Origin of the sequence: Paludibacterium purpuratum, from assembly GCF_004363805.1 — a bacterium.
Classification (GTDB): Bacteria; Pseudomonadota; Gammaproteobacteria; order Burkholderiales; family Chromobacteriaceae; genus Paludibacterium; species Paludibacterium purpuratum.
Map to the genome: position 1 here is coordinate 1 of NZ_SNZP01000002.1, position 56588 is coordinate 56588.

General features: G+C 58.6%; 56 protein-coding genes (1 of these 56 running past the window's edge). 24 read left to right on the plus strand and 32 right to left on the minus strand.

All coding sequences use genetic code 11. The annotated features are described in order from the left end of the window. The first annotated feature begins 424 nt into the window (after nt 1-424). Entirely contained in the window at nt 425-2479 is a 2055-nt protein-coding gene (locus DFP86_RS01980) for a hypothetical protein (protein WP_133678336.1), read from the plus strand. 380 nt (nt 2480-2859) lie between these two features. Here DFP86_RS01980 and DFP86_RS01985 read toward each other — a convergent pair whose 3' ends face one another. The 3 genes from DFP86_RS01985 to DFP86_RS01995 all read right to left on the minus strand — a co-directional run bounded on the left by DFP86_RS01985 (nt 2860) and on the right by DFP86_RS01995 (nt 7224). After that, entirely contained in the window at nt 2860-5817 is a 2958-nt protein-coding gene (locus tag DFP86_RS01985) for a CHAT domain-containing protein (RefSeq protein WP_133678337.1), read from the minus strand. A gap of 63 nt (nt 5818-5880) precedes the next feature. Next, nucleotides 5881-6417 carry a hypothetical protein gene (locus DFP86_RS01990; RefSeq protein WP_133678338.1) on the minus strand — a complete coding sequence of 179 codons (537 nt, stop codon included), beginning with the start codon at nt 6415-6417 and terminating at the stop codon, nt 5881-5883. 312 nt (nt 6418-6729) lie between these two features. Then, nucleotides 6730-7224, minus strand: a complete 495-nt coding sequence (locus DFP86_RS01995) for a DUF805 domain-containing protein (protein ID WP_133678339.1) — start codon at nt 7222-7224, stop codon at nt 6730-6732. Nucleotides 7225-7603: 379 nt separating this feature from the next. On the opposite strand from DFP86_RS01995, the gene DFP86_RS02000 reads away from it, so the two are divergent. From DFP86_RS02000 to DFP86_RS02015, 4 genes are all read left to right on the plus strand, one after another. Continuing rightward, entirely contained in the window at nt 7604-8134 is a 531-nt protein-coding gene (locus DFP86_RS02000; protein ID WP_133678710.1) for a PAAR domain-containing protein, read from the plus strand. An 11-nt stretch (nt 8135-8145) separates the two neighbouring features. Then, entirely contained in the window at nt 8146-8841 is a 696-nt protein-coding gene (locus DFP86_RS02005; protein ID WP_166642117.1) for a lysozyme, read from the plus strand. 3 nt (nt 8842-8844) lie between these two features. Continuing rightward, nucleotides 8845-9387 carry a hypothetical protein gene (locus DFP86_RS02010; protein ID WP_133678341.1) on the plus strand — a complete coding sequence of 181 codons (543 nt, stop codon included), beginning with the start codon at nt 8845-8847 and terminating at the stop codon, nt 9385-9387. 326 nt (nt 9388-9713) lie between these two features. Further along, complete coding sequence (locus DFP86_RS02015; RefSeq protein WP_133678342.1) at nt 9714-10127, plus strand: hypothetical protein; 414 nt, start codon at nt 9714-9716, stop codon at nt 10125-10127. A 210-nt stretch (nt 10128-10337) separates the two neighbouring features. Here DFP86_RS02015 and DFP86_RS02020 read toward each other — a convergent pair whose 3' ends face one another. The 4 genes from DFP86_RS02020 to DFP86_RS02035 form a co-directional block, all read right to left on the minus strand. Beyond that, nucleotides 10338-11069, minus strand: a complete 732-nt coding sequence (locus tag DFP86_RS02020; RefSeq protein WP_166642118.1) for a helix-turn-helix transcriptional regulator — start codon at nt 11067-11069, stop codon at nt 10338-10340. Nucleotides 11070-11290: 221 nt separating this feature from the next. Then, the gene (gene vapB / locus DFP86_RS02025) at nt 11291-11521 is read right to left on the minus strand and encodes a type II toxin-antitoxin system VapB family antitoxin (RefSeq protein ID WP_133678344.1); all 231 of its coding nucleotides are present in this window, start codon (nt 11519-11521) and stop codon (nt 11291-11293) included. Nucleotides 11522-11589: 68 nt separating this feature from the next. Further along, nucleotides 11590-11847 (minus strand): hypothetical protein, encoded by a 258-nt coding sequence (locus tag DFP86_RS02030; protein WP_133678345.1) that lies wholly within the window; start codon nt 11845-11847, stop codon nt 11590-11592. 180 nt (nt 11848-12027) lie between these two features. Further along, nucleotides 12028-13005 carry an amidohydrolase family protein gene (locus DFP86_RS02035; protein WP_133678346.1) on the minus strand — a complete coding sequence of 326 codons (978 nt, stop codon included), beginning with the start codon at nt 13003-13005 and terminating at the stop codon, nt 12028-12030. 124 nt (nt 13006-13129) lie between these two features. Here DFP86_RS02035 and DFP86_RS02040 point away from each other — a divergent pair, with 124 nt between their 5' ends. Beyond that, nucleotides 13130-14050, plus strand: a complete 921-nt coding sequence (locus DFP86_RS02040) for a LysR family transcriptional regulator (RefSeq protein WP_133678347.1) — start codon at nt 13130-13132, stop codon at nt 14048-14050. A gap of 46 nt (nt 14051-14096) precedes the next feature. After that, entirely contained in the window at nt 14097-14471 is a 375-nt protein-coding gene (locus DFP86_RS02045) for a VOC family protein (RefSeq protein ID WP_133678348.1), read from the plus strand. Between the two features lie 78 nt (nt 14472-14549). Here DFP86_RS02045 and DFP86_RS02050 read toward each other — a convergent pair whose 3' ends face one another. Beyond that, nucleotides 14550-15152, minus strand: a complete 603-nt coding sequence (locus tag DFP86_RS02050) for a hypothetical protein (RefSeq protein ID WP_133678349.1) — start codon at nt 15150-15152, stop codon at nt 14550-14552. A gap of 367 nt (nt 15153-15519) precedes the next feature. On the opposite strand from DFP86_RS02050, the gene DFP86_RS02055 reads away from it, so the two are divergent. Beyond that, complete coding sequence (locus tag DFP86_RS02055; protein WP_133678350.1) at nt 15520-15939, plus strand: GFA family protein; 420 nt, start codon at nt 15520-15522, stop codon at nt 15937-15939. A gap of 168 nt (nt 15940-16107) precedes the next feature. On the opposite strand, the gene DFP86_RS02060 is transcribed toward DFP86_RS02055, so the two are convergent. Both DFP86_RS02060 and DFP86_RS02065 read right to left on the minus strand, forming a co-directional pair. Then, the gene (locus DFP86_RS02060) at nt 16108-16536 is read right to left on the minus strand and encodes a VOC family protein (RefSeq protein WP_133678351.1); all 429 of its coding nucleotides are present in this window, start codon (nt 16534-16536) and stop codon (nt 16108-16110) included. Then, nucleotides 16533-17378 (minus strand): NmrA family NAD(P)-binding protein, encoded by an 846-nt coding sequence (locus tag DFP86_RS02065; RefSeq protein ID WP_133678352.1) that lies wholly within the window; start codon nt 17376-17378, stop codon nt 16533-16535. Before DFP86_RS02065 ends, DFP86_RS02060 begins: the two co-directional genes overlap by 4 nt. Nucleotides 17379-17456: 78 nt before the next feature. Between DFP86_RS02065 and DFP86_RS02070 the strand changes: the two genes are divergently transcribed. Continuing rightward, nucleotides 17457-18374, plus strand: coding sequence for an AraC family transcriptional regulator (locus DFP86_RS02070; protein ID WP_133678353.1), 918 nt, complete (start codon nt 17457-17459; stop codon nt 18372-18374). A gap of 151 nt (nt 18375-18525) precedes the next feature. Beyond that, nucleotides 18526-19173, plus strand: coding sequence for a dihydrofolate reductase family protein (locus DFP86_RS02075; protein WP_133678354.1), 648 nt, complete (start codon nt 18526-18528; stop codon nt 19171-19173). 50 nt (nt 19174-19223) lie between these two features. Here the strand turns inward: DFP86_RS02075 and DFP86_RS02080 are convergent, their stop codons facing one another. Next, a complete protein-coding gene (locus DFP86_RS02080; protein ID WP_133678355.1) occupies nt 19224-20075 on the minus strand; it encodes an SDR family oxidoreductase in 852 nt (283 codons plus the stop codon). 91 nt (nt 20076-20166) lie between these two features. On the opposite strand from DFP86_RS02080, the gene DFP86_RS02085 reads away from it, so the two are divergent. Next, the gene (locus DFP86_RS02085; RefSeq protein WP_133678356.1) at nt 20167-20571 is read left to right on the plus strand and encodes a winged helix-turn-helix transcriptional regulator; all 405 of its coding nucleotides are present in this window, start codon (nt 20167-20169) and stop codon (nt 20569-20571) included. 468 nt (nt 20572-21039) lie between these two features. Beyond that, nucleotides 21040-21357 (plus strand): hypothetical protein, encoded by a 318-nt coding sequence (locus tag DFP86_RS02090; RefSeq protein WP_133678357.1) that lies wholly within the window; start codon nt 21040-21042, stop codon nt 21355-21357. Nucleotides 21358-21628: 271 nt separating this feature from the next. Here the strand turns inward: DFP86_RS02090 and DFP86_RS19670 are convergent, their stop codons facing one another. From DFP86_RS19670 to DFP86_RS02100, 3 genes are all read right to left on the minus strand, one after another. After that, nucleotides 21629-21757: a hypothetical protein gene (locus tag DFP86_RS19670; RefSeq protein ID WP_279526882.1), complete on the minus strand. Its 129-nt coding sequence runs from the start codon at nt 21755-21757 to the stop codon at nt 21629-21631. Between the two features lie 256 nt (nt 21758-22013). Next, nucleotides 22014-23327, minus strand: a complete 1314-nt coding sequence (locus DFP86_RS02095; RefSeq protein WP_133678358.1) for a cation:proton antiporter — start codon at nt 23325-23327, stop codon at nt 22014-22016. Between the two features lie 158 nt (nt 23328-23485). Continuing rightward, nucleotides 23486-24376 carry a hypothetical protein gene (locus DFP86_RS02100; protein WP_133678359.1) on the minus strand — a complete coding sequence of 297 codons (891 nt, stop codon included), beginning with the start codon at nt 24374-24376 and terminating at the stop codon, nt 23486-23488. Between the two features lie 260 nt (nt 24377-24636). Here DFP86_RS02100 and DFP86_RS02105 point away from each other — a divergent pair, with 260 nt between their 5' ends. Then, on the plus strand, nt 24637-25008 hold the full coding sequence (locus DFP86_RS02105) for a hypothetical protein (protein ID WP_133678360.1): 372 nt from the start codon (nt 24637-24639) through the stop codon (nt 25006-25008). A gap of 97 nt (nt 25009-25105) precedes the next feature. On the opposite strand, the gene speB is transcribed toward DFP86_RS02105, so the two are convergent. After that, nucleotides 25106-25957 (minus strand): agmatinase, encoded by an 852-nt coding sequence (speB, locus tag DFP86_RS02110; protein ID WP_133678361.1) that lies wholly within the window; start codon nt 25955-25957, stop codon nt 25106-25108. A gap of 99 nt (nt 25958-26056) precedes the next feature. Then, nucleotides 26057-26941, minus strand: coding sequence for a LysR family transcriptional regulator (locus DFP86_RS02115; protein ID WP_133678362.1), 885 nt, complete (start codon nt 26939-26941; stop codon nt 26057-26059). Between the two features lie 190 nt (nt 26942-27131). On the opposite strand from DFP86_RS02115, the gene DFP86_RS02120 reads away from it, so the two are divergent. The 4 genes from DFP86_RS02120 to DFP86_RS02135 all read left to right on the plus strand — a co-directional run bounded on the left by DFP86_RS02120 (nt 27132) and on the right by DFP86_RS02135 (nt 29619). After that, entirely contained in the window at nt 27132-27479 is a 348-nt protein-coding gene (locus tag DFP86_RS02120) for an efflux MFS transporter permease (protein WP_166642119.1), read from the plus strand. A 90-nt stretch (nt 27480-27569) separates the two neighbouring features. Next, a complete protein-coding gene (locus DFP86_RS02125) occupies nt 27570-27767 on the plus strand; it encodes a hypothetical protein (RefSeq protein ID WP_133678364.1) in 198 nt (65 codons plus the stop codon). A gap of 206 nt (nt 27768-27973) precedes the next feature. After that, nucleotides 27974-28594: a GNAT family N-acetyltransferase gene (locus tag DFP86_RS02130; protein ID WP_166642120.1), complete on the plus strand. Its 621-nt coding sequence runs from the start codon at nt 27974-27976 to the stop codon at nt 28592-28594. A 101-nt stretch (nt 28595-28695) separates the two neighbouring features. After that, complete coding sequence (locus DFP86_RS02135) at nt 28696-29619, plus strand: LysR family transcriptional regulator (RefSeq protein WP_133678366.1); 924 nt, start codon at nt 28696-28698, stop codon at nt 29617-29619. Here the strand turns inward: DFP86_RS02135 and DFP86_RS02140 are convergent. The 10 genes from DFP86_RS02140 to DFP86_RS02190 form a co-directional block, all read right to left on the minus strand. After that, nucleotides 29611-30315, minus strand: a complete 705-nt coding sequence (locus DFP86_RS02140) for an SDR family oxidoreductase (protein ID WP_133678367.1) — start codon at nt 30313-30315, stop codon at nt 29611-29613. The two genes, DFP86_RS02135 and DFP86_RS02140, sit on opposite strands and share 9 nt — an antisense overlap. A 116-nt stretch (nt 30316-30431) precedes the next feature. Continuing rightward, nucleotides 30432-32984, minus strand: coding sequence for a hypothetical protein (locus DFP86_RS02145; RefSeq protein ID WP_133678368.1), 2553 nt, complete (start codon nt 32982-32984; stop codon nt 30432-30434). Between the two features lie 4 nt (nt 32985-32988). Beyond that, nucleotides 32989-34851, minus strand: coding sequence for a hypothetical protein (locus tag DFP86_RS02150; protein ID WP_133678369.1), 1863 nt, complete (start codon nt 34849-34851; stop codon nt 32989-32991). An 18-nt stretch (nt 34852-34869) separates the two neighbouring features. Further along, entirely contained in the window at nt 34870-35892 is a 1023-nt protein-coding gene (locus DFP86_RS02155; protein WP_133678370.1) for a polyprenyl synthetase family protein, read from the minus strand. Continuing rightward, complete coding sequence (locus DFP86_RS02160) at nt 35889-37256, minus strand: hypothetical protein (RefSeq protein WP_133678371.1); 1368 nt, start codon at nt 37254-37256, stop codon at nt 35889-35891. The genes DFP86_RS02155 and DFP86_RS02160 overlap by 4 nt, the downstream gene beginning before the upstream one ends. A 47-nt stretch (nt 37257-37303) precedes the next feature. Next, nucleotides 37304-37702: a hypothetical protein gene (locus tag DFP86_RS02165; protein ID WP_133678372.1), complete on the minus strand. Its 399-nt coding sequence runs from the start codon at nt 37700-37702 to the stop codon at nt 37304-37306. A gap of 787 nt (nt 37703-38489) precedes the next feature. Then, on the minus strand, nt 38490-39254 hold the full coding sequence (locus tag DFP86_RS02175) for a papain-like cysteine protease family protein (protein WP_133678374.1): 765 nt from the start codon (nt 39252-39254) through the stop codon (nt 38490-38492). Continuing rightward, the gene (locus tag DFP86_RS02180; protein ID WP_133678375.1) at nt 39254-39970 is read right to left on the minus strand and encodes a hypothetical protein; all 717 of its coding nucleotides are present in this window, start codon (nt 39968-39970) and stop codon (nt 39254-39256) included. The genes DFP86_RS02175 and DFP86_RS02180 overlap by 1 nt, the downstream gene beginning before the upstream one ends. Nucleotides 39971-40240: 270 nt before the next feature. Continuing rightward, nucleotides 40241-40450 carry a hypothetical protein gene (locus DFP86_RS02185; protein WP_133678376.1) on the minus strand — a complete coding sequence of 70 codons (210 nt, stop codon included), beginning with the start codon at nt 40448-40450 and terminating at the stop codon, nt 40241-40243. Between the two features lie 89 nt (nt 40451-40539). Then, nucleotides 40540-41853 carry a glycoside hydrolase family 19 protein gene (locus DFP86_RS02190; RefSeq protein WP_133678377.1) on the minus strand — a complete coding sequence of 438 codons (1314 nt, stop codon included), beginning with the start codon at nt 41851-41853 and terminating at the stop codon, nt 40540-40542. A 178-nt stretch (nt 41854-42031) separates the two neighbouring features. On the opposite strand from DFP86_RS02190, the gene DFP86_RS02195 reads away from it, so the two are divergent. Beyond that, complete coding sequence (locus DFP86_RS02195) at nt 42032-42829, plus strand: SDR family oxidoreductase (protein ID WP_208108188.1); 798 nt, start codon at nt 42032-42034, stop codon at nt 42827-42829. On the opposite strand, the gene DFP86_RS02200 is transcribed toward DFP86_RS02195, so the two are convergent. From DFP86_RS02200 to DFP86_RS02210, 4 genes are all read right to left on the minus strand, one after another. Beyond that, a complete protein-coding gene (locus DFP86_RS02200; protein WP_133678378.1) occupies nt 42807-43529 on the minus strand; it encodes a copper chaperone in 723 nt (240 codons plus the stop codon). The two genes, DFP86_RS02195 and DFP86_RS02200, sit on opposite strands and share 23 nt — an antisense overlap. 6 nt (nt 43530-43535) lie before the next feature. After that, nucleotides 43536-44033 carry a DUF7868 domain-containing protein gene (locus tag DFP86_RS19405; RefSeq protein ID WP_208108189.1) on the minus strand — a complete coding sequence of 166 codons (498 nt, stop codon included), beginning with the start codon at nt 44031-44033 and terminating at the stop codon, nt 43536-43538. 12 nt (nt 44034-44045) lie between these two features. Beyond that, nucleotides 44046-45068, minus strand: coding sequence for a tyrosinase family protein (locus tag DFP86_RS02205; RefSeq protein ID WP_208108190.1), 1023 nt, complete (start codon nt 45066-45068; stop codon nt 44046-44048). 132 nt (nt 45069-45200) lie between these two features. Further along, nucleotides 45201-45611: a GNAT family N-acetyltransferase gene (locus tag DFP86_RS02210; RefSeq protein WP_133678379.1), complete on the minus strand. Its 411-nt coding sequence runs from the start codon at nt 45609-45611 to the stop codon at nt 45201-45203. Between the two features lie 163 nt (nt 45612-45774). Between DFP86_RS02210 and DFP86_RS02215 the strand changes: the two genes are divergently transcribed. The 3 genes from DFP86_RS02215 to DFP86_RS02225 all read left to right on the plus strand — a co-directional run bounded on the left by DFP86_RS02215 (nt 45775) and on the right by DFP86_RS02225 (nt 48554). After that, the gene (locus tag DFP86_RS02215; RefSeq protein ID WP_133678380.1) at nt 45775-46566 is read left to right on the plus strand and encodes a hypothetical protein; all 792 of its coding nucleotides are present in this window, start codon (nt 45775-45777) and stop codon (nt 46564-46566) included. An 89-nt stretch (nt 46567-46655) separates the two neighbouring features. Then, entirely contained in the window at nt 46656-47021 is a 366-nt protein-coding gene (locus DFP86_RS02220) for a VOC family protein (protein WP_133678381.1), read from the plus strand. A 135-nt stretch (nt 47022-47156) separates the two neighbouring features. Then, entirely contained in the window at nt 47157-48554 is a 1398-nt protein-coding gene (locus DFP86_RS02225) for an alkaline phosphatase family protein (protein WP_133678382.1), read from the plus strand. A 10-nt stretch (nt 48555-48564) separates the two neighbouring features. On the opposite strand, the gene DFP86_RS02230 is transcribed toward DFP86_RS02225, so the two are convergent. Beyond that, nucleotides 48565-51012, minus strand: a complete 2448-nt coding sequence (locus DFP86_RS02230; RefSeq protein ID WP_133678383.1) for an FAD-dependent oxidoreductase — start codon at nt 51010-51012, stop codon at nt 48565-48567. A gap of 155 nt (nt 51013-51167) precedes the next feature. On the opposite strand from DFP86_RS02230, the gene DFP86_RS02235 reads away from it, so the two are divergent. From DFP86_RS02235 to dnaE, 3 genes are all read left to right on the plus strand, one after another. Beyond that, on the plus strand, nt 51168-51434 hold the full coding sequence (locus DFP86_RS02235; RefSeq protein ID WP_133678384.1) for a PhaM family polyhydroxyalkanoate granule multifunctional regulatory protein: 267 nt from the start codon (nt 51168-51170) through the stop codon (nt 51432-51434). Between the two features lie 586 nt (nt 51435-52020). Continuing rightward, nucleotides 52021-52926 (plus strand): VirK/YbjX family protein, encoded by a 906-nt coding sequence (locus tag DFP86_RS02240; RefSeq protein ID WP_133678385.1) that lies wholly within the window; start codon nt 52021-52023, stop codon nt 52924-52926. Between the two features lie 11 nt (nt 52927-52937). After that, entirely contained in the window at nt 52938-56384 is a 3447-nt protein-coding gene (dnaE, locus tag DFP86_RS02245) for a DNA polymerase III subunit alpha (RefSeq protein ID WP_133678386.1), read from the plus strand. 76 nt (nt 56385-56460) lie between these two features. Here dnaE and DFP86_RS02250 read toward each other — a convergent pair whose 3' ends face one another. Beyond that, a protein-coding gene (locus DFP86_RS02250; protein ID WP_133678387.1) for a sensor domain-containing diguanylate cyclase crosses the window boundary here: on the minus strand, nt 56461-56588 show its 3' portion. It continues 925 nt past the right edge of the window; the window shows 128 of its 1053 coding nt (coding positions 926-1053); the start codon falls outside the window, past its right edge — the gene reads right to left on this strand; it ends in the stop codon at nt 56461-56463.

The window sequence follows — 56588 nt, forward strand, 5'->3', positions numbered from 1 at the left end:
AGTGCGGAAACAGGCTGCTCAATGAGCCCCGGGTGGGTCAGATTTGAACTGTCGATTTACCGGTAAAGTGGGTCAGATTTCGACTGTCGTTGACACGACCTACAGATCACTTGCTGACGGGGCGCATTCCCCGCTTCTCTGGACGCCTTTCGCAGTTCGAGTTGCTTTGCAGCTTTGGAGAAAAAGCACAGCCCTACCCACGACTCTTGGTGAGATGCTAGAGGCACTACTCTATGCTCGGTGCGCACGAAACGCCGAGTCAGCGGAGCACAGTCCAAGCACGGAAATTATCCTGCAACTAGCCGGTGTGCTTGCATTTCAATGCCTTGTCGTAGACCAGCGTCTTGAGTGTCCAGCAACTGACGCAGGGGCATGCGTTCGAAAAGCGAAGGAGCTCTGTTCGGATGCACTAGGCATCTCTGACTTGAAAGAAGCAGAGGTGGTTGAACTTCTGGCCCGTCATGAGCTGGTCTACATATCTACAAGCGGCCATTTGAACTTTGGACACCAATTGCTTGCAGGAGCTCTCGCCGCTTCCGAGCTGTCACGCACATGGCAGAAACATGCCAAAAGCATGACAAACCATGTCGCTGATGATGCCTGGATATTCGCTGCGCGAATGACTCCGCATGAGCAGGTGGCAGACTATCTTGAGGCGATGTTCAACACAGATCTTATGTTGGGCGCTAGAGCTGCACGTGAGCTGCCAAGCGAGTTCCACAAGCATGCGGAACGATTCCTTGAGCAATCCATTGCAGCAACCTCTCCCGAGGCCGTACGTGTTAGAGGCTTATTCGCCTTGGCTGCGTTGGGAACCCCCAGTGCAATTGCTACGCTACGGAAATTCTCCGTAGATACACGCGCGGAGGAGCAGCACATCGCACAACGAGCTCTCGCTGCAGCTGGTGACTTGGATTTCTTGCGACAGCTACTTCCGGAGGTAGATCGCATGAAGTCTGCCCCAGTTAAGATTTCAGGTGGTGAAATTAGAATCTGGGAAACTGCTCCATTGTCATTACGATTGGATCTTGCGCGACAACGCTTGTCAGAGTGTACCCTTGGGGAGCCCGTAAGAGAGTCTCTTTTTCTTCTTGCCTATGAGCGGGCTCCCAATGACACAGAGATAATAGAAAAGCATTTCCGAGCTGCGCGGGACTGGACCGCATGGCAGTCTGGACTCTTTGCCATGCATGCAACGTCATCAGTACGTGCCAAAGAGCTCCTGGACGAAGCTTTGTTAGAAGCCATGACGCCAGTCGACAAATCCCACCTAATTCGAACTGCCGCACTCATTGGTATTAATATTGATTTGCGCATGGCATTTGAGTGTGCCACCTCGGAGCCATCTGCCGATGAAATGAAAGATGACGCGGCTGTCATTTTGAGCCGACTTGTTTCCGATGTCGTTATAAAACATGAACTACCATCCGACTTGGTCGCTGTCGTCGAACGTGAGTTGCCATGCAGCAGCGGCGATAGGAGGATTAGGCTGTGGCAGATTGCAACTGGCTGCAAGATATCGTCAATCGCAGGCTACGCAGTATCGTGCATTGAGGAGTGGGGAAGCGATCTTGGGTACGCTTGTAACTACTTCATAGAACAGTCTGAATTGCGTGATACTGCACGATGGCAGTTACTTGATTTATGCGAAAGAGGGCTCCGCAACGAGAAAAAATGGTACGAATGGCATGCATGGCGGGCACTCACATTGGTCGGTGAACTAGGATTTTCCGTGAAAACCGCAGGCCAACTATCGGCAATGATTCAACGTCTTACAAGGATTCGACGAGCAACAGAAAATAATGACATTACGTCACTATCTTCTGATGACGCTGAGGTACTGAATTCGACAAGCCCTAAGTATGCGAAGAGTCGTCTGAATACATGTGCTGCCCAGCTCATTCAAGCCGCTTCACAGGCCCGGGCATTCCTCTCAGAAGAAGTTCTGCTTTCGCTCCTTTACTTTGATACCGACAATTATGACGGCGTTGCAGAGCACTTGCGTGACGCGCTCTCCGATCTAAGTGATGCCGCCATCGACGAAGTACTTAGCCAGTTAAAAGACTCTCAAACAAGACGCTCAGGCCTTGTGGCAGTGTGCGCTCGGGGTGCAACCCAAATCCGTATTCAATTGTTAGCGCTTGAGCTTAGCCAAGGTTACGGCCATCCAGCGGTCATGTCTTTTGTTAAGCAGGCAATCGAAGCTTGTTGGTGCAAAAGTGTCTGCGAGATGGTTGTGAAAGTTGTTGCCAGCATCCCGATTTGGCCAGATGTCGATACTCAGTTTTTTTGGGACTTTGCCCGCGCAGTCGGTAGGCGGATCGCCCCAGATGATAGAGCTGTCATTGAAGCACACATTGCAGTAGCAAGGACGGCATTCGCGCAACGTTTGTTGGAGCTTTGGCGTGACCAAACATCAAGCGATAGGATCGGGTTGGCACGACTTCACCCCAAACATGTTCCGCTTGGCCTCGAATAGTTGGAGTCTGGCTAGTGCAGTGCCGAGATGGGGAATCATCCGATTTGCGTGCTGGCCGTATGATTTAAGTCTGGTAGCAATGGCGATCGGACTGGCAACAGCTAAGTGCCTACGCGCTCCCGTCAGCAACTCTCTCATCTAACGGCAGCTAAGGCCGAGGGGTTGACTTGAAAGCTTTAGCGTGGGGAGCTGTAGTTCCAAAAGCTGCAGAATCTCCCATGATTTTCTGATTGGCCAGCCACTGCACAACTGCCCGCATCAAACAAGAAGAGAAGGTTTTCAAGCAAGACAACCTCGCCGCCCCAAGCTACCCATGCAATCGACTAGAGTCGGACATTAAGTCTCTAGAAAATGTCCGCGAAACCAACAGTGCCACGCCGCTAAGAAACCCGTGCAGTAGCAACTATATAGGGAGCCCAGTGAGCAGGATGGGCGAATGCTGATCCGCTATCACAGCTGGGTGTCAGTAGTGCTAACTGCGCCACTCTTGCTGCCGAGGCCGCGACGGAGGCAGAAGACAAGTCCTCGATGTTGGCGTAAAAGTAGCGAAAGAACTCTGGAGCAGAATCGTCGAACGTCTCCCAGAGAGTAGAAAGGACGATGCCTACTCCTGATCGGAGTAGAACAGAGCTAAAGCCCTCGACATCAATATCTTGGCGGGCAGTGCCACAAGCAGAGAGAACGAACAAGCCAGTATCACAACTCGATTTTTCCAGCTTTTCCCTGAGCGTACGGATACTCAACTCCCCACCCAAAAAGGCGAGACTGGAGGATGCATCGCTAGAAGGATTGAAGCTGGCATGCGTTGCCAAATGTACGAGGCCGTGTCCTCCACGCGGCCTAATGATCTCACGCAGAAAGTTCTCAGCGGTGCACTCCTGATCGATATAACAGTCTAGCTCCAGATCTGATCGCATACCAAGCTGTCTGAAGATGATTTTCGCCTCCTGTGCGGCCCCGGGTAGCTCCTCGCGAGGTATGTTGGTGCAAGCGAAAATAGCGGCATGCTCAGTGTTGCGCACAGTCACATCCGCATTCACATTAAGTGCGACCCTATTCAAGTAGGCGAACGAGAAGCGTTGAATCAAATATCTGTACCCGTCATGGATAGCGGCGAACGGGATACTGGCAAGGAGCCGGTCGGCCTCGATGTACAGGTGAGTGATCTCATTGCCGATGGCGTCTTCTATGGGACCGAATAGGATCTGGTGTAACTGCTGCCCAAGTGCATGCACGGATGGAAGATCCGATGACGACAAGCGGCATTGTTGCCTGAATTTGAAGATCAGCGATCCTAGGGCACGCTCATCGACGGGCACCACGAGTTGCTTCTTTTCGTGATAGGTCGATAAGGAGATTGAGAGTGAGGATCCAGAGGAAATGAAACGCAGAACTGCATCAGTTTCTCCGAGGTTCGTCGCCGGGTCGATCTCGCCCCGTGCAGACGCTAGGGCCTCGGTAATGCACCGACTGTTGATCCGCTCCTGGATAGTTTCATTCAACCCAGCAAATACTTCGGCGAGTCGATTGACCGTGGCGTCTCTCTGGTCCAGGCACTTTACTTCGCAAGTGGCCGCGCCAAGTCCCGATTGTCGGATTGCTTCTAGCTCGAAGGGTGTTAGCGCGACATGCTGGGCAACGCCCGCCTCGGATCGGGAACGTTGGGTGAATTCGTTGTACTCGTTTTCCTTTAATAGGTCATACGCCAGTTCACCCTCGTTATACCTCCCGACTTCGCTGAGTTCGTTAATCAAGGTTCTGTGTGCCAAGGTTCGTGTGCCAATATATGCGGGAGCAAGTTCCGCAACCTCCTCCGTTGGGGCCGCATGATGGTGGATTGAACTGACCGCTGCCTTTGCTAGCAGAATGGCAGTATGGGTATGCCCCGTGTCCGCTAAGGCTTCACTGTACTTTAGCCGCGTATATTCATCTGGATTGAAGAAATGGACAAGGTCTTCGACATTGAGTTGGTAATATGTTGCGCCTGACAGCAGTGCAGCGGCAAAGCGTCGGTGCATGTCGTGAATACGGCCGCAAGCAGCTTCAACGTGCCCAGCCGCAGACCAGACACTCGCTTCAATCCATGCATCTCGCCGAAGCTGCTGGAGCAACCCAATAGCATGATCGAGATGCTCCTTGGCTTTCGAATACAGATCCACCCGATCGTCTGACGTAGCCTCCCTGGCAAGGTTCGAGAACGAATAACCGATGCCAGCATAGGCCTGGGCTACTTGATACTGGATCTCTAGGCTCATGAGGATTTCACCGCCGTCGACTTGCTTGATCAATTCTTCGAAACAATGACGTGCCATCAGATTCCACTCTGAGATCAATTTTGCATTCATCAGCATGGCATTGCCTGCATTCACGAAGGTCATTGCCAATGATTCGTCGTCAAGGTCTTTAGGCGGCGCTTCACGCATGATGCGAAGCACCATCATGCTCGACAAAGCAGAAAGGTAGGGATATCTGCCCCGATCAAGTCCGTGCATCAACATATCAATGTCTACAAGGTCTTCGGACGCCGGACGTCGTTTCGCGATGTGCTTAAAGGCTGCCACAGAAATTGCTATTAGGGGTGGGGGCGAGGTAAAAGCGGTCATCGCCGTTCCGCATACGGCCAATGTCCAGGCAATATCGACTTGCAGTGGCGACAAACCATAAACTGCCTTGGCATACGGTTCGGCCTCGGCATTCAGGAGAAGAACTGTCACGATTTTAGCTTGCAGGGCATGCATTGCAGCCAGCAAGCGTAGTGCGAAATCGGCTGTGCTGGGCTGGACTGCGCCGACACGAGCCATTGCCTGAACATGCCGCAACAGAACTTCAGCGCGTTTAGGGTGATTCAGAAGGTCGAATCCCACTGCGAGTTGCGTAAAAAGATCGGCCTTGCTCGTTACCTCACGGCCATAGGGACCTAACAGTAATCGGTACAGTATTGCCTTGAACAGGTAGGTGTGTGAGCAGTGGAGTGAATAGATGGCAGCAACGCATGCAGGATGTTCGTACACTGATTGGACATCGCTAGGGATTGCCGCGACCATCCGGGCGCAGAACCGGCATCGCTGCCGATATGTATGATCGGAAGGATCTGCCGTCACGCCGCTCATAAGCACATCGACCATAAATTTTGCTGCTTGTATCGGATCGTCCTTGTCCCCCATCCATGATTTGAGAAAGAGAGCCACCTCGGAATCTGTTCTCATCCCACCGGAACAATATGCGGAATATACCGCCTCCAGCGCTGCCGCAGGTTCCTGCTGACACTCTGGGGCTTCGAGCAAACGCAGGGAAAGGCAGCGACGCAGTTTACGAAGGAGTTGGATTAAACGTGACATATAGTGACTGATCGTCTTGGCTCAGAAATGGTATGGTCGGGCAGAAGAATTGCGCCAATAATCTTAATGCTTGTGCTTGGAAGTGATGCAAATCTTCTTCACATCTATGAGGCCCTTCCGTTGGGCATATCGGTCGGCGAAGTCGAAGAAAATCCCAAAGTCAGCATAATCAGTGCTGATACCGCTCATAAAGTACTTGTTATCTCGCGCCTGTAGAGCATAGTACCCGAACATGTAAACAGCGAAGTCTTCCGACATATAGCCCTCCCGCACGAGGAGTACCATCTCTTCGAAGAAGGTGATCAGCTTTCGCTTTTTGTTACCCATAGACGGCTCGTCCAGATTACGCTGCTCGTCTTCCGGGGCATCGATTAGGTTCAATATCTCGAAGAGCACTTCGTCGTCAAAGAGGCGCCTGTGCTGATCAAGAGAAAACTTCACAACATCTAAGCTGTGTTGCTTCTTTTGCGTGTAGAAATAGCTGAAGATTGTAAAAATGGCGACTAGAGCAGCAATACCATAGCCAATGCTCTGGATCCATTCGGGTCGAGTCATGCATCCTGAGGCAATGCAATACAATTCTGGGGTAATAGATGTCATGGGGTATCAAATAGGGGAGCGGGTAAATAAAAAGCGTTGCGGCGAACGGCCCCCTAAACTGGACGGTTTATTTTTCTAGACGACAGAGGCCTTGGTTCCGTATTGAACACAACACATCCGCAATGCTCTCTTGAGTTTACAACAGGTGAAGCGCCCCGAGTACAGTAGATGCCTCCTTGCCTTGAACTGAGGCCTCAAGGAGGCGTCATGAGCACCAAACGTGACCTCGAAGAATTCAAGATCAAGGCAGTCAAACAAATCTCCGAACGCAAGTCATGAGGGGCGGCTCTTTCTTGTTGCAACTTTTCTCAGTTAATACACCCCAATGGACAGCAGGTAATTTGCACGCTGGTATGCAATTAATGCTGAGAACGAAAGCAGCACCGCACAGGCAAAAAGCGCGCACGCACAGAGTACCTTAATGAAGCTGGAGCGGTCTGGCGGGTCGCCATAGTCATTTGCCCAACGCGGCCCCGATAAAAAGCACAACAGTGGAAGAAGGATGACGCCCAGCAAAGGGAAAGCCAAAACCTTCACAGCCCACCCGGGAAAGTTAAGATCCCGCATCCGGCTCGCAGAAAACGGCCAGAACAAAACACCCACTGCAGCGCCGAATACACCAACCCAGAAGTGCAGGCCAGACAGACCCAACGCATGAGCTGCAACGAGCGCCTCGCTCACATACCTGGCCGCTAGCGACCAGGCGATCATGGCAAGAGACATGGTCAAGGTATAGGTGCCCGCACCGATGCGAGTAGGCAGATACGTGCCATTCAATAGAAGTAAACGCCCAAAGTGTCGTTTCATTTGCCTGCTTGTTGCCTAGCCTAGTAGATAGAACAAAAACACGAATTCAAGGAATCAGATTATTCTCGCTGTTGAGCAGCGTCATCATAGGTGAATTGCCCGCCCCGCTCCATGCCCAGGACAAAAGACAACCTGGGCAATCGATGTCCCCCTTTTGAGCTATCTCGGCGAATTAGAAATCGTGGAACTGACACGCAACCACAAGATCGAACGGGCTTGGCGTTTTCTGTCCATAAGCTAAGTCTTGCCACGTCGATGAAACTCTGAGCGATTAAACGACCTAACCCACAGTCAGACGCGCTGCTTAAAACATGCCTGACACAGAGGTTAGGTCGTTCTAAATATCCACAATGCAAGAGCAGGCACTTTTACTTCAATGATGTCAAAACCCGTCATTCGCTTAGGCGACCCCACGTCCCACGGCGGCTACGTCGTGAGCGCTTCCGGCACCATAGCTTACGGCAAGCAAATCGCTTGCATGGGCGACCGCGTCATGTGTCCGAAGCCCGGACACGAGAACTGCATGATTGCCGAAGGTAGTGAGTTCTGGAAGATTTACGGCAGACCTGCTGCGCTAGATGGCCACAAAACCAGTTGTGGCGCTGTGCTTCTTTCTACATGCGGCGAAGTAACCCATGACCATGAAGGCGGCGGCGCCGAGGCACAAGCGGCAGCAGCAGCGTTGGTGCGGCAATACCAAGCCCGCCAGGAACCGCCTGAGCAGCCACACGATGAACAGTTCCATCTTGTCGATGAGCACGGCAACCCGCATGCCGACACCCATTTCACGGCCAAGCTGCCAACAGGTGAAATCGTCCATGGCGTCACCGATAGCGAAGGCAGAACGCCCCGCATCCGCACGGACGATGCTCGACATGTCGAGATTCACCTCGGCCACATTGAACAATAACGGAGGATAAGTTGGATACTCAGACTCAATACGGTGATGGCACGGGGAACCCCGCCCACGGCCCTATCAAACAACCAACGCCCTCTAAGCCAATTGGAGGCGGCACAACCAACACGACACCGGGTTCCGTTAAGAAAATAGTCACGGATCGATTGGCTATCACGTCATTAAAGCTATCCGAGCAAGGTGCAGCGTTCATCAAGGGCTGGGAAGACAAGAAGTCGACACCGGATGGTCAAAAGCTGTTCTACTATGACGACGACTCCAAGTTTTGTACGGTTGGTTGGGGGCATTTGGTTGCCGGGAAGACGAGCTGTGCGGCACAGGGAATTAAGGGATTTCCACAGGGACACAATTATCAAGCTGGTGATGAGTACCGCTATCAATGGATTACGGCTGAACAGGCGCACGAAATTTTCCTGCAAGATGTACTACACAAAGCCGAAAATCTCATCAAGAAAGATGTGAAGGTTCCACTTTATCAGCATGAGTTTGATGCCCTGTGTGACCTGGCATTTAATGTTGGTCGGCTAAGTGTTATTGCGCCAAAGCTGCTAAGGCTTCTTAATCAAGGCAACTATGCGGATGCGCCAGAACAAATGCTAGATATAGACAAGTCAGCCGGGATTTATTTGGACGGACTGCATAAAAGAAGAAAAACGGACTATCACGTTTTTGTTAACAACATTTACAACTCGACGCACTGAATCATGTTTAAAAAAATCGCATTGCTAGTGTCTTGCCTTTTCTGGGGAGCATACGCCTGGGCGCTACAAGGGTACGCCGGGGCCTGGCATTTAAAGAAAGTAGTTCCCGTTGCGAATACTAATATTCCGCCCATCATGGAAGTGTCGGATAAGTTGGCACTAGAGATGATTAGTTCTCAAGCAACCATATGGGTAAGGAAAGGATTAGATCAAACAGCAGACGTTGATACGGTGCCGTATTGCCATCCTGAATTTCTTGGCGGCGGGGATTCCACACCATCCAAAGACGAATATATGGTTCAGTTTGCCAAGCAAGCGGGGGGCATTGAAAAGGTCGATAAAGTCCTAAAGAAAGACCTGGGCGTGTCGTTCTCTCGCTTTAATCTCACCTGGGGGATTGGCCCCGGCGATTCCGGCAAAGAACCGTGCAAGAGTATCGGCAACACTACTTTCTACCTGACCAAGGATAAGAAGCACGTCCTGGTATTCAAGTACCCCTACATTTACCGCTTTGATGGTGGTTATGGTCGAATCGGCAGCAAATGACAGGTAGCAATAACGGCTAGTCAGCCCTACAGCGTTACCAACGAACCCGCCTTGAGCGGGTTCTTTATTTGTTTTGTAACGAGCTTTCACGCGGCAGGGGGAAGATGTTGTTGATCAGCAGAAAATATATGTTTTTGTATACTTCAACATACCAAATGCTTAAGATACTGGACTTCGGCTTATGAGAAAGCCCTGCAGTCATCGTGCCAGTCAATGTCATGGCGATGGTCGGACTTCCTTGCACCAAATAATTATCAACTGATATGAATATGCGTCGAATCCGGCTCATTTAACATAAACAGCCTATCGCTCCAGGAAAGCATTGTATGAAAACATTAAAATCACTCTTGATAACTTTTGCTCTAATATTTGGCGTATCTGCACATGCAGATGTTCCCCCTGAGGTTATCCAAAAGCTCCATGACCTGACCCATCATCTTGTTCGTGTCGACAGCCTGAGCCCGACCGGTATTAAAGGTCTCGTGCCTGGGGGTGTGTACCGGATGTCCGCAGAGGCGTTTGCCAACCAGAAACAGCTTCCCGCCTTCACTACAGGAAAATCCACACCCGAAGAGGTGAAACAGGCGCTGGGTGAACCTGCGGGAAACAACACTATGAAAGATGGGCGCATCGTTTACTCGTATGACTTCCCGCAAGAAATAGTCACTTATGTGTTCGATGCAAGTGGCAAGCTGCAAGCTAACTATGGGTACTTCTTTCCGTTATTGAGCAACAACTGACCCAATTTAACACTAGAGAGGCTAGGTCTTTTTTGATGCAATTTCTCTCAGGCATTGTGTTTTTAAGTGCAACAAGAAAGACCTGGCCCCATTACATTTACCGCTTTGATGGTGGTTATGGTCGAATCGGCAGCAATAACGGCTAGTTAGCCCTACTGAGTTATCAACGAGCCTGCCTTGAGCGGGGGTTCTTTATCCATTTGGCACCCATCACTCCTCGCGCAGAACGAGTGACAGTTCGCGTTTGCACAAGCCGGGCGGCAAGTTGTGCAGATAGCCCTGCTCACTGGCCTTGTCGATCAGCTCGCATTTGCTCAAGACGGCGAATTTCTCCTTGAGCGTACACACATGCCACTCGACGGTGCGGGTGGCGATGCCGAGCGCCTTGCCGATCAGCCTGGCGGATTTCCCTCGCAGCAGTAGAAACAAGATCTCTTCTTGCCGTTGGCTGAGTTTGGGACCATGCCCCGGGCTGCCGATGATATAGCTAGTGCGAGAGGCAAGCACATCAAGTTCCCCCTTGGAGCAATTGGCAATTTTGCCCAGCAGCATCCCGAGCTTCAACAGCCAGCCGGTATTTACCTCCTGACCATGGGCAATGGTGCCGACAATGTTGTTCTCCTCGTCGCGCAACGGCTCTTTGCAGCCGAAGATGGTGCGCCACTTGTTGTCGGCATAGCAGTGGATATCCAAGGTATGTAATGGCTGCCCCGTGCGGATGACCTCGCGGTCTTGCGCGCGGAACAAATGAGCGCTTTCCACTGCGCCGCAAGGCATGTCCAGGTCAGTCATGCCAACAGCCTCTTCTTGATATCGAAATCCAATCAGCGCCGCATTTCGTTGGTTGCTGTAAAGGTAGGTGGACTGCTCGTCCTTGCAGACCAAATACCCGGGCAGGCTGTCAATGTGCTGTTTCAGTCGAGAGGTGATGAGCAAAGCCATTTGCAGTCTCCTTGGCGGGAATGTGATGGGTGCCCCTGGGGCATGCGCATCCAGCTTCGATGGAGAAAGCCGCTTGGAGTTTGTCGGTCGAACGGCGAGGGACTGCATGGCACGACCGAAACATGCGTAGGAAGAATCGGCACGTCAGCCGTATTGAGAACAGCCCCCGTTGCGTACCGATCGTGAGCACTGGCGACATCGATGCGCCGGCATATACGTCATCACAGCGTAACCCTGCCTTCGTCACTAACAACGGGCGAGCGTTCAGCCAGGAAGTCATCATCCGCCTTTGGCAGATCGGCAAAGGATGCCCAGCTCGGACGCGGCGGCCGCAACGTGAAGGCATCGCCATTTTTGATGATTTCCAACTCGGTCACGCCTTCAAACTCCATGTCTTTAGGCAGGCGTATCGCCTGATTTTTGCCGTTTTTGAAAATGGAAGCAGCACGCATAAGGAAGGTGGGCTCTAACTTAGCCCACAGGATCGGGGAGCGCCGCTCCCCGCCTCCGGTTGAAGGCCTTAGTCAGCCGTTAGCACCAGGCAACCAGCCACCTCGCGCACGCGCGCGGCCTTGGGCAGATACATCCAGGAAGTGCTGCCATCGATCGACTCGAACGCCCATGGCAAGCGGCTATCGACCACCAAACGGCACTCGTCGGAATTTGGACGACTGCCGCGTGGCAAGCACAACACGGAAATCAGGGAAAGTAACTGCTGCTGGCGGAAATCCTGGTTTGGAAAAAAGACTTGAGCTGAATTACCATCTTGAGTAGCCATTCTGACTCCTGACGTGAGTTGGTTTGGTTAGCGGGCTCGGCGGTGTCCTACCACCCCGGGCCCGCGCCTCTTTACGCGGCGAATGCCGCACCGCTTACCTTACCCAGCAAGACGCAAACAGACAACCAAGCGCAGCCGTCAGAAAATGCTGAAAATTATTGCCCCGCATCAGGCCTGGCATCATTCAGCGCCGATCAAGCGCTGCCAATTGCCGTGCGCGAAGCCGGCTTTGTCCTGCTCGGCGAGACCGCAGTGATTCAAGAACTTCCGCGCGTCATGGCCGGGACGGTACTGGTAGGGAAAATCGGTTGAAAACAGCAGCCGGTCGGGGCCGACGATGTCAGCGGCGCGTGCCAGCAAGTGCGGATGGAACATGCCGCTTGCCGTGACATAGAGATTCCGGCGCATGTAGGTGGCAATCGGATGTGCCAGTCCGGACACGCGGTCCAATGCGGCGAGACGCTCCACATAGAACAGCACCAATTCCCCCCAATGGCCGAGAATCACCTGCAGGTTCGGCAGGCGGTCGAACGTGCCGGCCAGCACCAGGCGTAGGAACTGAATGCCCGCATCGTAGTGCCAGCCGAGCCCATAGGTGGCGAAGGCCGCGTCAACTTCGGGCGAGAACCCCGAGTAGTAGGCTTGCCTCACCGCGAGATCGGGCGTTCGGGGGTGAAGAAACATCGGCACGCCCAATGCCTCCGCGGTTTGAAAGACAGGGAAAAAAGCCGGGTCGTCGAGCTGGCGCTCGCCCGCTTTCCCGCACAACAGCGCACCCTTGAAACCCAACGTGTGGACGCAGCGTTCCAATTCGCGGGCCGCTTCCTCCGGCACGGCCATCGGCAGCGTGGCCATCGCTTGGAAGCGCGTGGGATGACGGGCCACCGCCGCCGCCAAGGCGTCATTGGTTCGCCGTGCCAAATCGACACTCTCCCGCCCGAGATCGTGCAGTGCCGGGGTGGTCAGAGACAGTACCTGAACGTCCAACCCGGTCTCATCCATCAGCGCAAGCCGGGCTTCCGCGAGGTCAAGCAGACGCGCCTCGATCACCCCGGAATGGAACGCGACAATCGGATCGGTCGCCGCCAAGCCGGCATCGCGCCATGCCTGGCGAACCTCGACCGTCAAAAAATGTTCTTCAACGCCAATCAGCTTCATCACCGCAATCCTTTCTAGAGACTGGATAGGTTTCGATTCTGGGCGCTGGGCTTGGTTTGCACCAGACGCATGCAATGCAATAATTGATTGCATCACATGCACAGATCATTCAAGGCGGACCGCGATGCACAATGTGGACTTGAACCTTCTCTCCTCGCTGGACATGCTGCTCACCGAGCGCAGCGTAACCCATGCGGCACGCCGGCTTGGCTTAAGTCCCTCCGCCATGAGCCGAACGCTCGCCAGGCTTCGGGTGGCCACGGGGGATCAACTGCTGGTACAGGCCGGTAGGACACTGGTGCCGACCCCGTACGCCGAGCAGCTCGCCGAGCAAGTGCATGAGCTGGCACGCCATGCCCGCGCCGTGCTCCAGCCCATGGGCAACGCCTTGAACATTGCGACGCTGGATCGAACGTTCACGATTCGGGCCAACGACGGGTTTGTCGATTTGGTCGGCCCCGCGTTGATCGCCACCATCGCGCAGACCGCGCCCCTGGTGCGTCTTTGTTTTGTGCCGAAGCCCGATAAGGATGCGCAGCCGCTGCGGGAAGGCATGCTCGATCTGGAGGTCGGGGTGATTGGAAGCAACGCCCCGGAATTGAAAACACGGCTGCTTTTTCAGGATCGATTCGTCGGTATTTGTCGAACCGGCCACCCGCTTTTGAACAAGCCCGGCGTCACTGCCGAGCGCTATGCCAGCTACCCGCATGTGGTGGTATCGCGCAAACGCCGCTTCTTCGGCCCGGTGGACGATGCCTTGGCGCAGCAGGGTTTGCGCAGAACGGTCGTCATGGTCGTGCCGGGTTGTGCCAACGCGCTGCAGATCGTGCGCCATTCGGATCTGATCGGGCTGGTGCCACTGTCGAGCTTAGGCAATGGGGCTGCGAGTGCGGGCCTGCAGCATTTCGAGCTACCGGTCCCTACCCCGCCCATCAAGGTGTCGGCCATTTGGCACCCTCGCCTACACGCCGACCCCGCGCATCGCTGGCTGCGCGAAACCCTCTTGGCCGTTTGCAATCGTGCGCAACCTACTGCCACAATCTGACAGCATCAGCCGTTAAGGTGAGCCCTCTTTCTTACAGGAGCTCGCCATGAAGTTCGCATCCGTTCGTGTTGTCACACAAAACTTTGCCGCATTGATCGCGTTTTACCAAACGCTCTCCGGCATCGAGGCCAAGCATCTGGCCGATGGCTTTGCCGAAATGCATTTCGATGGCGCGGTGCTGGCGATTTCGTCCGAACAACTGGTTAAGCGTTTCAATGCCGGCGCCGCCATCGCAGCGGCGAATCGATCGGCCATACTTGAGTTTGAAACGGAGAATGTGGATGCCGTATTCGAGCGTATGAAGGCATCGGGAGGCAATATCGTGCAGGAACCGACGGCCATGCCCTGGGGCAATCGCTCGCTATTGCTGCGCGATCCGGATGGCAATCTGGTGAATCTGTTTTCTCGGCCCGAGCGCTGAGAAAAAGGGCACACCGCGCTCGCGCGGGATGCCCTTTCCACTTCGGCACGCTCGAACGACGCGTGCCTCAAGTCACGGTCAAACGCCGGCTTCGGCACTCGGCTTGGCGACGCCGCGCAGGTTGCGCTCGATCCGAATCAAAACCACCAGCAGGATTAGCGTGACAAAGGTCGCGAACAGCCCGCTCAACGCATACAAAGACTGCATGGCCCCCGCTTGCTTCTGCACCGCTGCCTCGGCAGCCGCTTTATGCGCCTCGGCGATACGAGCCTTTTCCGCTTGCCAAGCATCCAGATGGGCACTGCCGATTTTATCGGCCACGGAAATAAAGTCTGCGCCATGGGCTTTGGCCGCGATATCTTTGCGAGAGAATGCCTGATCGATATAGACCGTCAGCGACTTGACATACTCGGGGCCTTGTTCCGGGTCGTTGAGGCTCTTGTCGAGGAACTTGTCGTAACCTCCGGCAGGGGCGACGTGTTCCGGCGAGAGCTGCTTGGCATACTTGTTCACCACGGAGGCAAAGTTGTCCCGCAGCACTCTTTCGTCGGTTTTGGCCGAGGAGTCGGCTGTTCGGGGCTGTTCGGCCTGCGCCGCATCGAGCGTGAACGCCGCGCCATTCAGCGTAATTTTGTCATCCACTTTTTCGGGCTTGGCATTGTAATTGATCGCGGCATTCATCCCGGCCCAAACGGCCCCAAGGATAGCCAGCGTAGCCAGGACCAGAACCAGAATGCGCAATAGTTGCAGGTAACCGGTTTCAATCTTGTTGATGAGAGACATAAGGTGCTCATGGCATGTTTATTGGAGCGCCATGGTACCGTATTACTATGACATCAAGTTATTGCATCAGGGTATTTTTGCGAGTAATCAAACCATGCAATAAGCAGATGCCTTTGCCCCTGCACCGGAAGATGCAACGAACTTGGGGCATCGCCGAGGTCGTGCGTTGCTTCGCGAACGCACGCTACCCGATACGATTCTCAGCCGGCGACATGGCCCAAAAGCGGTCGCTTCCACACTTCATTACCAACGGAGAAGGCGTTTCATGAGTACTGTTGAATTGCCACAAGAAAAGAGACGACTTGCCTCATGCAGCTGCGGCCAACTCAAGGCCGAAGTCACTGGCGAACCCGTGCGGATCTCGATTTGTCATTGCCTGGCCTGTCAGCGCCGAACTGGCAGCGTCTTTGGCGAGCAGGCTAGGTTTCCTCGCCAAAACGTCGCCATTTCGGGGCGCTCAACCGAGTACGTTCGCGTTGGCGATGAGGGCAGCAAGATCAAGTTCCACTTCTGCCCAACCTGCGGCGCCACGGTCTACTACGAGCCCGAAGGCCTCGAAGCATTCCTGGCCATCCCTGTCGGCGCTTTTGCCGATCCAGACTTCCCAACACCGAGTGTGTCCGTTTACGAAGAGCGGATGCATCGGTGGGTCGTACCGCCGCCAGAGGCAGAGCACATCCCATGAACGCAGGCCATCCGACCTGGTGAGTCTATTTTCGCGGCCCGAGCGCCGTGAAAACCAACACGCTGGGTCAGGCCCTCCTGGCGCCGCCCCGCTCGGCCTTTTGGCTTTACGGGCAACGAAAAAGACCTGACCCCGCTAGCCCGCTCACGAGCCAAGCCAGTTGTGTTGCTATATACGCGGCTTACGGTTCCATGACTTATGGACAAACTCAAGCCGGTTCCCGTCGAAGTCCGCGACATTGGCAGCGTAGTAGCCTGCGGCGAAGTAGGTACGATCCGCGGGGGCACCTTCATCGATACCGCCGGCCTTCATTGCGGCGGCGTAGGCTGCGTCGACCTGTTCATTGGCATCGCAAACTATGCCGAGGTAGAGCCCCGTCTCACCGGGATGGCGTTGACGTAGCCAAATGCTCGAACCCACTGCCGCCCCACTCATGTAGTTTTCGTCGCCAATGCCATACAGGTCCGGGACACCTTCCGGGCCGGCAGCGGAATCGTATTTGCCGAATGCGCGCCATCCAAGCGGTGCCAACGCCGCCAAGTAGAAGTTCAGCGACTTTTCGATGTCGGTGACGGAGATATAGACGTGGTCGATCATTTGGATACCCTCCAAGCGCTAGCGTTTTGATGTGCAAAGTTGCGGAATGTCCGGGGCGGCGTCCCGGTGATTTTTTGGACGGTTCCATTGGGGCGTGAGCCGTGGCCGCTGGCGATGGTTTCAGTCAACTGGCGGAGCACCGCGCCATATTCGAAAGGCATGCCGTGCTCGATCGCACCCGCGATCCACGCCTCGCGGTCGAGGTTGACATGCGCGATGGCCTGGCCGGTTTCCTCGCTCATGATGGCGGCGGCGTCGGCGACAGAAAGCGCCTCAGGCCCGGTGAGGCTGTATGCCTCGCCGACATGCGCCAGCGGGTCGGCCAGTGTGATGGCGGCGACTGCGGCGATATCCTGCGCATCGATGAATGCTTCCGTGCCATCTCCGGTGGGCACCAAGATAGCCCCGTCTACGGGCTTGAGAAACGTCTCGGTGAAGTTCTGCATGAACCAGGCGGGACGCAGCACCGTATGGCCAAGCACCTTGCGCTGGCGCAAATCGAGCTCGACGCTACGGGTGGCCACCTCGTTCGGTGCGTGCTCCATGCCATAGGCACTGAGGAACGTCACATGCTGTACGCCGCCAGCTTCCGCTTCATCAAGAAATGCGGCGACGTCATCGGCGAAATCGAGGCGCAAGGTCGGTGCCACCAAAAAGACGCGACCCACGCCTTCCAGTGCATGCGCGAAACAGTGGCGCCGACTCCAATCGAATGCCACGTCAGCGTTCGAGCGTGCGGCTGTTCGAATGGGCAGGCCAAGCTTGCGGAGCTCTACGGCAACACGAGAACCTATTTTGCCTGTCGAGCCCAATATGAGAGTGAGGGGGGCTTGTTTGTTCATGAGGGTATGATGCAGTAGACTGATGTTCGTCTCAATGTTCCAACCGCTCAAATTTCCATTCGATACGCTCAAACCCATATGGACTTGCTGCATGACTATCTAACCCGTGCCCGCGCATCCGGGGCGCTATTCGCGCGCTCGGTCGCACTGCAGCCTTGGGGCCTCACGCTTCCCGGCGCCATCAAGTTGTCGCTACACACCGTGCTGCGAGGATCCATGTGGTTGTGGGTCGACAAGCCATCCGAAGCGGTATGCCTCCTGCCTGGCGACGTCGCACTGGTCGTTGGCGGCCAAGATCATCACATTGCGCACAAGCCGGACCCCAATCTTTGCATGTCCCACGAGCAGTTCTGGGCCCGGGATGCCGTCGATGCCGACAACCCCGATGCAGCCATCTTCTTGTGCGGCGCCTATCGGCTGGACGGCGATGTGGGCCGTGGTCTCATTCAAGCTTTGCCGCCCATGCTGGTCATTCGGCCGGCAGCGCACGACCAGATTCACGATGTCGTGTCGCTTATTTCTCGTGTGCTGAGTCATCCAGTGCCGGGTCAGCAAACGGTACTGGATCGACTGCTCGATATCCTTCTTGTGATGGCCATGCGCGAGTCGTTCGAACAGAGCCCGACCGCGCCGCGCTGGTATCGCGCGGCGACTGATCCGCGGCTTGGCTGCGCCATCCAGGCAATGCATAAGGAACCCGAGCGCCCATGGACCGTGCCGGCGCTTGCGCAACTCTGTGCCATGTCTCGCCCATCCTTTGCAAGGAACTTCGAGCGTGTGCTTGGCCAAACGCCGATGCAGTACCTGACCGACTGGAGAATCACGTTGGCGCGTGACTACCTGCTTGCTGGCGACCTTTCGTTAGAACAGATCGCTCTTCGTACGGGCTACAGCTCATGCAACGCTTTTGCGGCAGCGTTTCGACGGCATGTGGGTGTGGCGCCTGGTCGATGGCGATCTTCCATTTTAAGCGGTGAACACGGCACAGAGATCTAGAGAATCATGTGGTGCGGGGAAGCATCGCGGCTAAAGCCGCTCGGCCGTTGGCGGAAAATATTCTCCATGGCGCGCGGGCCGTGGGCTATTTTGTGAACAGCGCCAACGCAAACGTCGATGACTCGTTAGGCGTCCACATGGAGGTAAAACGATGACACGCGTTCGCGTTGCGGGTTTCACCATCTCGCTCGACGGCTATGGTGCCGGCCCGAATCAAGACCTCGACCATCCGCTCGGCGAGGGCGGGATGGAACTGCATCAGTGGCTCGTGCCGACACGCACGTTCCAACGGCACTTGTTCGGCCAGGACGGCGGCACGACCGGTGTCGACGACGACTTCGCCGCCCGTAGCTTTCAGAATGTCGGGGCCTGGATTCTTGGCAGGAATATGTTCGGCCCCATTCGCGGAGAGTGGCCGGACATGAGCTGGCAAGGCTGGTGGGGCGACAATCCGCCGTATCACGTGCCGGTGTTCGTCTTGACCCACCATGCCCGCGCCCCGCTCGAGATGGCGGGCGGCACCATCTTCCACTTCGTCACCGGTGGCATCCGCGAAGCGCTCGACCGCGCGCGTGAGGCGGCGGCCGGCATGGACGTGCGCATCGGCGGCGGGCCGAACACCATCCGGCAGTTTCTGCGCGCGGGCCTGATCGATGAGCTGCACATTGCCATCTCGCCAATCCTGCTCGGCCGGGGGGAATCGCTGTTCGAAGGCTTGGACATGCGCACACTGGGCTACCAGTGCGTGGAGTTGGTCGCATCGGAAAAGGCTACGCATGTCGTCCTGCGGCGCCAGTGAATGAGATTAGGCGAGCGGGCCGACAAGCATCGGCCCGCTCGCTGCGTCGCTTAATTCAGCGCGGCGCTCACGACAGTTTGCCATGCCGTTGTCGGCCGGCCGATGAGCTGGCTTAGCTGCCGGCCGTCATCGAAGAGCGCCCCCTTGGACACGCCCGTATCGGAGTTCGCCAGGAGTTCGGCGAGCGGCTCCGGCAAGCCGGCGCCAATCAATGCTTTCTTGTATTCCGCTTCGGGCAGGTTGACGTAGGGAATGGGTTTGCCGCTTTGCTTGGCAATCTCGCCGGCGAATTCACCGAGGGTATACGCGGCATCGCCGGCGAGTTCGTAAACCTTCCCCGCCTGGTGGTCGCGGGTCAGCACCACGGCGGCCGCTTCGGCGAAGTCTACACGGCTGGCGGAGGCGATGCGGCCGTCGCCGGCGCAGCCATAAACCGCCCCCAGCGAAAGCGCCGCGCCAATCCCCATTGCGTAGTTTTCGGTGTACCAGCCGTTGCGCAAAAGGACGAACGGCACGCCGGACGCTTTAATGGCGGCTTCGGTTTCCCGGTGCTCGCCGGCCAGTCCGAGTACCGAGGTATCCGCATGCAAAACACTGGTGTACGCCAACAGTTTGACCGCCCCGCGGCTTGCCGCCTCGATCACGCTGCGGTGTTGCCGAGCGCGCTGCCCGATTTCGCTGGAGGAGATGAGCAAGAGCTTTTCCACGCCCTGCAAAGCGGCATCCCAGCTAGCCGGCTGGTCGTAGTCTGCCTGCCGCACTTGCACGCCGAGCGCGGCGATGTCTTTGGCTTTGTCCACATTGCGCACGATGGCGACGATGTCCGCCGCGGGAATTTTGTTGGTCAATGCGGTAATGACGAGGCGGCCGAGTTGGCCGGTGGCGCCGGTGATCGCAATCATGATGTCTGCCTTTTCTGTGGTGGAGAGATAGGATGGAAGCAGAATATCCGCTATACTAACTTTTTGTAAGTACGCACAAAAAAGTAAGCTTATGATCGAATCGAATAGCGGCAAGCTAGCGCAGGCGATGCGCCACGGCGATGTACTGGCCGCACAATGCCCTTCACGCGAAATTCTCAAACACGTCACCAGCCAGTGGGGCGTCTTGGTGCTCATGGCGCTGATGGGGGGCATGCACCGCTTCAGCGAGCTGCGCCGCAAAATCGGCGGCGTCAGCGAAAAGATGCTGGCGCAGACGCTGCAACAACTGGAACAAGACGGGTTCGTCAGACGGGTGTCATACCCCGTCGTACCGCCTCATGTGGAATATTCGTTGACGCCGCTGGGCGAAGACATCGGCCGACACATCGAGGCGCTGACGGACTGGATCGAACACAATCTGCCGAATATCCTTGCGGAGCGAAAAAAACAGCCCGTCGAAAGCGAACGCAAGTAATACCGATCACGCCGCCGCGGCTTGCGTATTCATCCGGCGGCGGGTCGGACAGGCTAGTGCGATGCTTGGCTCGACTTCCGGCTTCTCCGCCAGATCGCGATATATGGGCGGAACAATAAAAAGGCGATCAGATTACCGACCAGTGCTGTCAATAACGACATCCAGCCCGGGTGGTTATATACAAACAACACCAAACCTAATTTAACCACCATCAAAGGCATCAAAAAAACAAAAGCCATATTTAATCGTTTTCATCTAGCCAATTCTGCCGACAGTGTTTATCAAGAATGCCATCGCTTTTACAATCACCAGGGGAAAGCTTAAAAAATTTACGTTTCTGGCGTATATTACCTGAGCCAAAGTCATACCGGCACAACAGTGCAGTTACTCTAAATGCTGGCTGTATATTAATAAACCCAATCGTTTCAGGGTATATTTACAAACCCCTTTTAGTTAAATTCAAATACCATGATAAAAATCAAAACCTTAATCTTGCTCGCCCCTTTGCTGCTCCCCGCAATGTCCGCCTATGCCGAAACACCTCAATCGGCTTCGGCCCCTGTGGCAGACCACCCCGCCGGATGTCCGGATACGATCAGCGGTTTTGTCGATGGCAAGGTCAAAGCCGAAGAAGTTCAACGCTGTATGGGAAAACCTATTAATGAGAACCACAACCCGGATGGGCGGTTTATCTACATGTATGGGTTGAACGAGAATCAGGTGGTCGCCTTCTTGTTTGATAAGGATGGGATACTCATCAGAAAGCGTGGGTTCCAGAAAAACTGATTCGGCCAAGGAGATAGGCCGGGCCGATGGCGCAGTAACACATGCCGCTTAACGGGACGAAGTAGCGAAAATACGCTCAACCAAGGGTGTAGAGAAAATAGCGTCAGGCATGTAACGCCAGCAAAAATGTCAAAAGCTTGGCGGCACCGCATGCGGCGCCGCCATCATACTACCACGTCATAATCGACTGGATTAGCAAGGGTGGACGAGTGGGTGCAGGCCTAGCGGCATGCGTTCGATGGAGAAAATAGCAAAGCCCGTCAACAGTGTTTCAGTGCGGCACGATCAGAGGCACGATGTCGCCGGCATGCTTCCTGATCTGTTTGGCCGCCTTCTTCTCTTTGGGGGTTAATAAAGGTTGTTTCTTCATTTCTTTATTGGGCTTTCTTGACTTGGGCATACCGATGACTCCTTCGCTGCGTTTTGCTCATAAGCTTCAGAGCAGAACAAATGCTCACAACCACTGCTTCGTTGCGAGCGGAAAGCCCATTCGCCTTGATGAAGATGGCCTAGACGGCTGTGCGTATGGGCACTCAATCAGCATGCGCCGTTTTTCAGAAATAGCCAGTCATATAAATAAATAAAGCGCTTGCAGTTCGACGATACCGTTCCAAGCAGGTTTTCGGGGAAAAAATAACAGGCGCCATCATGCCGACTTACGGCGTTCCGTCCCGCTGCTTGCGCGCGACGTACCAGGTCATCAACGGAAATGCGGATATGCCATGGACCATGATCGACGTTGCGACCGTTAGCAAGGTCAGGCTTACCAGATCTTGAGCCAGCGGGCCGGTCACGCCTTGGGCCAAGGCGTACATCAAGTAAAAAATCGAGCCAATACCGCGAATCCCGAACCACCCGATGATGATCATTTGATCCCTGCGGAAGGGCTCGCCGGCCATGCCGGTTACGATGGCCAGGGGGCGCACCAGAAGAAAAAGGACCGGAATGAACCACCATGCCGCCGCGAAGGGGGCAATGCTCGGCAGCAGGATACCCACAACGAGGACAATGAACAGTTCCGCCAGTTTTTCGAGTTGTTCGTTGAAGCCACGGATTGCCCGGTTCATGGCCGAACTGGCATGGTGTGGATGGGTAAACCAGTTGTCCCGAGCACCGCTGGCGGAAATATTCAAAAGCTCATGGGCCAACTTGCTGGTTATCGGCAAATCTTTTACGCGGCTGATCGCCAGCCCGGCGGCAAACACAGCCAGGAAGCCGGAAGCCAAACAGGATTGGGCCACGCCGTAGGAAACGGCGATCAGTCCAAGTGTCAGGAATTCATTCAGGCCCAAGGCATTGCGGTATCGGGTACGCATGTAGACAACCAGTGTCCCGATCAGGGTGCCGAGTACCGCGCCGATGAGCAGCCCACCGACGGTCGACCAAAGCAGATCCACCACCAGCCAATGCCAGCCCAGGGAGCCCAGCGGGTGAAGGCCCAGCAGGCCCAGGCCCAGGAGAACGAAGGGAAAGGCCGATCCGTCATTGAGAGCGCCTTCGCCTGCCAGGCTGAAGCGCACCCGATCCGGGCTGGTGCCGGATTCGGCCTGGATGCCGGTTGCCAGGACGGGATCGGTTGGCGCCAGAATCCCGCCGAGGAGCACCGCCGCACCAAGGGGCAAACCGAGCCCGAGGACGCCGACACAGGCAATGAGGCCAACGGTCATCGCCATGACGGGAAAGGCAAGGCGGAAGGCAGCGATCCAGCGTCGGTCCCGCAGCGGTGCGTTCAGCTTCAGGCCGATGGCGAAAATCGAAATGAGCACGGCGACCTCGCTCATCAGCGCGAGTGCATTCGCCTGAGAAAACGGGTCTGCTTCAACGATCCCCATGCCGCCCGGGCCCAAGAGATAGCCCAGGCCCAGATAGACCATTGCCGCACTGACAGGCAGGCGCGCCAGAAGCGTTCCCGTCAGGAGCATGGTGATGAGTAACAGGCCGATCAAGAGCGACCCGTGAGCAACAGTCATAACATGGCCATTTGCCTTTGCGGAGACATCCCGAGGGTGCATCGAACCGAATCCACATGGCTCGGTGAGGCAGTTCTCGATGGACGGGAAGCCACCCCGCTTCCAATCTAACACGTGCGGTGGGCTGCCAGTTGGCAAGACTCGCAGCGTGCAACGAATCAATCCATCCCGGATTCCGTCCCCTTAACCGTGCATTGCACGTATGGTTGCCCGGCAGGTTTTCCAGGAAATGCATAGCCATTGGCCTCTCCGACTTTTCGCAGCATCACCACGGTCGAGTCGCCGGCGAGATGGGCTTTCTTGATCGCGGATTTGATCGCTAGGGCATCGCCCTCCACAAACAAGGCCAGGAAACCGCCATCGACTTCGGAGAGGTTCACCGATTGAATGGGCAGACCGCCAAAGGTATAGCTGCCTGGCACCACAATTTCATGATTCCAAATTTGGCTTTGGGGCTGTCGAGTGGCGTTTGCCAATAAGTCGCCAACACCATGGTTGCCAAGATTCAATTTCTGGCAATTCAGTTGCGCAGCCAGTTTTTTATTCTTGTTAGCCGCCGTGGCCGTTGAAGCGTTGGCGGTTTGCTTGCCTTTCAAGCGATAGCGGCCATCGAATGGCACATCCCCGAATGTGCTGGCGCAGGACTGTAGGTGTACTTGCACTGCCGATGGCGCGGGGGCCAACATCATGGTGCAAATACCTTCCGTGTATTGCCACTGCCCTGCTTTGAAAACCAATTGCCCGCTGCCCGAACCGGAGTGAAGATTCGCCGCCGAACCTTTCTCCATGACTTCAAGCTCGAACTTGCCGCCGGGATGAATGGTCAGCGAGCGCTCGAAATTCCGATCGCTCGCGTCGTAGTGGCCAGGCACGAGATAGTTACCCGTCTCCGCACTGCTCGATGAATCGGCGTTGCCTTGCAGGGCGTTCTTGATACCTTCCTTCAGCGCCGCCCCCAAATCGAGGGTAAATGTCTCCGCATGCAGTGCGGAGGAAGAAAGTGCCAGAACGAGGGAGATGGCTCTAAAAGTCAGTCGAAGGTCTGGCATTTTATTGAACTCCAAGTAAACAAACGGGGTGGCGCCGCAAGCAGAGCGAGGGGGTTTCTAGGCATTATGGGTGGCACAACCAGAGCCATCAAGCACTTTGTCATAAGTTAACGGCGGCGCCAGACCGCCCTGGCCTGCCCGGGGATTTTTGGATCAGCAACACGGGAGATGAGCGACGCCCAACACGTTGGACAGTTTACGGCGAGGGCGGATATGCCTGAGTTTTGGCTATCACCTACCCCACCGCCTGGAGGAATTAAATGTCGGATGTCATCGGCAATGCACTGTGGTCGGCTTTAGCCGCCATCCTGATTGGACTTTGGCAAGAGTTCGGCGAGACAAAGATCCCCAAGCTCCAGTGGATTCCCAAAGATCAGGCAGAGCCTGAATTGAAGCGGTCGAAGCGCGCCGTCAGGCAACGCGCCTGGTTTCTGCTCTCCGCCGCATGCCTCGGTTTCTTTGTCGGCGCGCTCATCCACCTATACATTCGCGGCTTCATGGCGGATCGTCATCTCAATAGCGAGGCGATCCTTTTTTGTCAGCTAACCGGCGGCTTCTTGATGCCCAATATCCTTATGTTCCTCAACAAGCTGAATATCGAAAAGCACATCGACAGAATGACCGGGCTGTAATCAGCGCCGGGTAGCGACGGCCACCGCTTCCGGCTCGATCTCAACGGGGCCAAGCACCCGCTAAGCGAGCCGTCAGCGAGAAGGCCGGCAGTTGCAATCAAGGCCAATCAGGCATCGCATCGCGGCCTTGGTAGAGGATTTTGGCGATCAATTCCTTGAGAATCTTGGCGGCCACCATCGCGGACTGGCCTTCGCGGTCGCGGACGGGGTTGTACTCGACCACGTCGGCGCCAATCAGTTGCCCGCCCAAGTGCTGAATGGCGTCCAACAGTTCGCGTACCGTCATGCCGCCCGGTTCGTAGTGTGAGATGCCGGGAACGAAAGCCGGGTCCATGGCATCCAGATCGACCGAGATGTAAAGCGGTCCCTCGACCTTCAGCGACTTGAGCCGATCCAGATGCCGCATCGTGATGGTTTCCACACCGAACTTTTTCGCTTGTTCGCGCTGGTGGCCGCTGATGGTGCGAATCCCGACCTGAATGAGCCTGGAAACCAGGCCCTCTTCCATCGAACGAGCAAACGGACAGGCATGGGAATGGCGGTTTTCGAGCAACTCGTCGTAGATATCCGGGTGCGCATCGAAATGCACCACGGTCAATTTCGGGTAGTGTTTGCTGACCGCGCGCAGCAGCGGATACGCCACCGAGTGGTCGCCGCCAAGACTGACCAACGGTGTCCCGCTTGCCAACACCTTGGCGGCAGCCGCCTCGATCTTGGCGAAGGATGCGGGATCGCCCTCGGCGAGTTCGACGTTGCCTGCGTCTTGAATGACGCCGGGAATGCCGAGATCCAGCCCGTTTTCGGTCCACATGTTCGCCGAGTCGCAATAAAGTGCTTCTCGAATCAAATCCGGCGCCTTGGCCGGCCCGCGCATGTAGGAAGAGTTCTCATCCAGCGGCACGCCGAGAATGGCGACCGGCCCCGGGTGGGAGGGAGTTGCTTGGCCCATGTTTCGCCCTTTCATAAAAAAGAAGGAAAGCCTTATATACTTCCAGGCCAGTATAGGGAGCGGGCGTGAACGGGGACAAACGATAAGAACGCATTGAATTCATGCACGTTGCGCATGAATTGCCGATGAATGGACTTGATCCAGCAACCAGGAACGAAACGAAGACAGCGGCGCATCCGACGCCATGGCGGGCGGAATCGACAAACGATAGGCAAGGCCCGACGACAGCTCGATGGGGAAAGGCTGCTGAAGTGCGCCACTGGCCACCAGATCTTCGACCAGCCAGGTATCGGCCAATGCAATGCCCTGGCCTTGCTGCGCGGAGACCAGCGCCACCTCCAACATATCGGAGAACTGATGCCGCGACCGGTTCAGGTCGATATCGGCCAAAGCCGCCCAGCGGCGCCATTCCTTGCCGTCCCGGTCGGGGTGCAACAGCGTGGCACCGGCAAGCCCGTCCAGGTCATCCAGATAGTCTGGCCGGCAAACCGGCGTCATGGACTCTTGCCACAAGACGTCTGTCTGCAAGTCGGACGGTTCCCGGGCTGCGAAATCGATCATCGCATCGATATTCTCGCGAAAGAAATCGGGCACTTGCAGCGATTGGGTATCGATGGCGAGGGTCACCCCCGGGTTGAGACGGTAGAAAGAAGGCAGACGGGGCAAAAGCCAACGCACGGCCAAGGTGGGGTGCACGCGCACAGTGAGCACACGAGGGGTTTCCACCATTGCCCTCTCGGCCTGATCGAGCAGCACCAGCACTTGCTCGGCGAAAGGCACCAGCCGCTGGCCTTGAGGGGTAAGCACCACCAGACGGGTATGCCGCTCGAACAGTCGGCAACGGAAATGCGTTTCAAGCCGCTCGATCTGTCGACTGATCGCGCTCTGGCTAAGGTTCAATTGATCCGCCGCGGCACTAAAGCTGCCGTGCCGCACCACCGCCAGAAAGGCATGCAATGGCTCGAGGGGAGGAAGCCGCTTCATGTGCAGGAGCCCGACGACACGTTGATTCGAGATTGTATCAGCCACAGGAAATCGAATCGACCATACAGGTTATTGAACAACTTCTGCCGCGTTGAATTGGTCGCGCCGAAGAGGGCCACGAAAGCCTTATCGACAGCAGGCGACGCGGCGACGAGCAAAGGCACCCACCAAAGCAGGGGTCGGTTTCGGCTTGCTCGTCGTCTGGGTCGTCCCACTGCAAATCATGTTGGATCTCGGCAAAGAACAGAATTGGTTCACCTCCAGCTTGATTACCGCCCTGGCCGTCATCGCGGCCATCGGTTTCCTGGCATTTCTGATCTGGGAATTGACCGAGCCCGAGCCCATCATCAATTTGCGCGTCTTCCGCCACCGCAACTTCGCGATTGCCACCGCCACCTTGTGTGCCGTCTTTGGCGCATTTTTCGGCGTCAACGTGATCGTGCCGCTATGGCTGCAGACCGGCATGGGCTACACCGCCACGTGGGCAGGCAGAGTCACTGACTGGGGAGTATCTTCGCGCGCATCATGGCGCCCTTGATGCCGCGCATCGCAGCGTCGGTCGATCGGCGCCGGCTGGTGTCGGGCGGCGTGGCCTGGATGGCCGGGGTGACGATTCTGGCCAGGGCGCTTGCAGCCGCAGTGGCTGCCGACAAATGGCGCCGCGGCAAGCCAGAACAGTGTGCTCGACCGTCTGCTGCAAGATCAGGCCGTCACTCTGGCGACCAACCACGTCGTTTGGCTGCTGGGGTTTTCTTTCGCCACCGGCGCCGCGCTGGTCTGGCTGGCAAGGCGGGACGATCACGAAGGCGGAAAAGGGTCGAAATAACCGTACGAAGCGACAACTCTGCGGCCATGATCAGCGGCGATCGACGGTCAACATACGCAGAATTGGTTACCCAAGCAGTATTGCCCCTCATTCCTCGTGCCTAAACGCAACCGTTAACTTGACGAAGTCACTGCCACAAACATATAAATATGCCAAAGGCATTACCCTCCCCCCTTTCGCGCCGCCTACCCCGCCACGGAGCCGCCATGCAAACCCATGCCGAGAAACAGTCCCCACCTCGCACCGACAGCAAGAAGTCAGGCAAAAGCACTTCCCAGTTCAACAACCGTCGACCAGAAGCCGTTGCACAAAAAAAGCTACAAGAGATGGCAGATAGTTATACACAAAACAAGTACAAGCAACCAATACAACTGATGAATGGAACTTATAGCCATCAACCATTGATTAGCAATTATTTTGCACATAACCCTACAAACCAAAATTTTTCAAATACCAACCTTCCTTATCATTTTAGTAAGGAAGATATTGAAGTAGAAGGCGGAGGAAATGATTTTACCGCTACCGTTGCCGGAATTGGTCTGGTTGGAACGCTAACCCTGTTAAATGATTACGCGAATACAAAATGGATCAATAACATTGATGTTAATATCAAGGCTCAAAGAAAAGGGGTTGGAACGGCCTTGTTGCAGGCAGCCATAGAGGAGCATGGCGTCATATATGCATCAACCCAAGAGGACTATGAAGATGACGGCGAGGACACCCGACATCTGGAGCCCGAAGGGAGAGCCTTGGTTCAATCCTGTATTGGTAGGGGAATGAATATCATATATACACACCCAACAAAAATCACATCGCACCACGAGTAGTATGGCAGGGTGACTTACGTGAGTCTGGACAGCCCAATTCTTGCCTGGTCATCCCCCGACACATTTGTCATCATGACAGCCATTTCCCACGCAACTATTGCATGCCGATGGACAAACTCAACGATCTGAAATTGCTGGTGCTGTCCGTCGAACTCGGCAGTTTTTCCGCGGCAGGACGCCGGCTGGGTCTCTCGCCCGCTGCGGCCAGTGCCGCCGTGCAGCGCATGGAGAAAGCGCTCGGCGCCCGCCTGTTCGATCGCACCACGCGACAACTGCGCCCGACGGATGCCGGCGAGCGCTATATCCGCAGTTGTCAGCAGGCACTGGCGGCGTTGGAGGATGCGGGACGTCTGCTGCAGCACGACCAGGGTCAGGTGCAAGGCACCTTGCGCATTTCCGCGCCCTCCGACATGGGGCGGCACCAGTTGGTCGACATCCTCGACGAATACAGCCAGCGTTATCCGGATGTGCGATTGGTACTGACCCTGACCGACGCGCTGTCCCACCTGGTCAACGACGAACAGGACATCATGCTGCGCCAGGGGCCGCTGGCCGACAGCAGCATGCTGTCGCGCAAACTGATCCAGAGCAGCCGCGTGCTGTGCGCCGCGCCGGATTTTTTGGCACGCCATGGCATACCGGCGACGCTGGACGAGTTGGCGGCGCTGCCGGCGCTGGTGCAACGAACCAGTGGCGGCCCGCGTCATCTCTGGGTCACCCGCGCCGGCACGGCCAATATGCAGCGCTACCGCGAAAGCAACGATAGCGAGGTCATTCGGCGCTGGGCCCTGCAAGGACACGGCGTGGCCTTCAAGCCGCTGTGGAATCTGGGCGAAGATCTGGCCGCCGGCAGATTAAAGCTGATCCAGCCGGAACAATGGCACCAGCCGTCGTCGCTATACGCGCTTTATCACCAAAGCGCCTACCAGCCACAACGGCTGCGTCTGTTCATCGAGCTGTTGGCCGAACGGCTGGCACCATACTCGACCATGGCGGCCAGCCTCGGCATTTCGCACTCAGACTAGGCCACCGCCATTCACATCCAGCACGGCACCGGTCAGGAAGCCATTGCCCATGATGTGCAGGTAGGTTGCGGCCAATTCCTCGGCCGTGCCGACCCGCCCCACCGGCAGCGATGCGCCGATCCGATCCACCATGGCTTGCCGCTCGGCCGAACCCGCCACGCCCCAGGATGGCGTATCGATGACGCCGGGGCTGACCACGTTGACCCGGCGCGGCGCCAGCTCGCGCGCGAGCTGTTGGCCCATGGTCTCGACCGCCGCGTTGATACTGCCCTTGAGCAGGTTGCCCGCCGCGAACTTGCGCGATAGCAGCCCCGAGGTCAGCGTGATCGACGCCCGTGGCGCCAGATGCGGCAGCACAGCGCGCAAGGCGGCCATATTGCCCAGCACCTTCACCTGGTAGGCATCCAGCGCCACGTCGTAGGACAGATCTTCCAGCCGGGTCGCCGCGACGCGGCTGCCTATCGTGCTGACCACATGATCCACGGTCGCCAATCCGGCAAACGCCGCGGGCAACGCGTCCCAATCGGTCAGATCCGCGCCGACCGCCGCCATGCCGTCGCTTGCCTCGGCCGAACGGCCGACCACCGTTACCCGCGCACCCGCCGCGCGTGCGGCCAACGCCACCGCCCGACCGATACCGTGACTACCGCCCAGCACCAGTACATGCTGGCCATCGAGCCATGCTAGCTTATCCATCGTCTATCCCTTGCTTCGTATCCGGGCTCATTCCCTGTCGAGCATTCTGGACAAACTGGCGGTGTTTGATAATTTGCCTGGCGTTGGAATAATCTTCAAATTCAATTTGAAAATAACTACAGCTGGTTGGAGGCCTTGGTAATCGGGCAGCCGAACAAATCCCCCACCCACTTCGCCGCCTCCTCCAACAGGTAGCCCAAGGCCACCAGCACCTGTTGCACCTCCGCCGCCAGCGCCCCTAGTCCTTTCAGCGCTTCGGCCAACGCCTGGCCCAACACCCCGAAATGATCTTTCAGGATCTGGCCGATCAGTTGCAGGCCATTGACCAAATTACGCCATTGGTTCTTCGCCCAGGCCAGGAAAGCGCTCACATCGCTCAGCATCGCCTGGATGAGTTTCGACGCTTCTTGCTTGACCTGCTCAAGCAACTGAGTCGCAACATCGCCCAGACTGTCGATAACGCCCTGCACATTGACGTTCAGCAAGGTGTAAGGATGGTCGGCGCTACCTAGGTTGAGGTTCAGACCGAGCAGGCTGAAATTGAAGTGGCCGTTGACCGTCAGACTGGTCAGCGAAGCGGCGAAGCCGAGACCGGCGGCGATACTGAAGTCCGGCAGCGACAGTTTCGGCACCAGCGTGACGCCCCATAAGGAGATACCGCCCCATTGCAGATCCTTCCAGCCGAAGTTGAAGCCGAAGGATGCGGCAAGCTTGTCATTCTGGGGGTCGAGCAGGAAGGTGATATGGTCGCCGCTCCACACACCGCAGCCGCCGGCCGGCTGGCCGTTTTGCACCGCGTAGTCGAGCTGGAACTGGTTGTCGGTGGTGGCCAGCGCATACAGATGGTCTTCCACCAGGTCGATGAACTTGAGATAGAGCGAGGAAAAGAACCGTAGCGGCTGGTCGTTGTTGACGCCCGGCACCACGATGCCGGCCGGGGTGGCGGCGATAGCCAGCTGCGGCCCCTTGTCGGTCGGTTTTTTGCTTGCCGGATCCCAACCGGAAAGTTTGAATACCGACCCCCACTCGACTGCCCGGCTCAGCAGGATGTAACCGGAAAAACCGGCCTTGGCATTGCCCGATTCGGCCAGCAGGGCCGATAGGCTGACATCTTCCTGGCCCAGCAGGGTGAACGCCGCCTGCACGCCGAAGCCGGCCGGAAACGGACCGTGGTCGCCGATCTTCTGGATTTGCGCCCCTTCGACGAACCAGAAGGTGAATTGTTTGACGCTGACCAGCTCGTTCAGAAACCCCACCACCTCCGCCACTTCCGGCTCGCCCTGCTGCCTCAACGCCGCCGGCGACACATCCAGGGCAAAGGCGGCATCGAGCACATTCGACACGGTCATCGGCTGCTGGTCGGCCTGGGTCCAGAGCGCGATGCCGTTGGGCACTTCGAAATCCACCACTTCGACGGCAAAGCCGACTTCGAACTCGAACTGCGTCGACTTCGGGTTCTGCAGTTTGAGGTCGCCCCCGGCCACCAAAGTCACGCCCGCGGCGGCGGCCCCAATCGTCACACCAGCCTGCAGGTCGACGATGGTCACGGTTTCCAGGCCAAAGGGCTGCACCCAGTTCTGCAGCCCGATGGTCAGGTTCAAATCGCCTTCGCTGGGCACGATGCTGCCCTGCAGGCTCAGATCGATGGCGCTTTTGGCATCGGGGTGGAACTTGCCCTTGGCCTTGGCGCTGATGGTGCTATTGCCGTTCGATGGGTTCTCCCAGTCCAGTTCGAAGCCGTCGAACTCGAAAATACCGTTCGCCTGGGCGCTGAAGCGATTGTTCAACACCGCCTTCAGCGAGGTCGCGCCGCTACTGCTGGCGTACGAGGCGAACAGATCCAGTTGCGTGACATTGCCCATGAAATTGGCGATGGCTTTCAGCTTGTCGCTCAATTGCAGGGAGGTGAACAGCAGGAACCCCGGCGCTATGTCGAAGTCGGCGGCGATCGCCGGCACCTGCTTGGCGCTGAGCAAGCCCAGCGACTCCAGGCTACCGGACTTGCCGTCCAGCGTGGACACCACTACCCCGCTGTTGTCGAACACCAGCGCGGACAGCGGCGGCCAAATCGAACCGGGCGACCATTGGGCGGCCACCACGCCGAACATCACCCCGGTCTTGCTCTTGACGTACTGCACCCGTAGCGCGGCGTTGACGAAGCGCTGGCTGTCGTACAACAAGCTGCCCTGTCCGTCGAAGGTCAGCGATTGGGCGACATAGCGCAAACTCATTTGCCCGCGTGCGAACGACATCCGATTGGCCGGTTGCCAATTCAGCTGTTGCGGCCACAGACTCTGCAGGGGCCATTGCAACTCATCGCCCATGTTGGCGCTGAGCGTCAGTTGCACGCCATCGGCCGTCTGCTCGAAATCCAGCACCACCTGCGCACCGGCATATTGCGCACTGGCGAGGGTGAGCGTGGCACCGTTGGTCGTGGCCTGCAGCGCCAGGGTGGCGTTCTCGAGCTTGGCCTTCAACGAGAGTTGCCGGGTCGCGGGGTCGACCTGCAGGGTGGCGTCCGGCCCCAACTGCAGCGTCAATCCGCTCAGATATTGGCTCAAGGCGGCTTGGATCGGCCCGGCGAACTGATCCTGCGCCAAGCGCAGAACCTTATTGCCGTCCTCTTGCTGCAACAATCCCTGCAGCGTGGCGTAGATGGTATCGCTCATGCGCTCAGTGCCCAAGATTGTCCAGCACCTGGCGGGCAAACTTCGTCGCCGCCTGGCTGATCTGGCCCAGATTCTGACCAATGTAACCATTGATGGCGCCGATGATGCTCTGGATCAGTGCCGACTGGTTGAGAATGGGGTCGATCAGTTGTTCGTATATCGCGTCGTCCGGCGGCAAGGTCACGGCCAGCTTGACATCGCCATTGCCGGCCACCAGCACGATCCGGCTGTAGTTCAACGCCAGTTCCTGCGGCGTGTCGCCGCTGGCGGTGAGGGAGGTCTGCACGCCGAGCGTGTTGCTGTTGTTGTGCAACGTGATATTGAACGTGCCGCTGATCGGCACCGGGGTATTGTCGCCAACTGTCACATTCAGGGTAAAGGCGGTACTGGCGGTGGCGGGCGGCGAAGGCACGGTGCGTTGATGACCACCCACCGTCACCGTCGGGCCGGGGTTGAGCGTATCCAACAGCAAGGTGGCATTGACTTGCTGGTTGGTGCCGAAGTTGATATTGCCAGGCAAAGCCACCAGATTGGACAAGCCATTGATCACCAGATTTTGCAGCGCGATATCGGTGACCTTCACTTGCTGTCCTAGCACCGTGGTACTGAACGGGCCGTCTATGTGCAGATTGCTCGCGGTATACGGCTCGATCGTCGGCGAATTGGATCCCAGCACCAGGGTCGGCAGGTAGATGTAGCTGCGGACATCGTTGATGCCGCCGCGCGCGCGGTCGAACAGGTATTTATCCACCGCATTGGCGCCGACATCCACACCGCCGCTGGCCACCTGGGAGCTACCGAAAATCTGGTTAAAGATGCTGACGAGCTGGCTGTTCAACAAATCCTCCACCTTCGCCCGGTTGCCGGAATCCATCAGCGCGTTGTTCACCTGGGTGCTCAGCAAGGTTGCGGCATCTTCCGTGGCCAGCAGATTTTTGAAGAAGGTGCTCCAGCCCGGGAAAAAAGTTGAGGCGTTAATCACAGAGGGGAAAGGGATCGGCGACAACCGCTGATACTGCAGATTCTGCAAGGCATAGTCTGGCGTCGCACTCTGCTGTCCAAGCAACTGCAAGGTATTCAGGCCGATCTGCAAGGCCGGTGCGTTGCTGACGCCGACATTGGTGTCGGCCACGACGGCGGCCTGGCTCAAATACAGCAGGGCAATGCCGGTCGCGCTGCAATCGAACCCATTCAGATGTCCGGAAGAAGGCGGCAGACCGAGCGTGGGCGGCGGCGGGAAGATCTTGCCGTTGCGATCGGCGAAGCACAATGTCTGGGTCAGCACAAAACTCAGACCGCTGAAAGCCTGCCCGGTATTGCTGTCCGTGCCCCGCTCCTCGCCAGCCAGCGCCAGCTGCTGACACCATGCCGCGCTCACCGAATAGGCGTTCGGGTTCAGTGTGATCTGCGCGTGATAACCTTGGTCGTCGGAACTGACGGTCGGCTCCTTGCCGCTGACCTGGATATTCGCCAGCCCCTGGATTTCGATGTTATCGACGTGCAGATTCGGCCCGACATTCGGCATCGGTACCACGTTGAGCTTTTGCCCGGTGATATAAGTCACGGCGGCCTTGGCGTCGTCGATCATGCTCTGCGTCACGGCACCGCCAGGCTTGGCCTGACTTAATGACATAATCGCGGGAAACAGCGCTTTAAACCAAGAAACGGCCAGATCCTGCGAAATATCGACCGCGCCGTTGATGTTGTTCAGGCCCCAGTTGGAGGCATGCAGCGGCAGGTAGGGTTGGTGCTGGTCGTTTTTCATGTTCGACAACGCGACCGGCAGGAACAGCTGATTGCCCGGCGAGCTGTCGTTCGCCTTTTGCATCAGCGTGTTGTAGACGAAATGGAATAGATACAAGCTCATGATTCCCCCTTTGGGAAATTAATAGGGCCGGTTGACCACATGCATGGTGATGTCCTGCAAGGCTCGCAAATGCGGCCCCGCGGGCAGGTTCTCCAAGAATTGCACCGCCTGCAGCGCGGTCGCGCGCGCTTGGGCGTAGGCTAAGGCAAAGGCGTCGGAGCGGCGGATTTCATCGACCCAAGCGTTGATTTGCGGCACGGGCGGGGTTTCTTGACTACGCAGGTAGCGCACCATGGGATGGTCATCGCCAAACAGTTTCATCGCATGAATGATGGGCAGCGTGATGCGGCGCTGGTGCAAGTCGATGCCCTTGCGCTTGCCGGCCTCCTCATCCGAATGCGCCAAATCGAAGATGTCGTCCATCATTTGAAAGGCGCGGCCCATATAACGGCCAAACGAGCCCAGTCTGCGTAGTTCCGAGGTGTGCGCCCGCATCAGCGCCGCGCCCGATTCGCACGCCAGTCCGAACAACACCGCCGTCTTGCGGTCGATGGTGGTCAGGTAGCGGCTCAACAGCGAATCCGGATGCCAATACGGCTGCGTGGTCATTTCGTCGATCTCCCCCCGGCAGATATCGAAAGCCGAGTCGAGTACCCACTTCACCAACTGCATATCGTCCTGGTCTTCGATGGCATCGACGAAACAACGCACCGCCTGCAGGAATTGCATGTCGCCGATCAGAATCGCCATCTCGGTGCCGCGCGCGGCGTTGACACTGTGCTGGCCGCGCCGCAACGAGGCGTGATCGACGATATCGTCGTGAATCAGGCTGGCCACATGCAGCATTTCCAACGAGGCGGCGGCACGCAAAACCTTAAACGGCAGCGCCGAGCGTGGCTGGAACAGCCGTGCGGTCAATAGCAACATCAGCGGCCGCAATTTCTTGCCGCTGCGGTACAACGCCATCTCCGCCTCGGACAGATAGTCTTGCTGCGGCAGGAGCGCATTCGCCAATTCGCGCTCGAACCCCTGCATCTCCTCCACCATCAGCTGTTGCAGAATGTCGTTGACCGGGTCTTGTGCCCCGGCGGCGACCCTCATTGATGCTTGCCTTGTGCAATCTGGGCCAACGACGGCACCAGTGCCCGCTCCAGCGCATCGGCAATGCGGTCGTGCAACAGACTCTTGATGAAGCGCGCCTCGCCCAACGCCTCGCGCGCCGCCTCGGCCAAAGGCAGACCGAGTTCGGCGTCCCAGCCGCTGTCGTCGAAATCCAGGTCGAAGCCGTCCAGTTCCACCCGGCCATCGACTAGACGGGCTTCGCCCGCGGCGACATCGAATTGCAGATAGACATAACACCCCAGACTGGCATGCAATCCGCCCGCCGCCAGCGCCACCGGTTTTTGCGCGGCCAACCGCGCCGCATGCTCGGCGAAGTCGGCCTGCATTTTGCGGACAAAGGCCCGTTCGTCCTCGCTCAGCGCCATGGTCCAGGTATTGCCGTTGGCATCTCGACCGCCGATCGGGTTGCCGCTGAGATAGTCATGAACTTCTTGCACCGTGTGCGGTGTCGGCGGGGTGCCGTGCAGTACCATCTGATAGACGGTGGCTTTGGTTTTGGGCGGCACATCGTTGATTTTCGCCACCTTGGCGTTTTGCACGATGCCGGTGCCAAAGCTCAGCGTGGCCGCTGCGGCCAGGTTGTAAGGATTGGTCGAATCTGTCGGGTTGCCGGGCTCGTTATTGGCCGCCATCGCCGTCAAGGTGGTGAGCAGCGCCAATTGCTGGGATTGGGCATTGCCGTTATAAGTGGTGCTGCCATATACCTTTTTGGGATCGTTCACCACCATGCCGGTGGTATTCACCGCCGTATTGGTGTCGGCGGCCATATCGGTAATCTCCTGCACGCCCCAGCCGATCTGGAAGGCATAGGCGGTGGGATCGGTGAACACATCGTTGAAGGCGGCCCGATGATTGGTATAGGTGGAGAGCATCGTGGCACCATTGCCGCCCGGCAAGTTCTGCAGCGCGGCACGTTGATCCTGCGCGGTTTGAACCCAGGCCGGATGCACATTCTGATCCGCGCCGCCGCGCCGCCCGGCATCCCTCGGCAAACCGGTCCCCGCGCCGTCCAGCCCGGTTTCCCATATTTGCGTCCCCTGCAAGGTCTGCCGCCCGACTAGCGCAATATCCGCGATCTGCAGCGCCAGCACGCAATGCCCCTCGGCATTGCTGCCGCTGGTCAAGGTCAATGGCGCACGGTCCGCCAGCTGCAATTGCAAATCGCCCAGTTCGATACTGAGCGCCCCTCGCGCAAAACCGGCCTGGGGCGGCATATCCGACGCATGCGCCAGCGGCAACGCCGGGATATCGTCAAGGACAATCAGATGCGGCAGCGCGGTGTGCAAATCGTCGTGATCCAAATGGTTCCAATCGGCCTGAAGCGCTTGCGGGTCAAGGCTCATGAAATTCTCCTGCATGGGTATGGTTGGTTCCGTCGCTCAACGAGGGCTCAATTGATGGCGACGTTGGCGGTGATCAGCACATGGTCGGCATCGCTGGTCGAAAGATTCAGGTTGGTCGGCGTCAGCGTCAGGCTGATGCCCTCGAAACTCACGGGGATGGGCGGCACCGTGAACGAGGCGTTCGCGTTCAATTCGTCCTGCGCTTTGGTTTGGATGGTGTTGGTAATGAAGGGCGTGACCGCACCGATGACGATATTGGCCACATGCTCCAGCAGGCCGGCGTTGAATTGCTGCCAACCGCTGCCATCCGGGGCATAGTGGATGGTGAACGTCGGCAGCGGCTGCAACTGCAGTTGTACGGTATTGGACCCCACAATGACCGGCGCCACTGTGAGCGTCAGCGGGGTGGGCGCGGTGGTGAAAGTGGCTTTGGCAAAGTCGGTCATCGCTCTCTCCTGTCACAATAGATTGGAAGCTGTTTCCAGCGCGCAAGCCGCCGGTACCAACCACCACGACACATCCACCGTGGCGGTGGCGCCGAAGGTGGCGGTGATGTTCACATTCGGCAACGTCGAGCTCAGTGCGACCGAGGCGTTCGTGATACCGCCATCCAACGAGTAGCTGCCGGTCCAGTTGCTATCGCTCTTGTTGACGCTGGCGCTATCCAGCTTCTGCACGATCGCACCGGCATATTGGTTCAGTACCGCCGCCAACAGCCGGCGTCCCGCCAGCACGCCTAAGGGGACGGCGGGCCATTGCACGCCGGCGATATCCGGGGTGCCGCTTGCGACCAGATTGCTGGCCACCACCAGATAGCCATTGCCGACGGTCATCACCGGCGGCGTGAAATTCTGGCCTTCCACCGCGATGCTGGCCGGAATGTGATAGCCATTCAGCAACGTTTGCACCTTGCCGTAGACAATGCCTCCCACCAATTCCAGGTAAATCGTCCCAGCTGGCGTGGAGGTACTCGGCAACACCGCCACGTTGCTCAGTTGGATCTGATCCTTCACCACCGCAACCTGGGCGAACACGGTCATGGCGAAGGTTGGCGAAACGTCTGTGCCTTGATCCATGTGGATGGTGGTTGTCAGCTGGGCGATCTGCACCTGGAACATCTGGTCGGTCGGATTGGCCGGTTTCTTGCCCCCTGGCGTAAACGTATTCGGGTCGTTCCATTGCGCCGCCGTCGGCGGCGAAAGCACGAATTGCGGGGCGCCAACGATCGCCCAGTCAACGCTCTTGATGCCGTCCTGGCCGATCGGCTCCGTCCCCTGAAAGAGTTTCTGCTTGGCCTGGCTGTTGGCGTACAGTTTGCTCATTGCTTGATTCAGCGTGTCGGCGTCGAGTACCAGTGCAATGTCGTAACTGCTCATCTTCTGACTCTCCTGTCTGGCGCCCTTGCGCCTTGTAGGGGTGATGCGTCCAATACGTTTCCATCCACTCGCCGCCATGGCGGTAGTGCTGCGGGAAATCGTCGAAGGTCACGGTTGCGCGGCCGCATTGCGGATCGGCGACCGAAATCGTGCGCCGAGTACGGCAGTAGCCATCCACCAGCACATAGTGCTGCTGTCCGGAATGCCAACGGATGGCCACCGCAAGAGGACGCCCCTCGTCCAATTCGCGCATCAAGCGGCGAAACGGCGGTCGTCCGCTGCTCCAGCCCGCCAGGCAGTTCACGTAGCGCAAGGTGCGCTCCAGTGATGCCTGCTGGTTGTATTGCTCCTCTTGCATCAGCGCGGGCGGCGGCTCGCAGTTCGGGCGCAACTGGTCGATGGCCAGAATCCGCCAGGCCAGGCTGTCTTGGCGCCAGGAGGTGTCGCCGTAGAAGGCTGCGATGGCACAAGTGACGGCGGACCAACACCAGTTACTGCGAACCTGCGGCGCCAGATTGAGGCCCAGTTGGCCGCCATCGGCGGCCGCCACCTCGACGGCCGCCAGCTGCAGCGGCCCGATGCGTCGAGCCGTCCGGGTCACAGGCTCGATTCTCAGTCTCATCAAAGGCTCGTGCACTTCGGCAGCAGCTTGTTCAACTGATCGCTGACGATGCTGTTGATTTGCGAAGAGATGAGATTGCGGATGGCACCCTTGGTGGCATCGAGGATCAGGCTTTCCACCGGCTGCAGCAGGTAATTGAGCGGCCCGAGATCGTTGATCCAGATGGAGGCATTGCCGTAGTTGAAGTTGGCGTTCATCCCGCTAATGCTGTTCAGGCACAAGCTGCCATTGCTGATGCTGCCGCTCACCTGCGCACTGCCGGACACGCTGGGGTTATCGATACGCACGCTGCCGGAGATGCTTGGATCGGCAAACAAAATATGCAGGCCACCGCTCACATTGGCGTTCAGCGAGCTGTTCAACACGGCGTGAAAATTCAAAGGGGCAGATAAATTACTGCCCGAAGTCGTGATATTGCTGGCCACCAAATCCTGAATCTGAATGGAAGACACCCCGGTCAGATGCGTGATCGAATAGGACGCGCTACCGATGCCGATGCTGGCGGAGCCGGAGGCGACATTTTGCAGCGGATCGAAACCGCTGTTACGAATCGCCGCGCCGATTTCGGGGTTCAATTGCTGCACGACCCCTTGCAAGATTTCATTGATGATCTGATTAAACGGGTTGTCGCTCATCGCATCGTTCTCCGAATGGAAAATCAGAAAGCCCAGAAGGCGCGTGCTGCCAAGCCGCTTCGGACGGGCATGTCTTGACATGTTTAGACGGCTCGCCGCTCAACGGCAACCGATTGGCATATTGCTTTAGCGAAAACAATGACCTGAGAATTGATTTTTGCTCGGCGCCCGCTTAGCGGCGCCAATCAAGGCACTGAAGATAGAAATACACGAATGGCGGCAAGGGTAAACGGGGCTGTTTTGCTGGAAATGAACCATCCCTACCCTGACATAAAGACCAGGCGGTCGAAGAGCATAAAAAAACCGAACGGCGTCCACCGTTCGGTTTTCATCACTAGGCTGGGTGCTGGCTTAAAGTTCGTCTTCCATCAGCGGATACACACCCTCGCCATGAAGTTGCGCCAGCAGGCGCCACAATTCGAGTTGTTCATGCAAAAACGCATGCAGTTCTTCCTGATAAGTCATGTTTTCCTCGCCATGGGTAGTCACAACCCGGGGGCTGCCCGGTCGTGTCATGGCGACGATAAATGTTTGATGGAAAAGAATATTGCGCTGCATCATTCATTTCGCATTCCTTCAATAAAGCGTCGCATCGACGTAAAGCGCCTGTCGTATCCGCGCCCATGTCGACATCGCGCCCACCGGACGATTTACTTCAGCTTGATGCCCCAGTTGTCCTCCACGCAACGCTGATAGTTGCCGGCCTGCAAAGCGCTGTATGGCGTCTGATAGCTGACTAGTTGGCACTGGTAGTCGTTGCCCCAATGCCAGTCTTTTTCCCAGTAAATATTGTAGGCGGCGGAGCTGGCCGCGCTGAATCGCTGCATATTGGCGCAGGACAGCGGCTCGTTGCTGTCATCCCAACCCAAGGCGTGGGCGAACTGCCGGTAATAATCGATCCGGTTCTGTGCCGCCTGACGCTCGGTACCGCCGCCGCATTCGCCATTGATGATCTGGATGGTGGTGGCGAAGTTGTTGCCGGCCCCGGCCGCGATGTCGGCGGCATTCGGCACCCACGTGCCGTCGATCACATGCAACATGGACGGCTTGGGCGGCTGCGGGTAGACAAAGAAAAAAGTCGCCGACGCCAGGTTGAGCCAAGTACTGGCCACCAGGTCGGGATTCTGCAACAAGACCGACTGGTCGCCGTTGTTCATCGCCTGCGAGAACGGGCCGTAGTTGTAGTTGTACGAGAGCTGTTTGGCGCCGCGTCCATAGTATTTCTTCCAACTGCCATCCGCATTTTTGCCGCAAGTCCAAACCTTATTGAAAACCGGGTCGTCGCATTCGGTGTTGTAACCGCAGCCCGGGCCGGTTTCGCTACAGCCCATTTCCCGCAAATAAGCCAGCCCCTGGCGCCACTGCGCCACGCTGTCGCTGGCGTCGTGGTTACCGGTTTCCTGCGCGAAGTGGGCAAACATGGTGGCCAGGCTATGGCGACAGATGGCGTCGGCGTCTCGTCCGTCGCCGTAGTCGTCGCACAACGCCGGGAACTTGGCCAGTGCCTGCAGGAAGCGCGTGTAGGTATAACTGGGGTCGCGGCGCGGGAAAAAGTCATTCCACTGCGCGGCGCTCATCAGGCGTTCCACCCGACGTACATTGAGCGGGTTGTCGGCACGCCCCGGGACGACCTGCTCGACTTGGGCATTGGGCAGCGTGCGGATCGAAGCTTTGACCTTGCGGAAGAAGTCGCTATCGGTCAGTTCGGCCTCGTGTTGCAGCGCCTGCTGCAAGGTGGGAATGGCGGGTGCGCCATCCAACCGATGCTGTGCGGCACCGACATGGCCGAGCCACGTTCCCTTGGGATTGGCGCCGGGTTCCTCGCCATGCGTGGGCCACTTGGCCTGCCAATCGTGTCCATGCCATTGCACCACCTGGCCTTTGCGATAGATGGCGCCGGCATCCCACTGCGCGGCAAACACTGGCGTAGCCAGCAAAAACACAACAAACGACACGAGTTTCATCAGGGCTCCCAACGTTCACGGACAGTTCAAGCGGACAGTAGCGACAAGCCGGGTAATGACGCACCCTATGAGCGCACAACGGCAACTGTCATAAAGAATGAACGTGTTTGCGGCGTCCCAAGCAGAACGTCATGCGCCGGGCGGATTCGTCTCCCCATCACCATACGGAGTCATTGCGATGAGTTTTGTTGGCAAGAAAGTCTGGATTACCGGGGCGTCGTCCGGCATTGGCGCCGGCTTGGCTCGTGAATTGTCGGCACAGGGCGCGCATCTGCTGCTCAGCGCCCGACGCGAAGACGCCTTACGCACCGTGCGCGCGGAATGCCTGGAACGCGCCGACAACGTGGACATCATTCCGCTCGATCTGACAAATAGCGAGCAAGTGCGCCTCACCGCGGCGCACACACTTGAACGCCATGCTCCGATCGACATCCTGATTCACTGCGCCGGCGTCAGCCAGCGCGCATTGGCGCGCGATACCGTCGAAGACGTCGACCGCGCCATCATGGAGATCAACTATTTCGGCACCGTGGCGCTCACCCGCGCGGTGCTGCCGTCGATGCTGGCGCGCAAGCGGGGTCATCTGGTCGTGGTGACCAGCGTCGCGGGCAAACTCGGTTCGCCGCTACGCTCCAGCTACTCGGCCTCCAAGCATGCACTGCACGGCTATTTCGACTGCCTGCGCGCCGAAGTCTTCCAAGACGGTATCGCCGTCACCACTGTCTGCCCCGGCTATATCGACACCGCGATCACCACCAACGCCTACATCGGCAACGGCGAGCGCTACGGCAAGATCGACACCATGTTGAGCCAGGGCATGCCGGTACCGGAATGCGCGCGCGCCATCTTGCGCGCCGTGGCGGACAAGGCCCCCGAAGTGATCGTCAGCGGGCCCAAGGAACGCGTAGCGGTCTATTTACGGCGCTTCTTCCCGACGCTGCTGTTCCGTCTGATCAGATCCCACGTGCCATCCTGACCCGCGCCGACGCCCCGGTCAGCCGCCAAAGCAAACGCAAGGCTTTGCCGGGGCCATGCCAACCCCAAGCAGGCGCAGCCGGGGTCTCCAACCGCTCGCCCAAAGCGAACAGCATGCAGACCGCCATGCCGAATAAATGGCCCTGCTCAACCATCAAAGGCAACAACATCAACGCCCAGCACGCGCCGATACAGTAGCGTCCATAGGCGATGCCGTAACCCCAGGCATCGCGATCCGCCGCAAGACCAAAGGCCGATAGACGGGGTTGACGATGGCAACCATTCAGGCTGCGTTGCTTGACCGGCGAGCACTGCCACAACAATGCCACGGCAACCGCCAAGGCCGTCCCCGTCGTCGCCAGGTAGCCGCGCAGCACAGCGACCAGCACCTGCAAACACCCGCCGGCAACCAGCCACAGCAGCAAATAAGCCGATAGAAACGCCCATTCGGCGCGCCATCTGCGGCGAGCCAGGCTGCGATCGTGCAGAAACGCCAGCGGCAGCAACGCCAAAGGCAGCATCATCGCCAATTCCATCGGAAGCCAGTGCGAGGCCAGTTCGAGCGGCGACACACGCCATAACGGTGCCTGCGAATAGGTCGAACACAAACCGGCAGGCACCCAGCCGGCGCGATCCAGGCAAAGCAGCGCCCACGCCGCGGCCGAGCCGCCAACGACCAGCGGCAGCCTCATCGTTCGCATGCCCCGTCAGCCGCTCTGCCGGTACAGACTGATCCGGCCGATGCTGACCTTGGCCTCATCCGGAACCGGCTGGATCGGCACCAGCGAAACATGCAGATTCGCCTCGGTCAGCGACTGCGCCAAGTGCAAGGTATCGATGACGTGGCTGACATCCAGGACATAGGTCACGCCGTTGCCCGAATACTCGCCCTGCGGCAGCGATGCCTTGCGCACCCCGAACAGCGCGACGTTGCCCGCCAGCAGTTCGGGGTGCCGATCCGGCGGCTCGCCTTGCGGCAGGTTGATGTAGACGTTGAACGCCACCGCGTCCATGCAGCCGCGCACGTTTTCCAGATTGAGAAAAATACGATCCGGCCCCGTCGACGCCGCCGTGTCCGGCGACAGACTGGCCAGCATGCGGCCGTGCGCCGGCGGATCCAGGTTGACTTCGGTGTGTAGTGCGCCGCCCGCCAGGTTCAATGCGGCACGACTGGCCCCGACCATTTCCACGTTCTGTGTTGCCATCGCCTTGTCTCCCTACGCCGTCTGCGTGTCGGTCGAGCCGAAGCCAAGCCGCTCTAAACGCGCTTGCGCCAACTCGGCGGCAGCCGGCATGGCGAGGTCGTCGTAGCCGTAACCGAGCGCGGCCATATCGCTCATCTGCCCCGGCGTGTAGCTCCAGGCACTGCCATCGGGCTTGGGCAACACGAAAGGACGATCGCCGTTCGCCGCCGGCCCCTTGCTCCATTTCGCCGCGCTCGAATCGGTGTGGGTGGTCGGATTGCGTCGCCAAACGGCCCACAAGCGGTCGATATTGCTGTGATGTAACCAGAAGATCGGATCCAGCGCCGCCGTATCGGGATCGGACATCAGCCCAGGCTGATTCGATTGCGGATCGCTGCCGCCCACCAGGCCGTGCACCCAGTCGTGCGGCTGCGTCTCGATCCCGCCATGAATGTTGCCGGCGTGGCTGAAGCGAGTCGGCACGCCGCCGAAGCCGGGACCGCCGCCGTTGGCATTACCCGAGAAATGCGCATCGCCCAGCGCTTGCTCGTTGACTTGGTTCAACGGCACAAACACCTTGCCGTCGTTATTCGGACCATAGCGTTGCGGCACGTAAAGCGGATTGTCGTCCTTGCCGTCCGGCCAACTGGTCGAGCCGAATGCGGGCGGCAGCAAATTTTCGCCGGGCTTGAAATAGTTCCAGTACGGCAGCGCCCAGTCGGCCGGCCCGCCGAGTTTGACCACTTCGGCGCGGACGATGGCTTCGAGCGCGAGCAAATAGCCGCGATGCCACGGGAGGAAGTACCAACTGCCGTGCTGACACTGATTCCAGTACTTGGTCCGGTCGGCTTGGCCGGGCAGCGCTTCCGCTTGGCCCAGGTAACCCAGCTGCTGCCATAGCGGCGGATCGAAACCATGGATCGCGGCAAAGAATTTCCAACTGGTCGCCTGGCTCAGTAGACGTGCCTTCATGGCCTTGACGCCGCGCGCATACCACAGAATCGGGTCAGCCCAATCCGCCCCCAATAGCCAGATGTTTCGACGGGTATATGCCATGACATTCCCCTGATATCTTCGTCAAAAATGCCCGATTCGGGTATGGCTGAAGTGAAGGATATGACAGGGAAAAGTCAAGCGGGCAGCCGCCGTCTCGGGCTGCTCGACCCCTGACAGAAATACCGGGTGACGCTACAGGGCTTTTTTCATCGATGGCGAGAGGTGTAATTCAAAGTCCAACTTCTGGTAGAACGGAATCGCATCGGGCCGGGCATCGAGAAACACCGCGTTCATGCAGCGCGCGCGCGCGTCGTTCTCGGCAAAGGACATCAATGCCCGCCCCGCCCCCGTTTGCCGGTAGCGCTCGTCGACCACCAAATCGTCGACATGCAGATGCGGGCCGCGCGCCAGCGTATGCACCGGCCGCATGCCCATCACGGCAATCAGCGTCTCGTCGACAAAAGCGCCGACCAGCTCATAGCCGCTGTAGCTCTGCCTTTGCACCCGGTGCACGAAGGTACTCTCATCCAGCTTGCGCAATTGAGACACCACCGGAAAGGCCAAAGACCATTCCGCGGGCGATAACCGACGAACGCTTAGCATACTTTCTCCACAATCGGCACCTATGTCACAACAGGTTTAGAGTGCGTTCGCGAAGCAACGCGCCAACCTAACGACATAACAGCCTTGTTATATCAACCACCCTTGCATATATTGCCACAGACTTCCCGACGTTGCCGTTTCCGCTCAAAGAGAGGAGCACCAGATGACCGATGTCGACAACAACCGCCCTGTCGTCCTTGCTTCCTTGGGCATCGCATTGCTGAGCGCGGGCTGCATCGCCGGTGCCATCTACACGGCGACGCAGGGCGACTACGCGCTCACCCTGGCCTTCGATCTGCTGGCGATGATGCTGATCTTCGGGGCGCTGGGTCAATGGATCACCCAGCACTATCTGGGCATTCTGATCGACGGTCGCAATGTGATATCGCTGGCACGCCTGCAGATTGCCGGTTGGTCGCTGGTGGTCTTCACGGCCATCCTGAGCATGACCGTCATCAACCTGGTCAACCGCGACCCTGCCGCGATCGATATTCGGATGCCTCCCGAGCTACTGGCGCTGATGGGGATCGGCACGACTTCCCTGGTCGGCTCGGCACTGATCCTGGCCGGCAAGAAAAACACCAGCGTGCCGGATGACGCCGCCAAGGCCGCGCTGGCGACCGTGGCCGCCAGTACCGGCACCGCGAGCGATCAATTGGCCAATCAGGGTGTGCTGGTCGTCAACAAACAAATGGGACAAGCGCGCTGGCGCGACCTGTTTACCGGCGAGGAACTGGCCGATGCCGCGCACATCGATATCGCGCGCGTACAGATGCTGTTTTTCTCCATCGTACTGCTGGTCGTTTATGCCGCCGAAATCGCCCTGCTGGTCGCCGGCAACAAACCGCAGACGCATGGCTTCCCGCCGATCAGCCAATACATGGTCGGGCTGATCGCCATCAGCCAAGGCGGCTACTTGGTCAACAAGGCCATTCCCGCCACGGCGAAAGGATAAAAGCGCGCGGCTGCCGGGCGTCTTTGCCCCACTTGAACACGAGTGCGGGCTGGCCATATGCTTTCGTTCTTGATCATCAGGAGAACAATATGCTGCTCGGACTTCGCTCTGCCCTCTACCCCGTCGCCGATCTCGAAAAGGCCAAAGCCTGGTACCAGCAGGCACTAGGGGTCAAACCCTATTTCGACCAACCGTTTTATGTCGGCTTCGAGGTCGGCGGATTCGAACTGGGGCTGCTGCCGGATGGCACGCCAGGCATCGATGGGCCGCAGCCATTGTGGGGCGTGGCGGATGTTGCAGCCGCCTTCGATCGGCTCATCGCCTTGGGCGCCAGTGCGCTCGACCCGGTCACCGATGTCGGCGGGGGCATCAGGGTCGCGGCGGTGCGCGATCCATTCGGCAACCGACTGGGACTGATCGAGAACCCACACTTCAAAACGGATGCGGTGCGATAAGCCAATCCGGCCCTGATTCGCCCGGCGTCCACTGCCGACAACAAGCTCGGCAACTCGTGCTATATAGATTCAATACGGAATTTATATGTCATGGCGAAGGGTGCCATCCGGCACCCTGGCCAGCAGGGAGGACACATGGCATCGCTGTCGCAGATCGATCATTTCGTGGTTCTGATGCTGGAAAACCGCTCGTTCGACAATTTGTTCGGCTGGCTCCATCGCGGCGACCCGAATTTCGCCGGCCTCACCGGCGAAGAGAGCAACCCCGATCCGCAAGGTCAGCCGGTCAAAGTTTGGAGCGATGTCGAGGCCCCCGCCAGTGCCTGGATGCCGACGCCCGATCCGGGAGAATTGTTCACCGACATCAACGAACAACTGTTCGACGGCAATGCACCGACCGGCACGCCCTCGATGCACGGCTTTGTACACAACTACGCCAAACAGGCCGGTAGTTCGCCGCGCGACATCATGCACTGCTTCCAGCCCGAGCAGGTGCCGGTGCTGAGCGCACTGGCTCGCGGCTTCGCCGTTTGCGACCGCTGGTTCGCCGCGGCGCCATGCCAGACCTGGCCGAATCGCTTTTTCGTGCATACCGCCACGGCGGGCGGCCACGAAAACAATAGCCCGGTGCACTTTCCCTACATGATGCCGACGATTTTCAATGCACTGGACGACAAAACACCGGATGGATGGAAAATCTATTTCCACGATTTTCCGCAGTCGCTGACCTTGGCGCGCTTATGGGATCATCTCGACCACTTTTGCCGCTTCGATACCTTTCTCGACGATGCCAAAGCCGGCAAACTCCCCTCCTACGCCTTCATCGAGCCGCGCTACTTCGCCGACATCGACTGGCCCAACGACATGCATCCGCCGCATAACATCGGTTACGGCGAGCAGTTGGTGGCGCAAATCTACAACGCGCTCAGGCAGTCGCCCAACTGGTCCTCCACCATGTTGATCATCACTTTCGACGAGCACGGCGGCTGCTACGACCACGTCCCCCCGCCCGCGGCGCCGATGCCGGAGCAACCCGCGTCGGGTCAAACGTTCGCCTTCGACCGCTTCGGCGTGCGTGTGCCGGCGGTGGTGGTGTCGCCCTACATCAAAGCCGGCACCATATTCCGTGCCAAGGGAGCGCAACCGTTCGACCATACGGCGATCATCAAGACACTGCGACTGCGTTTCGGCATCGCGGCGCCCTTGACCCAGCGCGATGCCGACGCGCCGGATCTCTCCTCCGCGCTGACATTGGACGCGCCGTCGAACCAGGGCCCGAATGTAACGCCGTTACCGCCCCCGGCCAGCGACGACCAGGCCGCGCTCGACCAGGCCCGGCTCGCGCCGCTCAACGACTTCCAGACGGCTTTGCGAGATGCGGCGAGCCACCTCGCCCCGTTAGCGGATGCCGAGTCCGCCGCAGCGTACATTCAGTCGTTGCTTGGCGGCTTGCAGCCCGCATCCTCGACTGCCGACAGCCCGCAAGCGGCGCTGCCGGCCATCTTGGCGGCGATACGCAAACTGTTGCCATAAACAATCGTCGTCAGATGAATAGCGAGGTTCCCGATTCGCCGGCCTCGCCCAGGAAGGTCGCCACGCCGCCGAGCGTGACGCCGTCGATCAGTTCTTCCTGGCGGATGCCCATCACATCCATCGACATCTGACAGGCGATCAACTGCGCGCCGCCCTGCACCAGATCCTGCAGCAGTTTGGCCGGCAGATCGACACGCTTGTCGCGCATGACCTTGCGGATCAGCCGGGCGCCGAGCCCGGCGAAGTTCATGCTGGAGATCGTGTTCAAGCGTTCGGCACCGCGCGGCATCATGGCACCGAAGGCGCGATCCATGAACGACTTGGTCACGACAGGCGGGTGGGCCCGGCGCAATACGTTCAACCCCCAGAAAGTGAAGAACACGCTGACTGGCTTGCCCATGGCCAACGCGCCATTGGCGATGATCAGGCTCGCCATGACACGATCGAGTTCGCCGCTGAACACCACCAACGTGGTCTTGTCGCGCACGGCAACACCGCCGCTCGCCGGCGCGGCCAATGCGCCGCCTTTCTGGATCAGCGCCGTCACCAAACCTTGCGCGGCGTCGACCGACAACACGGCATTGCCGGTCTTGGCGGCCCATGCGCGGATATCGCGGCCGAAGGCCGGGTCGGAGGCCGTGACAGACAGCAGTCCCCCAGGCGGCAAGCTACTCACTGCCTGATAGGTCTTCATCACCGGGCCGGGGCACTGTAGGCCGACCGCATCCAGGGTTTGCACCGTCTGATCGCCGCCACGGCCGATCCGCGGCACGTCGTGCGGCTCGACGGTTGGCTCGGCGGGCGCACAGACGGGTTGCGTCGCCAGCGCATAGGTCTTGTAGCCACCGGAAAGATTGCGAACTTGAGCGAACCCGTGTTGTTTGAGGATGCGATACGCCAGATAACCACGCAGCCCGACCTGGCAGAACACCACGACCGGGCGGGCGCGATCCAGCTCGCTCAGACGAGCACGCAACGTATCGACATCGATATGGCGCGCACCGGCGATGGTGCCGAGTCGGTACTCCTCGGCGGTGCGTACATCGACGAGTTGGACTTCATCGCGCGGCAAGTCGTACAGCGTCTGCCAATCGATCGCCTCGTGCGTGCCGTCCAGAACGTTGCCGGCCACATAGCCCGCGACGTTCACCGGATCCTTGGCCGAACCGAATGGCGGCGCATAGGCCAGTTCCAACTCGGCCAGTTCGCCGACGGCGAGTCCGGCGCGCATGGCCGTGGCAATCACGTCGATACGCTTGTCGACGCCGTCGCTGCCCACCGCCTGCGCCCCGAGGATCTTACCGTCAGGGGCATACAGCAGCTTCAGTACCAGCGGCATCGCGCCGGGATAGTAGCCGGCATGCGAGGCGCCATGGGTGATGGTGGCGTGATACGGCACGCCGGCCAACTTGAGTTGTTTTTCGTTGAGCCCGGTGGATGCCGCCGCCAGATCGAAGACTTTAACGATGGCCGTGCCCTGGCTGCCGCGATAGCGCCGGGTATTGCCCAAGACCATATTGTCGGCCGCCAGTCGACCCTGGCGGTTGGCCGGACCGGCCAGCGCAATCAATGCCGGTTTGCCACTGATGGCATGCACGACCTCGATGGCATCGCCCACCGCATAGATGGCCGGGTCGGATGTTTGCAGAAAAGCGTCGACCTTGATGCCGCCGCTTGCGCCCAAAGTCAGGCCGGCGGCACGCGCCAGCGCGGCCTCGGGCCGCACGCCGATCGCCAGCACCACCAACTCGGCGGCCAAACGCCGGCCGCTTCTTAGATGAACCACGCGCAGGTCGCCCTCCTGCTCGATGCGCTCGATCGGATCCGACAGGAACAAGCCCACCTGTCTATCGCGCAGATGTGCCTGCACCACCGCGGCCATTTCCGGATCGAGCGGTGCCAGCACCTGATCGCCCGCCTCGACCAGCATGGTCGACACCCCCCGCTCCACCAGGTTTTCCGCCACTTCGACACCGATGAAGCCACCGCCGACCACCACGGCGCGGCGCGGCTGTTCTCCCTGAAGGAAGGCCATGATGCGATCGAGGTCGGGCAAGCTGCGCAGGGTAAATACGCCGCGCCCGTCCAGGCCCGGCAGGGGCGGCCGAATCGGTTCGGCCCCCGGCGCCAGCAGCAGCTTGTCGAAACTTTCGTCGTATTCATTGCCGGAAGCTAGATCGCGCAGGCGCACCGTCTTATGCGCACGATCGATGGCCAGCGCCTCGGTGCGGCTTTTCACCTCGATGGCGTAACGGCGGACGAATGCCTCTTCCGAGGTCACCAACAGCCGCTCGCGCTCGGCGATGGCACCGGACAAGTGATAGGGTAAGCCGCAGTTGGCAAAGCTGATGTAAGGCCCGCGTTCGACCAGGACGATCGTTGCGGACTCGTCATTGCGGCGCAGGCGGGCGGCGGCGGTCGCGCCTCCGGCGACACCCCCGACGATCAAGTACTTCATGACGATACCCCTATAATTCAACCAATTAGCAATACTACTATTTAACTAACTAGTTATATAAAAGTCAAGCGTCGCCACCCGTATCGAACTTGCCCCCAACGCCGACAAGGACTAGATTTCGTACAACCGACATCCGCCGAGCACAGGTAGCCACCATGAGTTCATCCGATTTCAACCCCGCCGATCCTTTCGCCATGTTTCGCCAAATGTGGCAAAACGCCACGCCGGCAGCGGCGCAGCCTTTTATGCCGCCGATGACGGAAGAGGACATCGAGCGCCGCATCAACGAGCTTAAGGTCGTGGAAACCTGGCTGACCATGAACCTGGGCATGCTATCGATGCAGATCAAGGGGCTGGAAATGCAGAAGGTGGCACTCGCCGCTCTCAAACCGATGCCGCCGAAAAAGAAGCCGGAAGCGTAAACGTGCAACGGGGCCACGCCCCCGCCTGGCCGCTAGCCCCCCATCGTCCCCCCCGATAAACCGAAAAGTTACCGCCACGACAGGTTAAGACCGCATCGCTCTCATTGCGCGCATCTGCAAAACTGAATGTCCTCGCAAAACTTCGCAAGGCGTCGTTATTTGCTAATGCACCATGGAGACGACCATGCACACAACGAAGCAAAAACTCATGCTGGCAGGCATGATCTTTACCACCTATACGACCGTCACGTTTTGGGATGCGCCAAGCGAAAGCCATCCGGCTCGCGCGCCCCAAATAGGGACAACGAACTCAAGTACCGCGGTAATATCGGCGTGGCCGTCTTGCGCGGATCGCAGTGGACCGGCGGGTTACCCGGCCAGTATCAGGCAGCAGGCCGCACAACGCATGCATATCGAGCTGCCGTCATGCGACGAAGTAAAAGTCGCAGCCTCCCGCCACAAGCAGCTTGCCACGGCGCGAAGCCGCACACGGCGCAGCTGTCCGGCTTGAATCCCCCCGAATGGCTGGAGCACAGGGGCGCAAGTCCGGTAGAATAGCGCCTTTGTTTCCACGCCAGATTTCGGAATGCCCCAGACCGCCGCCTCACTGCTTCGCCAACTCGCCACCGGCCGCTTTTCGCGCCGCGACGGCCTCGACGAGTTCAAACACCGCTTCAAGCTCGGCTTTCGCAGCCTGCTGACGCTGCCCGCCATGCTGCAATGGCTGGATGCCTTCGTCGGCAACCCCGCATTGCTCGAGCATCTACGACTCAACCCGCGCTTGGCGATGAAACTGCATCGCCCCTATTTGACGCGCAGGCTCGGCACGCGAGGCAAGCTCGCGATGCTGCTCGGCCACTACCAGCTAGAAAGCGAGCTGTTTCCGCCTGAAACGCTGGTGGCGCTGTTGCATAACGAGCGCTGCCCGCTGGCCACGGTCACAGGGAAGGACACGCGCGACTATCCGCTGGTGTTGACTCACGAGCACGAATTCGACAAGGAAGGCGAGCTATCGCTGCAGCTCATGGATCCGGCCGGTTTCGCGCTGGTGACCCTAACGCTGACCCTGTGCCGTATGGATGGACGCGCCACGCTGATCATCGGCGGCCTGCAGGGCCCGCGCCGAGACGAGGCTACCGCGGAACACATCCGCGCGGTCACCAAGGCATTCCACGGCCTGTTCCCCAAGCGGGTGGCCATGGAAGCTTTGACCGTGCTGGCCGCCCGCCTCGGGATCGAAACCGTGCTGGCGGTCGGCAAGGCGCAGCATATTTACAACTCCTGGCGCTACCGTAAGCGCTTCGAAGCCGACTACGATAGTTTCTGGCAGGCGCTGGAGGCCGAACCCGCAGGCACCGACTATTTCCGCATCCCGCTGCCGCTGGTGCGCAAGAGCATGGAAGACATCGCCAGCAAGAAACGCGCCGAATATCAACGGCGCTACGCCCTGCTGGATGACCTGGCGACCCAGCTCGCCACGAACATCAAATAAGCAAAGAGCGCATGAACGCACCCCGATTCATTCATCTTCGACTCCATTCGGAGTTTTCGATCACCGACGGCATCGTGCGCCTGGACGATGCCGTCAAGCGCGCCAGCCAAGACAACATGCCTGCGCTGGGCATGTCGGATCTGATGAACATCTTCGGCATGGTCAAGTTTTACAAGACCTGCCGCAACAAGGGCCTGAAACCCGTCGTGTCGTGCGACGTTTGGCTGGAAAACCCAGAGGATCAGGACAAGCCCTACCGCATGATGCTGACGGCCAAGAACCGCGCCGGCTATGGCCGTTTGTGCGAACTCTTGACCGAGTCGTTCACCCATAACCAGCATCGTGGCCGCGCCGAGATCAGCCGCGAGCAGTTGGAGAGCGGCGACAACAGCGGCCTGCTGTGCCTGTCCGGCGCGCACCTGGGCGATGTCGGCCAGGCGCTGGGCATGGGCCAGCGCGAAGAAGCATTGCGCCGCGCGCGTCACTGGGCGGAGATGTTCCCCGGCGCGTTCTACCTGGAACTGCAACGCCTGGACAATCCGCAGGTGGAGGCGGTGCTGCAGCAAACGCTGTGGCTGGCCGGCGAAACCGGCCTGCCGGTGGTCGCCACGCACCCGATCCAATTCATGGATCCGGACGACTTCAAGGCGCACGAAGCGCGCGTCTGCATCGCCGAAGGCTACACGCTGTCCGACAAGCGCCGTCCGCGCCACTTCAGCGAATGCCAGTATTTCCTCAGCACGGAACAAATGATCGAGCGCTTCAAGGATATTCCCGAAGCGCTGGAAAACACGGTGGAAATCGCCAAACGTTGCAACCTGACGGTGCAACTGGGCAAGAACTACCTGCCGAATTTCCCGACGCCGCCGGGCATGACGCTCGACGACTATCTGTTGGCGCGCACGCGCGAAGGGCTGGAGCAACGCCTGGCCGGCCTGTATCCGGATGCGGCGGAGCGCGAAGCGCAACGGCCGCGTTATGAAGACCGGCTGCGCTTCGAGATCGACACCATCGTACAGATGGGCTTCCCGGGCTACTTCCTGATCGTGGCGGACTTTATCAACTGGGCCAAGCACAACGGTTGCCCGGTGGGACCGGGCCGGGGTTCTGGCGCGGGCTCGTTGGTGGCTTACGCGCTCGGGATTACCGACCTCGATCCGCTGGCCTACGCACTGCTGTTCGAGCGCTTCCTCAACCCGGAACGGGTGTCGATGCCCGACTTCGACGTCGACTTCTGCCAAGACAACCGCTATCGCGTCATCGATTATGTCCGCCAGGCTTACGGCGCCGAAGCGGTCAGCCAGATCGCCACCTTCGGCACCATGGCCGCCAAGGCGGTGGTGCGCGACGTCGGCCGCGTGCTCGACCTGCCCTACACCTTCTGCGACCAGGTCTCCAAACTGATTCCGGCCGCACCGGGCAAGCAGTACAGCTTGGACGACGCCGTGGAGATGGAGCCGGTACTGCGCGAGCGGCTGGAAAACGAAGAAGAACTCTCCGAACTGTGGGTGTTGGCCAAGAAGCTGGAAGGCCTGACTCGCAACATCGGCATGCACGCCGGCGGCGTGCTCATCGCGCCGGGTCGACTGACCGACTTCTGCCCGCTGTTCCAGGCCAGCGGCGAAGATGCTGTGCCGGTGTCGATGCTCGACAAGGACGACGTCGAGCAGATCGGCTTGGTGAAGTTCGACTTCCTGGGTCTGCGCAACCTGACCATCATCGAATTGGCGGTGCGCTACATCAAGGATCTCGACCCCAGCTTCGACACCGACCTCAACCAATTGGAATTCACCGACCAGGACGCGTATCGCGTGCTGCAAAAGGCCAACACCACGGCCGTGTTCCAGCTGGAATCGGACGGCATGAAACGCCTGCTGGAAAAGCTCAAGCCCGACCGTTTCGAAGATATCATCGCCGTGCTGGCGCTCTACCGGCCGGGCCCGCTGGGCTCGGGCATGGTGGACGACTTTATTTTGCGTAAGGCGGGCAAGCAGGAAGTCGACTACTTCCACCCCGATCTGACCGCCTGCCTGGAGCCGACCTACGGCGTGATCGTCTACCAGGAACAGGTGATGCAGATCTCGCAGATCATCGGGGGCTACACGCTGGGCGGCGCCGATATGCTACGCCGGGCAATGGGCAAGAAAAAAGCCGAAGAGATGGACAAGCATCGCGGCATCTTCACCGAGGGGGCGCAGAAAAAGGGCTACCCGGAGGAGTTGGCGCGCCATCTGTTCGACCTGATGGCCAAGTTCGCCGAGTACGGCTTCAACAAGTCGCACACCGCCGCCTACGCCGTGGTCGCCTACCAGACCGCCTGGCTCAAGGCGCACCACAGCGCGGCCTTCATGGCCGCCACCATGTCGTCCGAATTGGACAACACCGACCAGCTCAAGGTGTTCTACGACGACTCGCTGGCCAACGGTCTGAAATTCCTGCCCCCGGACGTCAACGAGTCGTTCTACCGCTTCGTGCCGGTGGATCGCAAACACATCCGCTATGCGCTCGGCGCCATCAAAGGCAGCGGCGAATCGGCGGTCGAGCACATCATCGCGGTACGCCAGGCATCCGGCCCGTTCACCGACTTGTTCGACTTCTGCCGCCGTACCGACAAGAAACTGGTCAATAAGCGCGTCACCGAGGCGCTGATCCGCGGCGGCGCCTTCGACGCCATCGACGACAACCGCGCGCGGCTATTGGCCAACGTCGGCATGTGCATGGAGTCGGCCGAACAAGAAGCGGCACACGCCAATCAGGGCGGGCTGTTCGACATGTTCGGCGACGATGTGGCGCCCCCCCTGGAAATGACCATGGTGCGCCCATGGGACCAGACCACCCGGCTGGCGGAAGAAAAAACCGCCATCGGCTACTATCTGTCCGGCCACCCGTTCGCCGCCTATGAGCGCGAAGTACGCGGCTTCATCAAGACCGCGCTGTCGCGCATCTCGCCGCGCAAGGAACCGCAGCTCTTGGCCGGCTTCGTCACCGGCATCCGCACCAAGGTCGGCAATCGCGGCAAAATGGCCTTCATCCAGCTCGACGATATGAGTGCCAAGCTGGAAGTCAGCGTGTTCTCGGAAACCTTCGACGCCAACCGCACGCGACTGCGCGAGGATCAGGTACTGGTGATCGAGGGCAAGGTCAGCAACGACGATTTTTCCGGCGGCCTGCGCATCACCGCCGATAAGATCTACGAGTTGGGCGAGGCGCGCAGTCTGTACGCGCGCAGCCTGCAGGTTTGCATGGATCAGAGCAACGCCGACACGGCCAAGTTCGCCGGCATCTTGACGCCCTATCGCAGCGAGGAAGCTGGCTGCCCGGTGCGCGTGCTCTACGCCAACGGCAAGGCGCGCGGCGAATTGATGCTACCCAAGCAGTGGGGGGTTCGCCTGGACGACGGACTGATCGGCAGCCTGAAGGAATGGCTGGGCGAGAAGGCGGTGAAAATCATCTGGTAAACCATTCGCGGCTGAAGCCGTTCCTACAACCATAGAATGGCCGTAGGAACGGCTTCAGCCGCGAATATCCTATCTTTCAGCCCGGCGCGCTGGAATAAACCACCGCCTGGGCGCGGCCGCGCTCCTTGGCCATGTAAAGCGCCTGATCGGCGGCTTCGAGCCAGGCCACTTCGTCGAAAACCTCCTTGGCGGTGCCCACCCCCA

Bases quoted from the DNA above. Each gene is read 5' to 3' on its own strand.
- DFP86_RS02060 (WP_133678351.1), bottom strand. From the start codon at position 16,536: ATGATCGACCACGTCTATATCTCCGTCACCGACATCGAAAAGTCGCTG.
- DFP86_RS02105 (WP_133678360.1), top strand. From the start codon at position 24,637: ATGTCGGATGTCATCGGCAATGCACTGTGGTCGGCTTTAGCCGCCATC.
- DFP86_RS02225 (WP_133678382.1), top strand. From the start codon at position 47,157: ATGGCATCGCTGTCGCAGATCGATCATTTCGTGGTTCTGATGCTGGAA.
- DFP86_RS01990 (WP_133678338.1), bottom strand. From the start codon at position 6,417: ATGACATCTATTACCCCAGAATTGTATTGCATTGCCTCAGGATGCATG.
- DFP86_RS02070 (WP_133678353.1), top strand. From the start codon at position 17,457: ATGGACTTGCTGCATGACTATCTAACCCGTGCCCGCGCATCCGGGGCG.
- DFP86_RS02190 (WP_133678377.1), bottom strand. From the start codon at position 41,853: ATGAAACTCGTGTCGTTTGTTGTGTTTTTGCTGGCTACGCCAGTGTTT.
- DFP86_RS02080 (WP_133678355.1), bottom strand. From the start codon at position 20,075: ATGATTGCGATCACCGGCGCCACCGGCCAACTCGGCCGCCTCGTCATT.
- DFP86_RS02180 (WP_133678375.1), bottom strand. From the start codon at position 39,970: ATGTCAAGACATGCCCGTCCGAAGCGGCTTGGCAGCACGCGCCTTCTG.
- DFP86_RS02050 (WP_133678349.1), bottom strand. From the start codon at position 15,152: ATGAATGCCGCGATCAATTACAATGCCAAGCCCGAAAAAGTGGATGAC.
- DFP86_RS02155 (WP_133678370.1), bottom strand. From the start codon at position 35,892: ATGAGGGTCGCCGCCGGGGCACAAGACCCGGTCAACGACATTCTGCAA.
- DFP86_RS02215 (WP_133678380.1), top strand. From the start codon at position 45,775: ATGACCGATGTCGACAACAACCGCCCTGTCGTCCTTGCTTCCTTGGGC.
- dnaE (WP_133678386.1), top strand. From the start codon at position 52,938: ATGAACGCACCCCGATTCATTCATCTTCGACTCCATTCGGAGTTTTCG.
- DFP86_RS02020 (WP_166642118.1), bottom strand. From the start codon at position 11,069: ATGGCTTTGCTCATCACCTCTCGACTGAAACAGCACATTGACAGCCTG.
- speB (WP_133678361.1), bottom strand. From the start codon at position 25,957: ATGGGCCAAGCAACTCCCTCCCACCCGGGGCCGGTCGCCATTCTCGGC.
- DFP86_RS02055 (WP_133678350.1), top strand. From the start codon at position 15,520: ATGAGTACTGTTGAATTGCCACAAGAAAAGAGACGACTTGCCTCATGC.
- DFP86_RS19405 (WP_208108189.1), bottom strand. From the start codon at position 44,033: ATGGCAACACAGAACGTGGAAATGGTCGGGGCCAGTCGTGCCGCATTG.
- DFP86_RS02205 (WP_208108190.1), bottom strand. From the start codon at position 45,068: ATGGCATATACCCGTCGAAACATCTGGCTATTGGGGGCGGATTGGGCT.
- DFP86_RS02200 (WP_133678378.1), bottom strand. From the start codon at position 43,529: ATGCGAACGATGAGGCTGCCGCTGGTCGTTGGCGGCTCGGCCGCGGCG.
- DFP86_RS02220 (WP_133678381.1), top strand. From the start codon at position 46,656: ATGCTGCTCGGACTTCGCTCTGCCCTCTACCCCGTCGCCGATCTCGAA.
- DFP86_RS02235 (WP_133678384.1), top strand. From the start codon at position 51,168: ATGAGTTCATCCGATTTCAACCCCGCCGATCCTTTCGCCATGTTTCGC.
- DFP86_RS02045 (WP_133678348.1), top strand. From the start codon at position 14,097: ATGAAGTTCGCATCCGTTCGTGTTGTCACACAAAACTTTGCCGCATTG.
- DFP86_RS02240 (WP_133678385.1), top strand. From the start codon at position 52,021: ATGCCCCAGACCGCCGCCTCACTGCTTCGCCAACTCGCCACCGGCCGC.
- DFP86_RS02040 (WP_133678347.1), top strand. From the start codon at position 13,130: ATGCACAATGTGGACTTGAACCTTCTCTCCTCGCTGGACATGCTGCTC.
- DFP86_RS02100 (WP_133678359.1), bottom strand. From the start codon at position 24,376: ATGCCAGACCTTCGACTGACTTTTAGAGCCATCTCCCTCGTTCTGGCA.
- vapB (WP_133678344.1), bottom strand. From the start codon at position 11,521: ATGCGTGCTGCTTCCATTTTCAAAAACGGCAAAAATCAGGCGATACGC.
- DFP86_RS02095 (WP_133678358.1), bottom strand. From the start codon at position 23,327: ATGACTGTTGCTCACGGGTCGCTCTTGATCGGCCTGTTACTCATCACC.
- DFP86_RS02030 (WP_133678345.1), bottom strand. From the start codon at position 11,847: ATGGCTACTCAAGATGGTAATTCAGCTCAAGTCTTTTTTCCAAACCAG.
- DFP86_RS02015 (WP_133678342.1), top strand. From the start codon at position 9,714: ATGAAAACATTAAAATCACTCTTGATAACTTTTGCTCTAATATTTGGC.
- DFP86_RS02150 (WP_133678369.1), bottom strand. From the start codon at position 34,851: ATGAGCTTGTATCTATTCCATTTCGTCTACAACACGCTGATGCAAAAG.
- DFP86_RS19670 (WP_279526882.1), bottom strand. From the start codon at position 21,757: ATGCCCAAGTCAAGAAAGCCCAATAAAGAAATGAAGAAACAACCTTTA.
- DFP86_RS02035 (WP_133678346.1), bottom strand. From the start codon at position 13,005: ATGAAGCTGATTGGCGTTGAAGAACATTTTTTGACGGTCGAGGTTCGC.
- DFP86_RS02000 (WP_133678710.1), top strand. From the start codon at position 7,604: ATGTCAAAACCCGTCATTCGCTTAGGCGACCCCACGTCCCACGGCGGC.
- DFP86_RS02230 (WP_133678383.1), bottom strand. From the start codon at position 51,012: ATGAAGTACTTGATCGTCGGGGGTGTCGCCGGAGGCGCGACCGCCGCC.
- DFP86_RS02160 (WP_133678371.1), bottom strand. From the start codon at position 37,256: ATGAGCCTTGACCCGCAAGCGCTTCAGGCCGATTGGAACCATTTGGAT.
- DFP86_RS02185 (WP_133678376.1), bottom strand. From the start codon at position 40,450: ATGATGCAGCGCAATATTCTTTTCCATCAAACATTTATCGTCGCCATG.
- DFP86_RS02075 (WP_133678354.1), top strand. From the start codon at position 18,526: ATGACACGCGTTCGCGTTGCGGGTTTCACCATCTCGCTCGACGGCTAT.
- DFP86_RS02115 (WP_133678362.1), bottom strand. From the start codon at position 26,941: ATGAAGCGGCTTCCTCCCCTCGAGCCATTGCATGCCTTTCTGGCGGTG.
- DFP86_RS01995 (WP_133678339.1), bottom strand. From the start codon at position 7,224: ATGAAACGACACTTTGGGCGTTTACTTCTATTGAATGGCACGTATCTG.
- DFP86_RS02090 (WP_133678357.1), top strand. From the start codon at position 21,040: ATGATAAAAATCAAAACCTTAATCTTGCTCGCCCCTTTGCTGCTCCCC.
- DFP86_RS02175 (WP_133678374.1), bottom strand. From the start codon at position 39,254: ATGAGACTGAGAATCGAGCCTGTGACCCGGACGGCTCGACGCATCGGG.
- DFP86_RS02195 (WP_208108188.1), top strand. From the start codon at position 42,032: ATGAGTTTTGTTGGCAAGAAAGTCTGGATTACCGGGGCGTCGTCCGGC.
- DFP86_RS02135 (WP_133678366.1), top strand. From the start codon at position 28,696: ATGCCGATGGACAAACTCAACGATCTGAAATTGCTGGTGCTGTCCGTC.
- DFP86_RS02065 (WP_133678352.1), bottom strand. From the start codon at position 17,378: ATGAACAAACAAGCCCCCCTCACTCTCATATTGGGCTCGACAGGCAAA.
- DFP86_RS02145 (WP_133678368.1), bottom strand. From the start codon at position 32,984: ATGAGCGATACCATCTACGCCACGCTGCAGGGATTGTTGCAGCAAGAG.
- DFP86_RS02130 (WP_166642120.1), top strand. From the start codon at position 27,974: ATGCAAACCCATGCCGAGAAACAGTCCCCACCTCGCACCGACAGCAAG.
- DFP86_RS02210 (WP_133678379.1), bottom strand. From the start codon at position 45,611: ATGCTAAGCGTTCGTCGGTTATCGCCCGCGGAATGGTCTTTGGCCTTT.
- DFP86_RS02165 (WP_133678372.1), bottom strand. From the start codon at position 37,702: ATGACCGACTTTGCCAAAGCCACTTTCACCACCGCGCCCACCCCGCTG.
- DFP86_RS01985 (WP_133678337.1), bottom strand. From the start codon at position 5,817: ATGTCACGTTTAATCCAACTCCTTCGTAAACTGCGTCGCTGCCTTTCC.
- DFP86_RS02085 (WP_133678356.1), top strand. From the start codon at position 20,167: ATGATCGAATCGAATAGCGGCAAGCTAGCGCAGGCGATGCGCCACGGC.
- DFP86_RS02010 (WP_133678341.1), top strand. From the start codon at position 8,845: ATGTTTAAAAAAATCGCATTGCTAGTGTCTTGCCTTTTCTGGGGAGCA.
- DFP86_RS02140 (WP_133678367.1), bottom strand. From the start codon at position 30,315: ATGGATAAGCTAGCATGGCTCGATGGCCAGCATGTACTGGTGCTGGGC.